The 54958-nt window shown below is 70.5% G+C and carries 61 protein-coding genes, 2 tRNA genes, 1 other RNA gene and 1 pseudogene (2 of these 65 only partly in view); 21 read left to right on the plus strand and 44 right to left on the minus strand.

Features of this window, described 5'->3' with window-relative positions; genetic code table 11:
- The 3 genes in view from AB0P29_RS00875 to AB0P29_RS00885 are tightly spaced (each overlapping or abutting the next) and all read right to left on the minus strand, a layout consistent with a single transcriptional unit that may run on beyond the window.
- Positions 1 to 485 carry the 5' portion of a fructose-specific PTS transporter subunit EIIC gene (locus AB0P29_RS00875; protein ID WP_363377737.1) on the minus strand. 1579 nt of this gene lie to the left of the window's left edge, so the window shows 485 of its 2064 coding nt (coding positions 1-485); the start codon lies at positions 483 to 485; the stop codon falls past the left edge of the window.
- Complete coding sequence (locus AB0P29_RS00880) at positions 478 to 1461, minus strand: 1-phosphofructokinase family hexose kinase (protein WP_363377739.1); 984 nt, start codon at positions 1459 to 1461, stop codon at positions 478 to 480. Before AB0P29_RS00880 ends, AB0P29_RS00875 begins: the two co-directional genes overlap by 8 nt.
- A complete protein-coding gene (locus AB0P29_RS00885; protein ID WP_363377741.1) occupies positions 1458 to 2240 on the minus strand; it encodes a DeoR/GlpR family DNA-binding transcription regulator in 783 nt (260 codons plus the stop codon). Before AB0P29_RS00885 ends, AB0P29_RS00880 begins: the two co-directional genes overlap by 4 nt.
- 359 nt (positions 2241 to 2599) lie before the next feature.
- Between AB0P29_RS00885 and AB0P29_RS00890 the strand changes: the two genes are divergently transcribed.
- Entirely contained in the window at positions 2600 to 4432 is a 1833-nt protein-coding gene (locus AB0P29_RS00890) for a hypothetical protein (RefSeq protein ID WP_363377743.1), read from the plus strand.
- Positions 4433 to 4498: 66 nt separating this feature from the next.
- Here AB0P29_RS00890 and AB0P29_RS00895 read toward each other — a convergent pair whose 3' ends face one another.
- Positions 4499 to 5272 (minus strand): hypothetical protein, encoded by a 774-nt coding sequence (locus AB0P29_RS00895; RefSeq protein WP_064001925.1) that lies wholly within the window; start codon positions 5270 to 5272, stop codon positions 4499 to 4501.
- 122 nt (positions 5273 to 5394) lie between these two features.
- On the opposite strand from AB0P29_RS00895, the gene AB0P29_RS00900 reads away from it, so the two are divergent.
- The gene (locus AB0P29_RS00900) at positions 5395 to 7407 is read left to right on the plus strand and encodes a DUF262 domain-containing protein (protein WP_363377745.1); all 2013 of its coding nucleotides are present in this window, start codon (positions 5395 to 5397) and stop codon (positions 7405 to 7407) included.
- Between the two features lie 6 nt (positions 7408 to 7413).
- Here AB0P29_RS00900 and AB0P29_RS00905 read toward each other — a convergent pair whose 3' ends face one another.
- From AB0P29_RS00905 to AB0P29_RS00940, 8 genes are all read right to left on the minus strand, one after another.
- Positions 7414 to 7629: a hypothetical protein gene (locus tag AB0P29_RS00905; RefSeq protein ID WP_363377746.1), complete on the minus strand. Its 216-nt coding sequence runs from the start codon at positions 7627 to 7629 to the stop codon at positions 7414 to 7416.
- 84 nt (positions 7630 to 7713) lie between these two features.
- Positions 7714 to 7785, minus strand: a tRNA-Gln gene (locus AB0P29_RS00910).
- Positions 7786 to 7876: 91 nt separating this feature from the next.
- Complete coding sequence (gene gltX / locus AB0P29_RS00915) at positions 7877 to 9391, minus strand: glutamate--tRNA ligase (protein WP_363377748.1); 1515 nt, start codon at positions 9389 to 9391, stop codon at positions 7877 to 7879.
- A 42-nt stretch (positions 9392 to 9433) separates the two neighbouring features.
- On the minus strand, positions 9434 to 10669 hold the full coding sequence (locus AB0P29_RS00920; RefSeq protein WP_363377750.1) for an MFS transporter: 1236 nt from the start codon (positions 10667 to 10669) through the stop codon (positions 9434 to 9436).
- Positions 10662 to 11429 (minus strand): fumarylacetoacetate hydrolase family protein, encoded by a 768-nt coding sequence (locus AB0P29_RS00925; RefSeq protein ID WP_363377752.1) that lies wholly within the window; start codon positions 11427 to 11429, stop codon positions 10662 to 10664. The genes AB0P29_RS00920 and AB0P29_RS00925 overlap by 8 nt, the downstream gene beginning before the upstream one ends.
- 3 nt (positions 11430 to 11432) lie before the next feature.
- Positions 11433 to 12527, minus strand: coding sequence for a branched-chain amino acid aminotransferase (locus AB0P29_RS00930; RefSeq protein WP_253034241.1), 1095 nt, complete (start codon positions 12525 to 12527; stop codon positions 11433 to 11435).
- Positions 12528 to 12576: 49 nt separating this feature from the next.
- Positions 12577 to 13629, minus strand: a complete 1053-nt coding sequence (locus AB0P29_RS00935) for a 3-isopropylmalate dehydrogenase (RefSeq protein WP_363377754.1) — start codon at positions 13627 to 13629, stop codon at positions 12577 to 12579.
- A 32-nt stretch (positions 13630 to 13661) separates the two neighbouring features.
- Positions 13662 to 15209 (minus strand): MFS transporter, encoded by a 1548-nt coding sequence (locus tag AB0P29_RS00940; RefSeq protein WP_363377756.1) that lies wholly within the window; start codon positions 15207 to 15209, stop codon positions 13662 to 13664.
- A gap of 65 nt (positions 15210 to 15274) precedes the next feature.
- Between AB0P29_RS00940 and AB0P29_RS00945 the strand changes: the two genes are divergently transcribed.
- Positions 15275 to 15817: a TetR family transcriptional regulator gene (locus tag AB0P29_RS00945; protein ID WP_363377757.1), complete on the plus strand. Its 543-nt coding sequence runs from the start codon at positions 15275 to 15277 to the stop codon at positions 15815 to 15817.
- A 77-nt stretch (positions 15818 to 15894) separates the two neighbouring features.
- On the opposite strand, the gene serA is transcribed toward AB0P29_RS00945, so the two are convergent.
- From serA to AB0P29_RS00990, 9 genes are all read right to left on the minus strand, one after another.
- Positions 15895 to 17499, minus strand: coding sequence for a phosphoglycerate dehydrogenase (gene serA, locus AB0P29_RS00950; RefSeq protein ID WP_363377759.1), 1605 nt, complete (start codon positions 17497 to 17499; stop codon positions 15895 to 15897).
- Positions 17500 to 17621: 122 nt separating this feature from the next.
- Positions 17622 to 17966 carry a hypothetical protein gene (locus AB0P29_RS00955; RefSeq protein WP_363377761.1) on the minus strand — a complete coding sequence of 115 codons (345 nt, stop codon included), beginning with the start codon at positions 17964 to 17966 and terminating at the stop codon, positions 17622 to 17624.
- 2 nt (positions 17967 to 17968) lie between these two features.
- On the minus strand, positions 17969 to 18460 hold the full coding sequence (locus AB0P29_RS00960) for a DNA polymerase III subunit gamma/tau (RefSeq protein ID WP_363377763.1): 492 nt from the start codon (positions 18458 to 18460) through the stop codon (positions 17969 to 17971).
- Between the two features lie 107 nt (positions 18461 to 18567).
- Entirely contained in the window at positions 18568 to 19593 is a 1026-nt protein-coding gene (ilvC, locus tag AB0P29_RS00965) for a ketol-acid reductoisomerase (protein WP_363377765.1), read from the minus strand.
- Positions 19594 to 19638: 45 nt separating this feature from the next.
- A complete protein-coding gene (ilvN, locus tag AB0P29_RS00970; protein WP_217530089.1) occupies positions 19639 to 20148 on the minus strand; it encodes an acetolactate synthase small subunit in 510 nt (169 codons plus the stop codon).
- A 2-nt stretch (positions 20149 to 20150) separates the two neighbouring features.
- The gene (locus AB0P29_RS00975) at positions 20151 to 21944 is read right to left on the minus strand and encodes an acetolactate synthase large subunit (RefSeq protein ID WP_363377767.1); all 1794 of its coding nucleotides are present in this window, start codon (positions 21942 to 21944) and stop codon (positions 20151 to 20153) included.
- A 42-nt stretch (positions 21945 to 21986) separates the two neighbouring features.
- Positions 21987 to 23693 (minus strand): dihydroxy-acid dehydratase, encoded by a 1707-nt coding sequence (ilvD, locus tag AB0P29_RS00980; protein WP_253034235.1) that lies wholly within the window; start codon positions 23691 to 23693, stop codon positions 21987 to 21989.
- A gap of 9 nt (positions 23694 to 23702) precedes the next feature.
- Entirely contained in the window at positions 23703 to 24470 is a 768-nt protein-coding gene (gene otsB / locus AB0P29_RS00985) for a trehalose-phosphatase (RefSeq protein WP_363377769.1), read from the minus strand.
- Positions 24467 to 25879 carry a trehalose-6-phosphate synthase gene (locus tag AB0P29_RS00990; RefSeq protein ID WP_217530096.1) on the minus strand — a complete coding sequence of 471 codons (1413 nt, stop codon included), beginning with the start codon at positions 25877 to 25879 and terminating at the stop codon, positions 24467 to 24469. Before AB0P29_RS00990 ends, otsB begins: the two co-directional genes overlap by 4 nt.
- A gap of 74 nt (positions 25880 to 25953) precedes the next feature.
- Here AB0P29_RS00990 and AB0P29_RS00995 point away from each other — a divergent pair, with 74 nt between their 5' ends.
- Positions 25954 to 26214 carry a hypothetical protein gene (locus AB0P29_RS00995; RefSeq protein ID WP_253034232.1) on the plus strand — a complete coding sequence of 87 codons (261 nt, stop codon included), beginning with the start codon at positions 25954 to 25956 and terminating at the stop codon, positions 26212 to 26214.
- A 27-nt stretch (positions 26215 to 26241) separates the two neighbouring features.
- Here the strand turns inward: AB0P29_RS00995 and AB0P29_RS01000 are convergent, their stop codons facing one another.
- The 3 genes from AB0P29_RS01000 to AB0P29_RS01010 are packed head-to-tail and all read right to left on the minus strand — an operon-like array spanning position 26242 to position 28848.
- Positions 26242 to 27423, minus strand: a complete 1182-nt coding sequence (locus AB0P29_RS01000; protein WP_253034231.1) for an acetyl-CoA C-acetyltransferase — start codon at positions 27421 to 27423, stop codon at positions 26242 to 26244.
- Positions 27420 to 28073, minus strand: coding sequence for a 3-oxoacid CoA-transferase subunit B (locus tag AB0P29_RS01005; protein WP_253034230.1), 654 nt, complete (start codon positions 28071 to 28073; stop codon positions 27420 to 27422). The genes AB0P29_RS01000 and AB0P29_RS01005 overlap by 4 nt, the downstream gene beginning before the upstream one ends.
- A 1-nt stretch (position 28074) precedes the next feature.
- Positions 28075 to 28848: a CoA transferase subunit A gene (locus tag AB0P29_RS01010; protein ID WP_064001903.1), complete on the minus strand. Its 774-nt coding sequence runs from the start codon at positions 28846 to 28848 to the stop codon at positions 28075 to 28077.
- A 102-nt stretch (positions 28849 to 28950) separates the two neighbouring features.
- Here AB0P29_RS01010 and AB0P29_RS01015 point away from each other — a divergent pair, with 102 nt between their 5' ends.
- The gene (locus AB0P29_RS01015) at positions 28951 to 29742 is read left to right on the plus strand and encodes an IclR family transcriptional regulator (protein ID WP_363377773.1); all 792 of its coding nucleotides are present in this window, start codon (positions 28951 to 28953) and stop codon (positions 29740 to 29742) included.
- A gap of 12 nt (positions 29743 to 29754) precedes the next feature.
- Here the strand turns inward: AB0P29_RS01015 and AB0P29_RS01020 are convergent, their stop codons facing one another.
- Entirely contained in the window at positions 29755 to 31170 is a 1416-nt protein-coding gene (locus tag AB0P29_RS01020; protein WP_311283855.1) for an NAD(P)/FAD-dependent oxidoreductase, read from the minus strand.
- 148 nt (positions 31171 to 31318) lie between these two features.
- Between AB0P29_RS01020 and AB0P29_RS01025 the strand changes: the two genes are divergently transcribed.
- The 10 genes from AB0P29_RS01025 (at position 31319) to corA (ending at position 38635) form a co-directional block, all read left to right on the plus strand.
- Complete coding sequence (locus tag AB0P29_RS01025) at positions 31319 to 32155, plus strand: ATP-binding cassette domain-containing protein (RefSeq protein ID WP_363377774.1); 837 nt, start codon at positions 31319 to 31321, stop codon at positions 32153 to 32155.
- A 7-nt stretch (positions 32156 to 32162) separates the two neighbouring features.
- A complete protein-coding gene (locus AB0P29_RS01030; protein WP_217530112.1) occupies positions 32163 to 32840 on the plus strand; it encodes an ABC transporter permease in 678 nt (225 codons plus the stop codon).
- Positions 32837 to 33556 (plus strand): ABC transporter permease subunit, encoded by a 720-nt coding sequence (locus tag AB0P29_RS01035; RefSeq protein WP_363378521.1) that lies wholly within the window; start codon positions 32837 to 32839, stop codon positions 33554 to 33556. Before AB0P29_RS01030 ends, AB0P29_RS01035 begins: the two co-directional genes overlap by 4 nt.
- Before the next feature lie 39 nt (positions 33557 to 33595).
- Positions 33596 to 34519 carry an ABC transporter substrate-binding protein gene (locus tag AB0P29_RS01040; protein WP_359917612.1) on the plus strand — a complete coding sequence of 308 codons (924 nt, stop codon included), beginning with the start codon at positions 33596 to 33598 and terminating at the stop codon, positions 34517 to 34519.
- 3 nt (positions 34520 to 34522) lie between these two features.
- Positions 34523 to 35308 (plus strand): glycosyltransferase family A protein, encoded by a 786-nt coding sequence (locus AB0P29_RS01045; protein WP_363377777.1) that lies wholly within the window; start codon positions 34523 to 34525, stop codon positions 35306 to 35308.
- Positions 35305 to 36123, plus strand: a complete 819-nt coding sequence (locus tag AB0P29_RS01050) for an endonuclease/exonuclease/phosphatase family protein (RefSeq protein ID WP_363377778.1) — start codon at positions 35305 to 35307, stop codon at positions 36121 to 36123. Before AB0P29_RS01045 ends, AB0P29_RS01050 begins: the two co-directional genes overlap by 4 nt.
- Positions 36120 to 36722 (plus strand): hypothetical protein, encoded by a 603-nt coding sequence (locus tag AB0P29_RS01055; RefSeq protein ID WP_217530119.1) that lies wholly within the window; start codon positions 36120 to 36122, stop codon positions 36720 to 36722. Before AB0P29_RS01050 ends, AB0P29_RS01055 begins: the two co-directional genes overlap by 4 nt.
- Positions 36710 to 36922: a DUF2945 domain-containing protein gene (locus tag AB0P29_RS01060; RefSeq protein ID WP_064001895.1), complete on the plus strand. Its 213-nt coding sequence runs from the start codon at positions 36710 to 36712 to the stop codon at positions 36920 to 36922. The genes AB0P29_RS01055 and AB0P29_RS01060 overlap by 13 nt, the downstream gene beginning before the upstream one ends.
- A gap of 255 nt (positions 36923 to 37177) precedes the next feature.
- On the plus strand, positions 37178 to 37558 hold the full coding sequence (locus tag AB0P29_RS01065; RefSeq protein ID WP_363377780.1) for a hypothetical protein: 381 nt from the start codon (positions 37178 to 37180) through the stop codon (positions 37556 to 37558).
- Positions 37559 to 37636: 78 nt separating this feature from the next.
- Positions 37637 to 38635 carry a magnesium/cobalt transporter CorA gene (corA, locus tag AB0P29_RS01070; RefSeq protein ID WP_363377782.1) on the plus strand — a complete coding sequence of 333 codons (999 nt, stop codon included), beginning with the start codon at positions 37637 to 37639 and terminating at the stop codon, positions 38633 to 38635.
- A 66-nt stretch (positions 38636 to 38701) separates the two neighbouring features.
- On the opposite strand, the gene AB0P29_RS01075 is transcribed toward corA, so the two are convergent.
- A tRNA-Lys gene (locus AB0P29_RS01075) sits at positions 38702 to 38774 on the minus strand.
- Positions 38775 to 38889: 115 nt separating this feature from the next.
- Between AB0P29_RS01075 and AB0P29_RS01080 the strand changes: the two genes are divergently transcribed.
- Positions 38890 to 39714, plus strand: coding sequence for an inositol monophosphatase family protein (locus AB0P29_RS01080; RefSeq protein WP_363377784.1), 825 nt, complete (start codon positions 38890 to 38892; stop codon positions 39712 to 39714).
- Positions 39711 to 40283 carry a hypothetical protein gene (locus AB0P29_RS01085; RefSeq protein WP_363377786.1) on the plus strand — a complete coding sequence of 191 codons (573 nt, stop codon included), beginning with the start codon at positions 39711 to 39713 and terminating at the stop codon, positions 40281 to 40283. The genes AB0P29_RS01080 and AB0P29_RS01085 overlap by 4 nt, the downstream gene beginning before the upstream one ends.
- Before the next feature lie 60 nt (positions 40284 to 40343).
- Here the strand turns inward: AB0P29_RS01085 and ssrA are convergent.
- Both ssrA and AB0P29_RS01095 read right to left on the minus strand, forming a co-directional pair.
- Positions 40344 to 40716: a transfer-messenger RNA gene (ssrA, locus tag AB0P29_RS01090) on the minus strand.
- 101 nt (positions 40717 to 40817) lie between these two features.
- A complete protein-coding gene (locus AB0P29_RS01095; protein WP_253034219.1) occupies positions 40818 to 41228 on the minus strand; it encodes an NUDIX domain-containing protein in 411 nt (136 codons plus the stop codon).
- Between the two features lie 47 nt (positions 41229 to 41275).
- Here AB0P29_RS01095 and AB0P29_RS01100 point away from each other — a divergent pair, with 47 nt between their 5' ends.
- Both AB0P29_RS01100 and AB0P29_RS01105 read left to right on the plus strand, forming a co-directional pair.
- Positions 41276 to 42745 (plus strand): SDR family NAD(P)-dependent oxidoreductase, encoded by a 1470-nt coding sequence (locus AB0P29_RS01100; RefSeq protein WP_363377788.1) that lies wholly within the window; start codon positions 41276 to 41278, stop codon positions 42743 to 42745.
- Complete coding sequence (locus AB0P29_RS01105; protein ID WP_363377790.1) at positions 42742 to 42960, plus strand: hypothetical protein; 219 nt, start codon at positions 42742 to 42744, stop codon at positions 42958 to 42960. Before AB0P29_RS01100 ends, AB0P29_RS01105 begins: the two co-directional genes overlap by 4 nt.
- 3 nt (positions 42961 to 42963) lie before the next feature.
- Here AB0P29_RS01105 and smpB read toward each other — a convergent pair whose 3' ends face one another.
- From smpB to prfB, 8 genes are all read right to left on the minus strand, one after another.
- The gene (gene smpB / locus AB0P29_RS01110; protein WP_064001887.1) at positions 42964 to 43440 is read right to left on the minus strand and encodes an SsrA-binding protein SmpB; all 477 of its coding nucleotides are present in this window, start codon (positions 43438 to 43440) and stop codon (positions 42964 to 42966) included.
- A 65-nt stretch (positions 43441 to 43505) separates the two neighbouring features.
- Complete coding sequence (gene ftsX, locus AB0P29_RS01115) at positions 43506 to 44420, minus strand: permease-like cell division protein FtsX (protein ID WP_217530131.1); 915 nt, start codon at positions 44418 to 44420, stop codon at positions 43506 to 43508.
- Positions 44417 to 45481 carry a cell division ATP-binding protein FtsE gene (gene ftsE, locus AB0P29_RS01120; RefSeq protein ID WP_363377793.1) on the minus strand — a complete coding sequence of 355 codons (1065 nt, stop codon included), beginning with the start codon at positions 45479 to 45481 and terminating at the stop codon, positions 44417 to 44419. The genes ftsX and ftsE overlap by 4 nt, the downstream gene beginning before the upstream one ends.
- A gap of 57 nt (positions 45482 to 45538) precedes the next feature.
- Positions 45539 to 46297 carry an anti-sigma factor gene (locus AB0P29_RS01125; RefSeq protein WP_363377795.1) on the minus strand — a complete coding sequence of 253 codons (759 nt, stop codon included), beginning with the start codon at positions 46295 to 46297 and terminating at the stop codon, positions 45539 to 45541.
- Complete coding sequence (locus tag AB0P29_RS01130; protein WP_363377797.1) at positions 46284 to 46868, minus strand: sigma-70 family RNA polymerase sigma factor; 585 nt, start codon at positions 46866 to 46868, stop codon at positions 46284 to 46286. The genes AB0P29_RS01125 and AB0P29_RS01130 overlap by 14 nt, the downstream gene beginning before the upstream one ends.
- Entirely contained in the window at positions 46865 to 47509 is a 645-nt protein-coding gene (locus AB0P29_RS01135; RefSeq protein WP_363377799.1) for a class F sortase, read from the minus strand. Before AB0P29_RS01135 ends, AB0P29_RS01130 begins: the two co-directional genes overlap by 4 nt.
- Positions 47510 to 47518: 9 nt before the next feature.
- Complete coding sequence (locus AB0P29_RS01140; RefSeq protein WP_363377800.1) at positions 47519 to 48340, minus strand: DUF4397 domain-containing protein; 822 nt, start codon at positions 48338 to 48340, stop codon at positions 47519 to 47521.
- Positions 48341 to 48457: 117 nt separating this feature from the next.
- Positions 48458 to 49570, minus strand: coding sequence for a peptide chain release factor 2 (prfB, locus tag AB0P29_RS01145; protein ID WP_064001880.1), 1113 nt, complete (start codon positions 49568 to 49570; stop codon positions 48458 to 48460).
- Positions 49571 to 49596: 26 nt separating this feature from the next.
- Between prfB and AB0P29_RS01150 the strand changes: the two genes are divergently transcribed.
- Positions 49597 to 50877 carry an MFS transporter gene (locus AB0P29_RS01150; protein WP_363377802.1) on the plus strand — a complete coding sequence of 427 codons (1281 nt, stop codon included), beginning with the start codon at positions 49597 to 49599 and terminating at the stop codon, positions 50875 to 50877.
- Positions 50874 to 51287, plus strand: a complete 414-nt coding sequence (locus tag AB0P29_RS01155) for a hypothetical protein (RefSeq protein ID WP_363377804.1) — start codon at positions 50874 to 50876, stop codon at positions 51285 to 51287. The genes AB0P29_RS01150 and AB0P29_RS01155 overlap by 4 nt, the downstream gene beginning before the upstream one ends.
- Positions 51288 to 51312: 25 nt before the next feature.
- Here AB0P29_RS01155 and AB0P29_RS01160 read toward each other — a convergent pair whose 3' ends face one another.
- The 8 genes and pseudogenes from AB0P29_RS01160 to AB0P29_RS01195 form a co-directional block, all read right to left on the minus strand.
- Complete coding sequence (locus tag AB0P29_RS01160) at positions 51313 to 51516, minus strand: hypothetical protein (protein ID WP_363377806.1); 204 nt, start codon at positions 51514 to 51516, stop codon at positions 51313 to 51315.
- A 22-nt stretch (positions 51517 to 51538) separates the two neighbouring features.
- Positions 51539 to 51946 (minus strand): pilus assembly protein TadG-related protein, encoded by a 408-nt coding sequence (locus AB0P29_RS01165; protein ID WP_363377808.1) that lies wholly within the window; start codon positions 51944 to 51946, stop codon positions 51539 to 51541.
- Positions 51943 to 52410, minus strand: coding sequence for a TadE family protein (locus AB0P29_RS01170; protein WP_363377810.1), 468 nt, complete (start codon positions 52408 to 52410; stop codon positions 51943 to 51945). The genes AB0P29_RS01165 and AB0P29_RS01170 overlap by 4 nt, the downstream gene beginning before the upstream one ends.
- Positions 52385 to 52774 (minus strand): TadE/TadG family type IV pilus assembly protein, encoded by a 390-nt coding sequence (locus tag AB0P29_RS01175; protein WP_253034205.1) that lies wholly within the window; start codon positions 52772 to 52774, stop codon positions 52385 to 52387. Before AB0P29_RS01175 ends, AB0P29_RS01170 begins: the two co-directional genes overlap by 26 nt.
- A 10-nt stretch (positions 52775 to 52784) precedes the next feature.
- Positions 52785 to 52988 (minus strand): hypothetical protein, encoded by a 204-nt coding sequence (locus tag AB0P29_RS01180; RefSeq protein WP_217530155.1) that lies wholly within the window; start codon positions 52986 to 52988, stop codon positions 52785 to 52787.
- A gap of 23 nt (positions 52989 to 53011) precedes the next feature.
- Positions 53012 to 53923 (minus strand): type II secretion system F family protein, encoded by a 912-nt coding sequence (locus tag AB0P29_RS01185; protein ID WP_253034204.1) that lies wholly within the window; start codon positions 53921 to 53923, stop codon positions 53012 to 53014.
- Positions 53920 to 54780 carry a type II secretion system F family protein gene (locus tag AB0P29_RS01190; protein ID WP_363377813.1) on the minus strand — a complete coding sequence of 287 codons (861 nt, stop codon included), beginning with the start codon at positions 54778 to 54780 and terminating at the stop codon, positions 53920 to 53922. Before AB0P29_RS01190 ends, AB0P29_RS01185 begins: the two co-directional genes overlap by 4 nt.
- Positions 54777 to 54958: pseudogene (locus tag AB0P29_RS01195) on the minus strand (ATPase, T2SS/T4P/T4SS family) (its annotated part continues 532 nt past the right edge of the window); the annotation flags it as partial. The pseudogene AB0P29_RS01195 and the gene AB0P29_RS01190, both read right to left, overlap by 4 nt.

Raw genomic sequence — 54958 nt, forward strand, 5'->3', positions numbered from 1 at the left:
TCCGCGCGCGAGGCGGGGGCCTCGGCGGCGGGCGCGTCCGAGATGGCGTCGCGGACGATGGCGACGACCTCGTCGGCCGTCGATGCGGCGCGCAGGCCCGCCGTGAAGTCGTCGCGCATGAGGCTGCGGGCGAGCTTGGAGAGCACGGCGAGGTGCTCCTCGGCGGCGGTGTCGGGAGCGGCGATGAGGAAGACGAGGTCGGCGCCGCCGTCCTCGGCACCGAAGTCGACCCCGGGGTTCAGGCGGGCGAAGGCCAGCGAGGCCTGCGTGACGGCGGCGCTCTTCGCGTGCGGGATGGCGATGCCGCCGGGCAGGCCGGTCTCGTCCTTCTCCTCGCGCGCCCAGGCGTCGTCGGCCAGGCGGGCGCCGTCGGTGACCCTCCCCTGCGCCGCGACGCGCCGGGCGAGGGCGTCGATGACGGCGCGCTTGTCGGCGCCGAGCGGCTCGTCGATACTGACGAGTTCCGCGGTGATCATCTCAGTCACGGTGACCTCCAGTGGTCGGGTTGTGCTTCTGCGTGAACCGCCGAACCGGCACGTCGCCGGTCGGCAGGTCGTTCGGGGTGGGAGGTTGGGTGCCGGGGAGTGCGGCGGCCGCCGAGCCGTATCGGATGCCGGATCGCAGCCGCCCCTCCTCGGATGCGCCGTCGGTCTCGGCGAGGAGGTAGCCGGCGAGTGAGCTGTCGCCCGCACCCACGGTGCTGCGCACCTGCGTGGGCGGCGGAGTGCCGTGCCAGGCACCGTCGGCCGTCACCAGCACTGCCCCGTCGCCGCCGAGGGTGATGAGCGCGGCGTCCACCCGGGACGGGACGAGGTCCGCCGCCGCGACGGCGACCGCCTCGGCGAGAGGGAGTCGCGCATCGAGGGGGTGACCGATGAGCTCGGCGAGCTCTTCGTCGTTCGGCTTGATCAGCGCCGGCGTCGCCGCCTCGACGACCGCCGCGAGCGCGGGACCGGACGTGTCGACGGCGATCCGGGGCGCGAGCGCACCCCAGCGCTCCCGGACCGCGTCGATCACTCGGACGTAAAAGTCGGCGGGCAGCCCCGGAGCCAGCGAGCCGGCGAGCACGAGCCAGGTGGCACCCTCGGAGGCGTCGACGACGGCCGCTTGCAGGGCCGCGGCATCGATGGCGGTTAGCGCCGCTCCCGGGAGGTTGACCTTCGTGGTCACACCGTCCGGGTCGACGACGGTGAGGTTGGCACGCGTCGCACCGTCGTGATGCACGGCGCGGACCGGGACGTCGGTCTGCCGCAGCGCGGCGGCGAACGGATCGGCCTCGTCGAGCGGCAGGACCGCGAGGGTCGGGCGGGATGCCGCGGCCACGACCCGCGCCACGTTGATGCCCTTGCCCCCGGCATCCTCCCGGACACCGTCCGCACCCTGCACCTCGCCGACGCGCAACGGCGCCGCGAGCGTCACCGTCCGGTCGAGCGACGGGTTCGTCGTCAGCGTCACGATCATGCGACGTGCACCTCCACACCGGCGTCCTCGAGCGCTGCCGCGAGGCCCCCGCCGGGCACCGAATCGGTCACGAGGACATTGACCGCGGACAGCGGCGCGAAGGACACGAGCAACTCGGCATCGAACTTGTCCGCGTCTGCGACGACGACGACGCGGCGCGCCGCGGCGACGATCGCACGCTTGACCGCGGCTTCGTCGGGATCGGGGGTGCTCAGGCCGAACCCGGCGGCCAACCCGTTCGTGCCGATGAAGGCCATGTCGGGGCGAAGGCGCTGCACGGATTCGACGGTCTGCGCTCCGACGGCCGCGGCGGTGAGTCCGCGCACCCGCCCGCCGATGACGGACAGCCCGATGCCGGGGGCGCCGGCGAGGATCTGCGCCACGCCCATGGAGTGCGTGACCACTTCGACCTCCCCCGCCGGGTGCGGTCCGTTCGCAAGAATCGCGGCGATCGAGGCCGTGGTCGTTCCCGCGTCGAGGTAGAGGGCGCCGTCCAGTCGGTCTCCGAGCAGGTCGACGGCAGCCCTCGCGATCGACTGCTTCGCCGTCGCGCGTCGCGACGTACGTTCTGCGACCGACGCCTCCGCCGTGCTCGCGCGTCCGCGCTGCACCGCTCCGCCGTGCACACGCCGGACTGCACCCGCCCGCTCCAGGGCGGCCAGGTCCCGGCGCACCGTCTCGGTCGTCACCCGGAAGCGATCTGCGAGATCGACGACGGCGACGCGTCCGTCTGTAGCGATGAGCTGCTCGATCAGCTGCTGGCGCTCCGTTGCGTACATCGTGTCCTCCTTGAACAAGCCACACGTTACAACACAAAGCCACACGAAACAACACTTTGGAGGGGGACACTCGCGGCGGTCCGCGGATTGTCGAACACCCACAGAAACCGAGGCTCACCTCACGTGGGACTTGGTCTCATTCGCCAGAGTCTGCGGGCGGTCCCGGGCGACGCATATCCGCACTGCTAGCGTCGTGCCACTCTCGACCCCACCGCCGCGTATCGACGCCGATCCGCGGGACCCGGACGACGAGTGCCGATCCTGCGGACTCCCCGCGGGATCGTCCACACGCCCGCGCGCGGGCGCGCACCCTGGAGATGTCAATGACGAGATCCCACATCCACCAACACGGCCGCGGAATGACCGTCACCGTGGTCATCCTCGCCCTGCTCCTGCTCACGATGACGACCCTGTATCTGCTGACCGCGGCGAAGCTGGACGATGGCGCCGGCCGGCTGGAGGACGGAGCCGCGCTCGCCCGCGCGGGCTCGCAGGACGTCGCCGAAGGCGCCGGTTCGCTGGCTGAGGGCACCAAGCGCCTCGCCACGGGAGCGGACCAGCTCGCCGCCGGCGCGCAGACGGCATCCGAAGGCGCGACACGACTCGCACAGGGCGCCGAATCCGCGGCGAGCGGTGCCGGCGCCCTCGCTGCCGGCGCCTCGAAGCTGTCGACGGGTTCGCAGACGCTCGCCGAGGGCGCTGCAGCGGGTCGTGACGGCGCCGTGCGGCTCAATGCCGGCGCATCACGCGCAGCATCCGGATCCGTCCTGCTCGCCGACGGCGCGAAGGACCTCTCCCGGGGCATCGAAAAGGCGAAGGCAGGAATCGAGCGGGTCGAGAGCGGGGCCGGCGAGCTGGCCGCAGGCGCCACGAAGGCGGATGCCGGCGCCGCAGCGCTCTCGAGCGGACTGACCCGGGCGTCGACCGGTGCCGGCGAGCTCGCCTCGGGACTCGGCAGGATCTCGGGCGGCGCGGGCCAGCTCCACGACGGGGTCGCTCGACTCTCGACCGGCGCGGATGCGCTCGCCGCCGGTGCCGCCAAGGCCGCCGCGGGCGGCGTCTCGGTGAATACAGGCGCCGCCACCCTCTCCACGGGTGCAGCGAAGCTGTCCGCCGGGGTGGACACACTCGCCGCCGCATCGAAGGATGCCGCCTCGAAGACCGCGGAGGTGCCCGGGGGCGCCAAAGCGGTCGCGTCAGGCGCGTCCGGTCTGCAGTCGTCGCTCTCCGCACTCGCGGCGTCCGTCGGCGACCCGACCCTGCGGGCGCAGCTCGAGGGCCTCGCGGCCGGTGCGCAGCAGGTCTCCAGCGGCGCGGCAGCCGTGTCGGAGGGGGTCGCCGGCATGCACGGCGCGCTCACCACGATCTCGACGAAGCTGTCCGAGGTGTCCGGCGGGGCGGCGAGCGTCGCCGACGGTGCGGCAACGCTGTCGGCGGGGACGTCGGCCCTGTCGAGCGGGCTGGGCGGCCTGGAGACCGGCTCGGCAACCCTCGCCGAGGGTCTCACGACCGCGTCGACCAAGGCCGGTGAGCTCGCGGCGGGTGCCGGGACCGCAGCCTCGCGCTCGGACGAGCTCGCCGCCGGGGTCCAGCGGGCCTCGGACGGGTCGCGGGACCTCGCCGATGGCGCCGACAGGCTCGCTGCCGGCGCGCAACAGCTCTCCGACGGCGCAAGCGCCCTGGATGCTCGGACCGACGCGCTCGTCGCCGGCGGTAGCCGACTGGCCGAGAAGTCCGGCGACCTGCGCGACGGGCTGGGCGACCTGCAGTCCGGCACCGTGCGCCTCGTCGACGGCTCGACCCGCCTGCAGTCCGGAGCCCGGAGTCTCGCTGCCGGGGCCGGGACGCTCTCGTCCGGCGCCGGCGCGCTCGCGGACGGCACCGCCGCACTCTCCGAGGGCGCCGGCAGCCTGTCCGACGGAGCCGGGGCGCTGGCCACCGGAGCCGACGAGCTCGCCGCGGGCTCCGTCACGCTCGACGACGGAGCTGCCGCGCTCGCCGACGGAACGATCGACCTGAGCGACGGCAACGCCCGACTGGCCGACGGGACCACGGAGCTCGCTGCGGGGACTTCCGGGATCACCCCCGGCATCCTCCCCTGGATCGTCGGGACCGCGATCGCGGGGCTCATCGCGGCGATGCTGTGGCTCGGTCACCGCATCGCACACCGACGACGCATCAGCGGTCACTGACGCACCAGACGACGGACGCCCCCGGTCATCGCGACCGGGGGCGTCCGTCGTTGCGGGTGCGGAGGCTCAGGCCTCGCTCATCGCGAGGACCTCGCGCTGACCGCGAGCCGCGAGAGCGGCGGCGCGGGCGGCAATGCGCCGCTCCTGCTCGGCCTGCGCGGCGTCGATGGTCTCCTGGTCGAGCGGAACGCTCTCGACCTTGTTCACGCCGTTGTACTTCTCCATGTAGGCGTCGAGCTCGGGGCCGGACTCCCACGACGTGATGAGGCAGTACCGCGGGGCGTCGCCGGGGTGGTAGGCGGCGTGCCAGAGACGCTGCGTGTCGATGACGAGCTGCGCACCGGCGGGAAGGGCGATGCGGGTCTCGCCGCTCGGGTCGGTGCGGTTGTCACGCAGGACGAAGAAGCTGTCCTTGTCGTCGGTGAGGTTGAAGAAGCTGCGGACGACCCAGCCGGTGCCGTCGGGGTTCAGCCGGTTGTTGTCGTCCTGGTGCAGGTTGTAGAGCGCGTCGGCGTAGGTGTTCGGCTGCAGCTCGATGATGCGGCAGCGTCCGACGTTCGAGCCCGGCTCGAGCGCGCGCTCAGTGAGCGTGGGCGCCTTCTCGGTCTGCGAAGGGATCCAGACACCGTCCTTGTCGGTGCGCGGCGGCTGGTGGTTCCAGAAGCCGTTGCACTCGATCTCACCCTTGGCCGAGGCGAGCGGTGCGAAGCGGGTGTCCCCCGACGACTTCCAGTCGACGTACTCGACGTCGAGCCATTCCTTCGGATCGATGTGCTTGCCGTACATGTCGAGGACGGCGTAGCCGGTCTCCTCGAGCAGAGCACTCTTGATGTAACCCATGCGGATCAACCTTTCTGTCGGACGAGCGAAGTTTTTACAGGCCCGACTTAGGCCAGCCTACCTAGGCGTTCTGGGAGCGTCAGTAGACTCGACCGGGAAATTCGAGGAGCGATTCGAGGAACATGAGCAGCGCCACGAACGTCGATGCGACCGCCGTCAACACGATCGATTGGCTCTCCGCCTCGGACACCACGATCGTCGTGCCGGTCTATCAGCGGCAGTACCGCTGGGACATCGGCGGGTGCGAGCAGCTTCTCGGCGACATCCGCGCCGCAGCCGCAGGTGAAGACGGTCACACGCACTTCATCGGCTCCATCCTCTCGACCGCCAGCACGTCGGCGGAGGACGACGCCCACCTCGTCCTCATTGACGGGCAGCAGCGCGTCACGACGCTGATGCTGCTGGTCGCGGCGCTCCACCACACCCTCCGCGACGACGATCCGGGCCTCGCCGCCGAACTCGAGGCGGTGCTGGTGCGTCACGGCGAGCCGGCGCGGACGAAGCTGCGTCCCCACCGCGCCTGGGCGGACGTCTTCGAGAGCGTCGTGCTCGACCGCCGCTCCCCCGCCGACACCGACCGCGCGTCGCGCTTCGATGACAACTACGCGTTCTTCCGGAGCCAGATCCGGCCCGACGAGGCCGCCGACATCTGGCGTGGCCTGCGCAAGCTGGAGCACGTGTCGATCACCCTCGGCGGGCAGGCGAACGCGCAGCAGATCTTCGAGAGCCTCAACTCGACGGGCGAACCGCTGCGCGACCACGAGCTGATCCACAACTACGTGCTGATGGGCCTCACGCACGCCGAGCAGAGCGAGATCGAGAACGAGTACTGGCTCGCGATCGAGGCGAACACGGGCGAGCAGATCGGTGCCTTCTGGCGGGACTACCTCGTCATGCTGACAGGGCGCGAGGTGCTCGTCGAGGGCGAGCGCGGTGTCTACGACGCGTTCCGCCACGAGTTCCCGCGCTTGGATCGGATGACGCTGCGTGCCCGCGCGCAAGAGTGGCGGGAGCTGTCGGAGATCTACCGGCTCCTGCTCGAACCGGGCTCGGCGACGGATGCGGGCATCGCACGCCATTTCGCCGCGATCAACACGCTGGGCCGCGGCATGTATCCCCTCGCGATGCGGCTGTACCGGGACCACCTGCACGGTGAGCTCTCGGCATCCGATCTGTCGCTCGCCCTGACGCATGTGGAGTCCCTGCTGCTGCGCCGGACCGTCGTCGGCCTGTCCGTCGACCGGCTCGTCGCGCGCTTCTGCCGCGCGGCGGATGAGGGGATGGAGGCGCTCGTGCTCGCCATCGCCCGCATCACGCCCTCGGACGAGCGGACCCGGGTGGGTCTGCGCTACGGCGAACTCCCCCACGCGGGTTTCGTCCTCGCGCGCCTGGCGGGGGTGGACGACGACGCCGACGTCGTCCTCGAGCACGTCCTCCCCGCGGCGCCCTCCGACGAGTGGACCGGCGACGGCGTCCGGCGCTGGGCCGACCTCAGCGACGACGAGCAGAACGCGCACCGCGCCCTCGTGAACACGCTCGGCAACCTGACGCTCCTCGAGGAGGACGCCGCCGATCGGGTGTTCGACGCCTCCTTCCCCGCGAAGCGGAGTGCCTACGCGTCGAGCGGCCTCGAGTTCACGCGTCGGATCGCGGATGCCGAGACCTGGACGACGGCTCGGATCGCCGAACGCACCGAGCAGCTGACCGCGCGCTTCATGGATGCGTGGCGCCGCCCCGCCGTGGTGGGGATCGACGACGACAACCTCACGCCGATCCTCGACGCCAAGAAGCGGCGCGGCTGGCCCCGCGGCTGGCAGCGCGAGTTCGACTACGTCGAGTACCGCGGCGAGCACTGGGACGTGCGGGACGTCCGCTACCTGTTCAACCGCGTGTTCGCGAGGCTCTGGGCCGACTCGCGGCAGAGCGTCGTCGACTACAGCGCGCGCCACGGCGGCCCGGTCTACCCGGCGATGGCCTGGAACGGCCAGTGGGACACCCTCGATGAGGGGCGGTACCTCTACCTCGGTTGGGATTCGAAGTACATGCTGACCGCCGTGCAGGGCGTGCTCGAAGAGGCCGGGTGGGCCTCGGAGGTCTTCGTCAAGTACTCCTACATCGGCGACGCGATGCGCTGAGCGGGGTCAGTCCCCGTCGGCGCCGTCCGGCTCGGGTGCGGGATCGACGGGGATCTCGATCCACGTCGCCGTGGCGGGTGCCTCGGCGAGGAGGTCGGGCGACCAGTCGGATGCCGTGGGCCCCTCCCCCAGCCGTTCGACCGGGTTGCGGGGCTCCATCGGCTCCGCGGGGAGCCCGGCCCACTCGGACGGTTCTTCGGGTCGCTGCGTGAAGAGTCCCATGCGACCATTGTGCGTCCGTCGGCCACCGACGCGCACGATTTCAGGCAAAACAAAACCCCCGCCGGAGCGGGGGTTTTCTCCTTGCTGGGGTACCTGGACTCGAACCAAGAACAACTGAACCAGAATCAGCCGTGTTGCCAATTACACCATACCCCACCGGGTTTCAACCGGAGTCGTACCGAGGATCAAGCTTAGCCCACGGTACGGCCCCGGCCAAACCGGACGCGCAACCCGAGCGCGTCGCGTCTCAGCTGCGCTCGGCGCGCAGGCGCTCGAGGCGGTCGAGCGTGACGGACTTGCCCAGCAGCTCCATCGACTCGAACAGCGGCGGCGAGACGCGCCGGCCGCTCAGCGCGACGCGCGCGGGTCCGTAGGCGACGCGGGGCTTCAAGCCCAACCCGTCGATGAGGGATGACGCCAGTGCCGCCTGGATCGCCTCGGCGGTGAAGGCATCCTCGGGAACCGCCTGCAGCGCGTCGATAGAGGCGGCGAGCACCTCGGCGGTGTTCGCGGGCAGTCCCTTCACCGCGTCCTCGTCGTACGCCTCAACGTCGCGGAAGAGGAATCCGAGCAGCCCCGGAGCGTCGCCGAGCATCTGCATGCGCTCCTGCACGAGCGGCGCCGCCTTCGCGAGCATCTCGCGCTGCGCGTCGGTGGGAGGCGTGCTGACGACACCGGCCCCGACCAGGTACGGGACCAGGCGCGACGCGAAGTCGGCGGGCTCCAGCATCCGGATGTGGTCACCGTTGATCGACTCGGCCTTCTTCTGGTCGAAGCGGGCGGGGTTAGGGTTCACGTTCACGATGTCGAACGCCTCGATGAGCTCCTGGCGCGAGAAGACGTCGCGGTCCGGCGCGATCGACCACCCGAGGAGGGCGAGGTAGTTCAGGAGCCCCTCGTGGATGAAGCCCTTCTCGCGCTGCAGGAAGAGGTCGGCCTTCGGGTCGCGCTTGGAGAGCTTCTTCGTGCCCTCCTCGCCCAGCACGAGCGGCATGTGCGCGAAGCGAGGCACGAAGGTCGTCACCCCCGCGTCGATGAGCGCACTGTAGAGGGCGAGCTGACGGGCGGTGGAGGGCATGAGGTCCTCGCCGCGGAGTACATGGGTGATCCCCATCAGGGCGTCGTCGACGGGGTTCGTGAAGGTGTAGAGCGGGATGCCGCCGGCGCGCACGACGACGAAGTCGGGGAACGATCCGGCCGGGAAGGTGACCTCGCCGCGGATGAGGTCGACGTAAGTGACGTCCTCGTCCGGCACGCGCAGTCGCCAGGCGGGCTCGCGGCCCTCCGCGCGGAACGCGGCCTTCTGCTCGTCCGTCAGCGTGCGGTCGAAGTTGTCGTAGCCGAGCTGCTTCGCGCGGCCGTTGGCTTCGTTGCGGGCGTCGACCTCCTCGGCCGTCGAGTACGACTCGTACACGGCACCGGTCGCGATCAGCTTGTCGAGCACCTCGCGGTAGATATCGTGGCGCTGCGACTGCCGATACGGCTCGTGCGGGCCGCCCTTCTCGACGCCCTCATCCCAGTCGATCTCGAGCCAGGTCAGAGCGTCGACGAGCTGGCGATAGCTCTCCTCGCTGTCGCGAGCGGCATCCGTGTCCTCGACGCGGAAGATCATCTTGCCGCCGGTGTGCCGCGCGTACGCCCAGTTGAACAGGGCGGTGCGGACCATCCCGACGTGCGGGAGCCCCGTCGGCGAGGGGCAGAATCGGACGCGGACGTCGGAGCCGGAGGCGGTCGTGGTCAGAGGGTGCGGTGCAGTGGACATCGCCGTCAAGTCTACGACCGGCGCCGCTCCCGCCCCGCGCCCTCAGCGCCGGGCGTAGGGCGAGAGGACGGTGATCGCGACGACCACCGCGAGGGCGACGAGGGCGAGCCCGCCGTAGCCGATGAGGCTCAGGATGCCGCCCGCGAGCACCGATCCGATCGCCGCCGACAGCGTCATCGCGGTGTCGCTGCGCCCCTGCCTGCGGGGACGCAGTTCGGTCGGCGTCGCCTCGGTCAGCAGCGCCGCGCCGCCCACGGTCGCCGCGCTCCACCCGAGACCGAGCAGCAGGAGAGCGATCAGGACCGCGGTGGGCGAGTTCGGGGCGACCGCCGCCGTCACGAGGGACGCGGCGAGGATGCCCTGCCCCAGGAGGATCGTCTGCAGACGCCCCCACCGGTCGGCCAGGATGCCGAAGACCGGCGACAGCCCGTACATCCCGAAGACGTGCAGCGCGATCGTGACGCCGACGATCGTCGTCACGTTGCGGGGGTCGAGGTGGGAGAGGTGAACCGGGGTCATCGCCATGACGGAGGCCATCGTCACGTGCGAGCCCGCCACTGCGAACACGGCGTAGCGGGCGACGACGGGACGGTCCGGCTCGTCGAGCCGGGGGTCCCGGGGGTCGCGCGATAGAGCGACCTGCTGCGCGACCTTCAGCGGGTCGGGGCGCAGCGCCACCAGGTAGAGCGTCAGGGCGAGGGTCTGCGCGACGATCGAGAACGCGTACGAACCGGTGAGGGGCGGCATCCCGAGCCATCCGCCGACGGCCTCCCCCGGCGTGAGCATGAGCGGACCGACCACGCCCCCGACCGTGGTCGCCCACACGACCGTGCCGAGGTCGCGCCCCCGCCGCCCCTGCCCCGAGAGGTCGGTCGCTGCGAAACGGGACTGCAGGTTGCCGGCGTTGCCGGCGCCGATGAGGATCACGCCGACCAGGAGCAGGGGGAAGGCGCGGAGGGCCGCGGCCGTGATGACGACCGCGATCCCCACGAGGGCGAGCAGATTGCCGAGGGTCAGCGCTCGGCGCCGCCCCTGCGCCGCCGCGAGGCGGGCGAGCGGGATCGCGCAGAGCGCGGCGCCGAGGGTGACGGATGCCGTCGCGAACCCCGACAGCGACTCCTGGCCCGACAGGTCGGCGGCCAGGAGCGCCCCCAGCGAAACCGTCGCGCCGAACGCGACACCGCCGAGGACCTGCCCCGCCGCGAGGACGGTGACGGTGCGCCGCTGGATGCGCGCGACATCCGTCGTTGTGAGGGAGAGCAGTCCGTCGTCAGGCATTCCGCGCCGTGTTGCGCAGGATGCCGAGGCCCGAGATCTCCACTTCGAGGACGTCGCCGGCGTGGAACTCGCCGATCCCGGCCGGCGTCCCGGTCAGGATGACGTCGCCGGGCAGCAGCGTGAACGCCGCGGAGGCGTAGGCGATGATCTCCGGTACCGAGTGGACCATGTCGGAGATCGGACCGTCCTGACGGACCTCGCCGTTCACGCGCGACACGATGCGCGCTCCACCGTCGAGGTCGAACTCGGTCTCGATGATCGGTCCGAGCGGGCAGAACGTGTCGAATCCCTTGGCGCGGGACCACTGGCCGTCCGAGCGCTGCAGGTCGCGCGCCGTGATGTCGTTGCCGATCGTGTACCCGAACACGTAGTCGAGCGCCTTGTCGGCGGGGACGTTCTTCGCGACCCGCCCGATGACGACGGCGAGCTCGCCCTCGTAATCGGTGCGCTGCGACTGCGGCGGCCGCACGATCGCGTCGTCGGGGCCGATCACGGACGTGTTGGGCTTGAGGAACAGCAGCGGTTCGGTCGGCGCTTCCCCACCCATCTCGGCGGCGTGATCACGGTAGTTCTTGCCGACGCAGACGATCTTCGAGCGCGGAATCGAGGGCGCGAGGAGCGTGATCTCGGCGAGCGGGATCCGCTCACCTGTCGTCTCGAACCCGGTGAACATCGGGTCGCCGGCGAGCTCGACGACCTCCTTCTCGTCGATGATCCCGAAGCGGATGGCCTCGTTGCGGCTGTAACGGACGATGCGCACGGATCAGCCGTCCAGCCGGGTGAGCCAGCCGTGGACGTCCTCGACACGCCCGTACTGGATGTCGGTGAGGTGCTGGCGCAGCTCGAGGGCGAGCGTGCCCGTGGGCTGCGCGTCCTCGAAGCCGGAGGCCTTGAGCGCGCCGATGGGGGTCACCACGGCGGCAGTGCCGCACGCGAAGACCTCGACGATCTCTCCCGAGGCGACACCCTCACGCCACTCGGCGAGGGAGACGGCACGTCGCTCGACGCGGTGCCCGCGGTCCTCGGCGAGTCGGAGGATCGAGTCGCGCGTGATGCCGGCGAGGATCGACTCCGACTCGGGGGTCACGAGGGTGCCGTCCTTCATGACGAAGACGACGTTCATGCCGCCGAGCTCCTCGACGTTGCCGTCCTCGTCGAGGAAGACCACCTGGTCGCAGCCCTTCTCGTACGCCTCGGCCTGCGGCAGGAGGCTCGCGGCGTAGTTGCCGCCCGTCTTGGCCGCGCCGGTGCCGCCCTTGCCGGCGCGGGCATAGTCCTCGCTCAGCCAGATCTTCACGGGGGTCACGCCGCCCTTGAAGTAGGCACCCGCGGGGCTCGCGATCAGGTAATAGGCGACCTTCTCGGCCGGGCGCACACCGAGGAACGCCTCCTTCGCGAACATGAACGGCCGCAGGTAGAGGCTCTGGTCGGCGCCCGCGGGCACCCAGTCGCCGTCGACGGCGATGAGTTCGCGCAGCGACTGCAGGAAGTACTCGACGGGGAGCTCGGGGAGCGCCATGCGGCGCGCGGAGCGCTGCAGGCGCCGCGCGTTCTCCTCGGGCCGGAACGTGTGGATCGAGCCGTCCGCGTGACGGTACGCCTTGATGCCCTCGAAGATCTCCTGGCCGTAGTGCAGCACGGCGGCGGCGGGCGAGAGCGAGATCGGGCCGTACGGCGAGACGCGGGGACGGTGCCAGCCGCCCTTGGACGACCAGCAGATGTCGACCATGTGGTCGGTGAAGTTCGTGCCGAAGCCGGGGTTCGCGAGGATCTCCTCGCGGGCGGAAGGGGATGCCGCAGCCAGGTTCTTCGTCACCGAGAAGGTGAGGGGGGCTGCGGTCGAGTCGGTGAGGGTCATGTCAGTCCTGTTCCTCGCGCGGCGTCTGCGCGGCGCGCATCCACTCAGATTACGCCCGGAGGCGTGCGGTGATGGCGTCGCCGACCTGCGCGGTCGTGCGGGCGGAGCCGTCCATGCTCTCGATGTCCTCGCGGGCCGCGCGGGTGACGCGCTCGGCCTCGCCCTGCAGTCCGAGGTGGTCGAGCAGCAGGGCGACGGAGAGGATCGCAGCGGTGGGATCGGCGATCTGCTGTCCGGCGATATCGGGCGCGGAACCGTGCACGGGCTCGAACATCGACGGGAACGCGCCGTCGGGGTTGATGTTCCCCGAAGCGGCGAGGCCGATGCCTCCGGTGACGGCGCCGGCCAAGTCGGTCAGGATGTCGCCGAAGAGGTTGTCGGTGACGATCACGTCGAAGCGGCCCGGGTTCGTGACCAGGAAGATCGTCGCCGCGTCGACGTGCAGGTAGTCTACGGCCACGTCCGGGTGCTCCGCGGCCACCTCGTCGACGATCCGCTTCCACATGCCGCCGGCGTGGACGAGCACGTTGGTCTTGTGCACGAGGGTCAGCTTCCGACGGCGCTTCTGCGCCTGCGCGAAGGCGAACCGGACGACCCGCTCGACCCCGAACGCCGTGTTCACGGAGGTCTCGTTCGCGATCTCGTGCGGCGTGCCGGTGCGGATCGAGCCGCCGTTGCCCACGTAGGGGCCTTCGGTGCCCTCGCGCACCACGACGAAGTCGATCTCCCCCGGCTCCGCGAGTGGACCCGAGGCGCCCGGGTACAGGACCGACGGGCGGAGGTTGACGTAGTGGTCCAGCGCGAAACGCAGCTTGAGCAGCAGGCCCCGCTCGATGTTCGCGTCCTTCAGACGGGGGTCCCCCGGCATCCCGCCCACGGCACCGAGGAGGATGGCGTCGTGCGCGGCGATCGCGGCGAGGTCCTCGTCGGTCAGGGTGTCACCCGTCTCGAGGTAGCGGGCGGCGCCCAGGGAGAACCGGGTCTTCTCGAACGTCACCTCGGCTCCCTCGGTCACGGCGTCGAGCACCTTCTCGGCCTCTGCGACGACCTCCGGACCGATGCCGTCTCCGGGGATGACGGCCAGCTTCACGACGCGCGACATCGCTCTCCTCGTTCTCGGGGGAACCCGCGCGGTCAGTCCTCGACGCGCGGGGTGCGGGTTCCCTTCAGCGTAGTGGCCGCGATGACGGCCGCGCAGACGACCAGGACGGCTCCGATGATCGAGGTGACGCCCACTCCCGCATCGAAGGCGGATGCCGCGGCCTCGACGACGCGGTCGCCCAGCGCGCCCGGGAGTCCGTCCGCGACGGTGACCGCCCCGCCGAGGGTCTCGCGCGCCGCCGCGGCCGCGCCCGCCGGCACACCGTCCGGGAGGACGAGTCCGGCGCGGTAGAGGGCGGTGAGGATGCCGCCGAGCACCGCGGTCCCGAGCACGGCACCGAGCTCGTACGCAGTCTCGGACACGGCGCTCGCCGCTCCCGCCTTCGCGGGCGGCGCGGTGGCGAGGATGAGTTCGTTGGACACCGTCTCGGCCGCACCGATGCCGATGCCGAGCAGCGCGAAGGCGCCGATGAGGATGCCGAGGGCCGCGGCATCCGTCGACACCGCGATCACGACGTACGCCGCGACCGACAGGGCGAGCGCGACGGGGACGACCACCCGGGGCGACACCCGGCGGGAGACCGGCACGACGGCGAGACCCGACACGATCATGAGCGCGAGCCCGGGCACGAGGGCGAGGCCCGCCTGCAGCGGGCTCAACCCGACGATCAGCTGCAGATGCTGGGTCACGAAGTAGAGGAAGCCGACGAGGGCGACCACGCTCAGCAGGTTCACGAGGAGCGCGCCGGTGAACGCGTCGCGACGGAACAGGCGCATGTCGAGCATCGGGCTCTCGGAGCGCAGCTGACGGCGCACGAAGACCCACCCGAAGGCCAGCCCGACGAGCACGAGCACCAGCGGGAGCGGCCCCGGACCGTGGACGGCGACCTCCTTGATCGCGTAGACGACCGGCACCATCGTCGCCATGCTGAGGACGATGCTGACGGGGTCGATGCGACCGGGGTGCGGGTCGCGACTCTCGGGCACGAGGAGGGGCGCGAGCACCAGCAGCGGGATGAGGACCGGCACGGCGAGCAGGAACACCGAACCCCACGCGAAGTGCTCGAGGAGCACACCGCCCACGATCGGCCCCAGCGCGGATCCGGCGGAGAACATCGACGCCCACACGGCGATCGCGAGGCGCCGCTGGTCGCGGTCGGTGAAGATGCTCCGCAGCAGCGACATCGTCGACGGCATGAGCATCGCGCCGAACAGGCCCATCGTCGCGCGCGCCGCGATGAGGAGCTCGGCCGAGGGGGCGAAAGCGGCCAGCGCCGAGACGGCGGCGAATCCGGTCGCACCGATCATCAGCATGCGCCGGCGGCCGAATCGGTCGCCCAGCGATCCCATCGTCACGAGGAGGCCCGCGAGCACGAGCGGGTAGACGTCGATGATCCACAGCTGCTGCGCGCTCGTCGGGGTCAGGTCGCGCGCGATCTCGGGCAGCGCGAAGCTCAGCACCGTGTTGTCGACCGACACCAGGAGCACGGGCAGCATGAGCACGGCCAGCGCCGCCCACCCGCGCCATCCCTGCCTCGTACCCGCCGCGTCGGCCGTTCGGATCTCTTCCGTCAACGTCATCATTAGTACACCGTCCAGCCGGTATAGTAACAGAATCAGGCGCTCACCCGCGAGAGGATCGGAGCATGGGCAGACCACCGAAAGCCAAGGAGAGCGTCCTCGACGCGTTCGAGGCGGCGCTCATCGACGGCGGCGCCCGGGGGGCGACGATGGATGCCGTCGCCGCCGCCGCCGGGGTCTCCAAGGGCGGCCTGCTCTACCACTACGCGTCGAAGGACGCTCTCGAAGCCGCCCTCTTGGAGCGGATGCGGCGCCTCGTCGAGATCGACGTCGAGGACATGCTGCGGGCTCCCGAAGGTGTCGTCGCCGCCTTCGTGCGGACGTCGGTGCAGACCGGGTCGCCGCTGGATCGCGCGATCATCGCGGCCTCCCGCCTGGCGCAGACCGGCCACGCCGAGGCCTCCGACGCCCTCCGTCGGGTGCGGGAGCTCTGGGAGGAGGCCCTCCGCCCCCACACCCGCGACGAGACCGCGCTGCAGCTCGTGCTGCTCGTCAGCGACGGCCTGTACTTCAACAGCGCGCTCGCGACGGGCGCGCTCCCCGGACCGCTCCCCCGCGGCGCCGAGCTCGACGCGCTGATCGCCCTCGTCGAGCGCGCCGCGCGCTAGCGGCATCCGCTCCCCCGTCGCAAACCGCCGCCGCGCACGGCGCGTCGTGACAGGGGAAGAGCGGATGCCGGGGCGGGTCAGACCTCGCTGAGCTCGATCTGCCGGAACAGGTCGGCGGCGACGGCGTCGCGCAGCTCGTCGAGCATCGCCTCGGGGATCGGCGAGTCGACCGTCAGCACGGACAGCGCGCGGCCGCTCGCGTCCGGTCGCGCGACCTGCAGGCCGGCGATGTTGATGCCCGCCTCGCCCAGCTTCTGGCCGTAGATCGCGACGATGCCCGGGCGGTCGGCGTAGCGCATGACGACGTGGTACCGGCTGATCGGCACCTCGACCTCGTAGCCGTTGATGCCGACGACCTTGGGCACCATCCGCGTGCCGGCGAGGGTGCCTTCGACCGTGAGGACGGTGCCGTCGGACAGTGTGCCGCGCAGGATCGTGATGTTGCGGTACAGCGGGCTCTCGGATTCCACGATGAGGCGGGTCTCGATGCCGCGCTGCTCCGCGAAGAGCGGCGCGTTCACGTACGAGACGTTCTCACTCACGATGTTGGTGAAGATGCCCTTGAGCGCGGCCAGGCGGTAGACGCTCACGTCGTAGTCGGCCAGTTCGCCGCGCACCTCGATGTCGAGGCTCGTCAGTGCGCTCGGTGCGAGCCCGGTGAAGATTTGGCCGAGCTGCTCGACGAGCGCGATGCCGGGGCGCACGAAGGGGTCGATGACGCCACCGGCGACGTTGACGGCGTCCGGCACCAGGTCGCCCTCGAGGGCGAGCTTGACGGACTTGGCGACCGAGACGCCGGCCTTCTCCTGCGCCTCCTCCGTCGAGGCCCCGAGGTGCGGGGTCACGACGACGTTCGGGAGCGACAGCAGCGGGAAGGCCGTGCCGTCCTGGGCGGGCGGCTCGCTCGTGAAGACGTCGAGTCCGGCGCCGGCGATCTGGCCCGTCGTCAGCGCGGTGAACAGCGCCTCCTCGTCGATGAGGCCGCCGCGGGCGACGTTCACGACATAGGCCGAGTCCTTCATGATCTCGAACTGCGCGGCCCCGATCATGCCCGTCGTCTCGGGCGTCTTGGGCATGTGGATCGTGACGAAGTCGCTCGTCCGCAGCAGCTCGTCGAGGCTGACGAGCTGCACACCCAGCTGCTGGGCACGCGTCGGCGTGACGTAGGGGTCGTAGGCGACCACGGAGACCCCGAAGGCCTGCACGCGGGCCGCGATGAGAGCGCCGATGCGCCCGAGGCCGATGATGCCGACCGTCTTCTCGTACAGCTCGGTGCCCGTGAACGACGAGCGCTTCCAGGCGCCGGCGGCGAGGGAGGAGTGCGCCGCCGGGATGTGACGCGCGAGGCTCAGGATGTGGCCGACGGTGAGCTCGGCGGCGGAGATGATGTTCGACGTCGGGGCGTTGACGACCATCACGCCGGCGCTGGTGGCCGCCTTGATGTCGACGTTGTCGAGGCCGACACCGGCGCGCGCGATGACCTTGAGCGACGGCGCGGCGGCGATCGCCTCGGCATCCATCTTCGTGGCCGAGCGGATGAGGACCGCGTCTGCGTCCGCGAGCGCCGGGAGGAGCGCCGCACGGTCGGCTCCGTCGACGGATCGGACCTCGAAGTCGGGGCCGAGGGCCTCGATCGTGGCGGGAGAGAGTTCTTCGGCGATGAGGACGACAGGCTTGGGCACGGCAGACCTTCGGGTACGCGGGGGTGGATCGCCACGGAGCCGGCCGAGAGGTGACCGACGACGGTACGCGGCACGCCCAGCCTAGCGAAGACCCACCACCGCCCCCGACCGTGTGACACCCGTCACGATCCGACGAGCGAGTTCCCGTTCGTGATCGCGTAGGTGAGGATGTTCAGCCAGAACACGGCGACGAGACCGAGCCCCGCGAGGAGGACGACCGCGAGGTGGAGCACCGGGCGTCGCCGCGCGAGAACGACCCCCGCGACGAACACGATGATCGGGAAGACGACGGAGAACAGCAGGATCGCCCATCCGCCGCCGTTCAGGCCCTCGACGCCCGTGGCCTGCGCGAGCAGGAAGGCGACGGCCGTCCAGACCGCGTACGCGTAGAACAGTCCGAAGACACCGGCGACGGCGGCGGGCAGCCAGGACGGACCACGGCGCACCGCCTGGTTCGAGGTCGTCACGATCAGACTCCGATCACGAAGGGCCACGGCAGGAGCAGGAACACGCCGACGACCAGCCACGCGAACCTCACCCACGCGGCGGACGCGCGGGTGAGCAGCATGACGCCGCCGAACCAGAGGGCGGGGGCCGCGACCGCGACCCACAGCGCCGGCACGACGGCCGCCGGCTCCAGCCAGAACGACGTCGCCGCCGCCAGCCGCGAGCTCCCGAGCAGCCACCCCACGGTGTAGAGCAGATAGATGCCGCCGAGGAGCCCCAGGGACACGAGGGCAACGTTGCCGAGGGGTGCCGGCTCCGCATCCTCGTCCGCCGTCGTCACCGCCTCCGGCGCGGGGGCGACGTCGTCGCCGGGAGTGGCCTCACTCCCCTTCCCGACGGCACGCCACCCGTCGGGGAGCGCAGCGCCGGTGCGCTCGGGACGCGCCGGACGCGTCGGCGAATCGTCGCCCTCCCAGCGGAAGGCGTCCTCGTCGTCGTGAGGGTCGGAAGCCACGCTCCGAGTCTACCGACGCCGAAGGCCCGACCCCTTGTAAGGGTCGGGCCTCCGTGGCTCACGAAAAGCCGGTCCCGGCGGATGCGCCGAGGGCTGGATGCCGAAGGTCAGCGCGCGGCGGAGCCTTCGGTGTAGTCGGCGTCCTGCTGCTTCCACGCGAACAGGGCGCGCAGGTCCTTGCCGACCGCCTCGATCGGGTGGGCCGCGGCCTTGGTGCGGAGCTCCTGGAACTCGACGGCGCCGTTGTCCTGGTCGTCGATGAAACGCTTCGCGAACGCGCCGGACTGGATGTCGGCGAGGACAGCGGCCATGTTCTCCTTGACACGCGGGTCGATGACGCGCGGGCCCGACACGTAGTCGCCGTACTCGGCCGTGTCGGAGACCGACCAGCGCTGCTTGGCGATGCCGCCCTCCCACATGAGGTCGACGATGAGCTTCAGCTCGTGGAGCACCTCGAAGTAGGCGATCTCGGGCTGGTATCCCGCCTCGGACAGCGTCTCGAAGCCGTACTGGACGAGCTGCGACACACCACCGCAGAGGACGGCCTGCTCACCGAACAGGTCGGTCTCGGTCTCTTCGGTGAAGGTGGTCTTGATGACCCCGGCGCGGGTGCCGCCGATCGCCTTCGCGTACGAGAGGGCGACGTCCCAGGCCTGGCCGGAGGCGTCCTTCTCGACGGCGATGATGTCGGGGATGCCGCGTCCCGCGACGAACTCCCGGCGCACCGTGTGGCCGGGGGCCTTCGGGGCGACGAGGATGACGTCGACGTCGTCGGGGACCTCGATGTAGCCGAAGCGCACGTTGAAGCCGTGGGCGAAGGCGAGGGTCTTGCCGGCGGCGAGGTGCGGCTTGATCTCGTCATTGAAGATCCCGCGCTGGTGCTGGTCGGGCGCGAGGATCATGATGAGGTCGGCCCACTCGGCGGCATCCGCCACGGACTTGACCTCGAAGCCGTCCTCCGACGCCTTCGGCGCGGACTTCGAGCCCTCCTTGAGGGCGATGACGACCTCGACGCCGGAGTCGCGGAGGTTCTGGGCGTGGGCGTGGCCCTGCGAGCCGTACCCGACGATGGCGACCTTCTTGCCCTGGATGAGCGAGATGTCGGCGTCGGCGTCGTAGAGGATCTCAGCCATGTTCGTGTGTGTCTCCTTGTAGATGTCGGTAGAGAAGTTGTGGGGTCAGCCGCGCAGGACGCGCTCGGTGATGCTCTTGCCACCGCGGCCGATGGCGACCATGCCGGACTGGGCGAGCTCCTTGATGCCGAAGGGCTCGAGGGCCTTGAGGAAGGCGTCGACCTTGCCGCGGTCGCCCGTCACCTCGACGACGAGCGCGTCGGTGGCGTAGTCGACGACCGAGGCGCGGAACAGGTTGACGACCTCGATCACGTTCGAGCGCGTCTGGTTGTCGGCGCGGACCTTCACGAGCATGTGCTCGCGCTGGACGGAGGTCGCGTAGTCGAGCTCGACGATCTTGATGACGTTGACGAGCTTGTTCAGCTGCTTCGTCACCTGCTCGAGCGGCAGCTCCTCGACGTCGACGACGACCGTGATGCGCGAGAGTCCGGGCACCTCGGTCACCCCCACGGCGAGGGAGTCGATGTTGAAGCCGCGGCGCGCGAAGAGGCCGGCGACGCGGGTGAGGAGACCGGGCTTGTCCTCGACGAGGAGGCTCAGGACGTGCTTGCTCATCGTCACTCCCCCTGCTCGAAGGCCGGCGCGTGCTCGCGTGCGTACTGGATGTAGCTGTTGCTGACGCCCTGGGGCACCATCGGCCACACCATCGCGTCGGCGCTCACGACGAAGTCGATCACGACCGGGCGGTCGTTGGTCTCGAGGGCGGTGCGGATCGCGGCATCCACGTCCTCCTCCTTCTCGACGCGGATCGCGAGGCAGCCGTACGCCTCGGCGAGCTTGACGAAATCCGGGATGCGGATGGTGTCGTGACCCGTGTTGAGGTCGGTGTTCGAGTGACGGCCGTCGTAGAAGAGCGTCTGCCACTGCCGCACCATGCCGAGCGAGGAGTTGTTGATGATCGCGACCTTGATCGGGATGTCGTTGATCGCGCAGGTGGCGAGTTCCTGATTGGTCATCTGGAAGCAGCCATCGCCGTCGATCGCCCACACCGTGCGGTCGGGCTGGGCGACCTTCGCGCCCATGGCCGCGGGCACGGCGTAGCCCATCGTGCCGGCGCCGCCGGAGTTGAGCCACGCGTTCGGGCGCTCGTAACCGATGTACTGCGCGGCCCACATCTGGTGCTGGCCGACGCCGGCGGCGAATACGCCTTCGGGGCCGGTGAGCTCGCCGATGCGCTGGATGACGTGCTGCGGCGAGAGGAGGCCGTCGCTCGTCGGTGCGGCTCCCAGCGGGAACTCCGTGCGGAGGCCGTCGAGGTAGGACCACCACTCCGAGACGTCGGGCTTCGCGACACCGGCGAAGGCCGCGTCGAGATCGACGAGCACGTCCTTCAGGTCACCCACGATGGGGACGTCGGCGGAGCGGATCTTCGAGATCTCGGCAGGGTCGATGTCGACGTGGACAACCTTCGCGTGCGGGGCGAACAGGGCCGCCTTGCCGGTCACGCGGTCGTCGAATCGGGCACCGAGGGCGACGATCAGGTCGGACTCCTGCAGCGCGAGCACAGCGGGCACCGTGCCGTGCATGCCGGGCATGCCCAACTGCTGCGGGTGCGAGTCGGGGAACGCGCCGCGGGCCATGAGCGTCGTGACCACGGGGGCGCCGGTCGCCTCGGCGAAACGACGGAGCTCGCCGGCGGCTCCCGCGCGGACGACGCCGCCGCCCACGTAGAGGACGGGCTTCTTGGCCTCGGAGATCAGCTGCGCCGCGGCCTGGATCTGCTTGCCGTGCGCCTTGGTGACGGGCCGGTAGCCGGGCAGGTCGATCTTCGGGGGCCACACGAACGGCGCCTTGGCCTGCTGCGCATCCTTCGTGATGTCCACGAGCACGGGGCCCGGGCGACCCGTCGAGGCGATCTCGAAGGCCGCGGCGAGGGCGCCCGGGATCTCGGCGGGGTCCTTCACGAGGAACGAGTGCTTGGTGATCGGCATCGTGATGCCCACGATGTCCGCCTCCTGGAAGGCATCCGTTCCCATCAGGGTCGAGTACACCTGGCCCGTGATGCAGACGATGGGCATCGAGTCCATGTACGCGTCGGCGATAGCCGTCACGAGGTTGGTGGCGCCGGGGCCGGAGGTCGCGATGGCGACGCCGACGCGACCGGATGCCGCGGCGTACCCCTCGGCGGCGTGACCGGCGCCCTGCTCGTGGCGCACGAGGATGTGGCGCAGGTCGGTCGAGTCCATCAGCGGGTCGTAGACCTCGATGATGGCGCCGCCCGGGAGCCCGAAGACGTCGGTGACGCCCAGGAGCTCGAGCGAGCGGACGACGGCCTGCGCTCCGGTGAGCACGGGCGTGGACGGGCCTCCGGCCGGGGGCCGAGGCACAGCGGCGACGGTGTCAGAAGACATGAGTGATACCTCTGCGGTGATGGATGACGGAGTGTGTGGGGCCTAGCCCGTCGTCGCGCCCTCCGCGGCGGAGCGCACGAGCTTCGAATACTTGGCCAGCACGCCACGGGTATAGCGCGGGGGAAGGGGCTCCCAGCCGTCGCGGCGGGAGTTCAGCTCAGCCTCATCGACGAGTAGGTCGAGAGAGCGAGCCGCGATATCGACCCGTATCAGATCACCATCGCGCACGAAGGCGATGGGACCAGCGTCCACCGCTTCGGGTGCTATGTGGCCGATGCACAGGCCGGTTGTGCCGCCTGAGAATCGTCCGTCCGTCAAGAGTAGTACATCTTTTCCGAGGCCTGCGCCCTTGATGGCGGCCGTCACGGCGAGCATCTCGCGCATGCCGGGGCCGCCCTTCGGGCCCTCGTAACGGATGACGACGACGTCGCCGGCGGCGATGCGACCCTCCTCGAGCGCGTCCATCGCGGCGCGCTCGCGCTCGAAGACGCGTGCGGGGCCTTCGAACACGGCGGCGTCGAAGCCGGCCGTCTTCACGACGGCGCCCTCGGGCGCCATGGAGCCGTGCAGGATCGTGATGCCGCCGGTCGCGTGGATCGGGTCGTCGAAGGTGTGGATGACGGTGCCGTCGATCGGGTCCGGGTCGAGCTCGCGGAGGTTCTCGGCGAGCGTCTTGCCGGTCACGGTGAGCGCGTCGCCGTGAAGGAGCCCCTCGTCGAGCATCGCCTTCATGATGACGGGGATGCCGCCGTGCCGATCGACGTCGTTCATGACGTACTTCCCGAACGGCTTCATGTCGGCCACGTGCGGCACCTTGTCGCCGATGCGGTTGAAGTCGTGCAGCGTAAGGTCGACGTCGGCCTCGCGGGCGATGGCCAGCAGGTGGAGGACGACGTTCGTCGAGCCGCCGAGCGCCATCGCGAGGGCGATCGCGTTCTCGAAGGACTCCTTGGTGAGGATGTCGCGGGTCGTGATCCCCTGGCGCAGGAGGTTGACGACGGCCTCACCGGAGCGGTGCGCGAAGTAGTCGCGGCGACGGTCCGCCGAGGGCGGAGCGGCCGAACCGGGCAGGCTGAGGCCCAGCGCCTCGGCGACGGAGGCCATCGTGTTGGCGGTGTACATGCCGCCGCACGCACCCTCGCCCGGGGCGATCGCGCACTCGATGCGCTTGAGGTCGGCCTCGCTCATCTTGCCGGCCAGGCACGCGCCGACCGCCTCGAAGGAGTCGATGATCGTGACGTCCTTCTCGGTGCCGTCGCTGAGCTTCACCCAGCCGGGGGCGATCGACCCGGCGTAGAGGAAGACGCTCGAGAGGTCGAGCCGGGCGGACGCCATGAGCATGCCGGGGATCGACTTGTCGCAGCCGGCGAGCAGGACCGACCCGTCGAGACGCTCGGCCATCATGACCGTCTCGACGGAGTCGGCGATGACCTCGCGGCTCACGAGGGAGAAGTGCATCCCTTCGTGACCCATCGAGATGCCGTCCGAGACCGAGATCGTGCCGAACTGGAGCGGGTAGCCGCCGCCGGCGTGCACACCCTCCTTGGCCCCCTGCGCCAGCCGATCGAGGCTGAGGTTGCAGGGCGTGATCTCGTTCCAGCTGGATGCGATGCCGATCTGGGGCTTGTCCCAGTCCTCGTCGCCCATGCCCACGGCGCGGAGCATGCCGCGTGACGTGGTGGCTTCGATGCCGTCGGTCACCGCGCGGCTGCGGGGCTTGATGTCGATCGTCTCGTCGGGTGAAGGCATTCTCGAAGTCTATTGCCGAGCGGCGACCCGCTCGCGTGCGAGAGTCGACAGCAAACCGGCCAGTTGTTCGATGTCGCGCACACGCACGGATGCCGCAGTCTCCCCCGCGCCGACGCGGATCCCGAGGTCCTGCGGCTCGAGCGACCGGAGGGCGTCCTCATCCGTCACGTCGTCTCCGGCGAACACGACCGCCGTGGCCCCGACGACCTCGCGCAGGTGGGCGACGGCCGCATCCTTCCCCGCATCGGTGAAGGCGTACTCGACGATGTCGTGGCCCTGGCGCCGGCGCCAGTGCGGCGCGGCGTCCGCCATCATCGCGTCGACGCCCGAGCGCAGCGCGGCGGCCTCGTCGGCGTCGGCGACGGTGCGCAGGTGCACCCCGAACCCGAACGCCTTCGGCTCGATCCAGGCGCCGGAGACGCCGCTTGCGAGACGCTCCGCGTCAGCGCGCAGGCGATCGCGCAGCGCGATGTCCGCGGCGTCGACGTCGCCCTCGGACGGCGAACCGGGAATCCAGTACTCGGCCCCGTGCGAGCCGGCGAGCAGGATCGGCGAGTCGTCCTCGTGCTCGGCGATGACCCGCAGGTCGGCGAGGGTCCGGCCGGAGACGAACGCCACGAACGTATCGGGCGTCGTCAGGAGGGCGTCGACGGCCCCGCGCGCGGCAGGGGTCATCCGCGCCGTCATCGGTTCGTCGACCAGCGGGGACACGGTGCCGTCGAAGTCGAGGGCGACGAGCAGGCGCTCGGCCGCGGCGACCGCGGTGACACCGGTCACGCCCGCTCCTCGCGCGACTGGCCGAGGTCCGCCAGGAAGCGCTGCGACCACTTCGCGACGTCGTTCTCCCGCACCCGACGCCGCAGCGCCCGCATCCGCCGCTCGCGCTCGCGCTCGGGCATCTCGATCGCCTGCATGATCGCGTCCTTCAAGCCGGAGATGTCGTGCGGGTTCACCTTGATCGCCTGGGTCAGCTCGTCGGCGGCCCCGGTGAACTCGCTCAGCACGAGGGCACCGCCGCCGTCGACGCGGCTGGCGACGTATTCCTTCGCGACGAGGTTCATGCCGTCGCGGAGGGCCGTCACGAGCATGACGTCCGCCGCGAGGAAGAGGGCGACCATCTCCTCGCGCGGATAGGAGTTGTGGAGGTACTGGATGGCGGTATAGCCGAGCTCGTCGGCGTCGCCGTTGATGCGACCGACGGTGAGCTCGATCTCGTCGCGCAGCTCCATGTAGGTCTGCACGCGTTCTCGGCTGGGGCTCGCGACCTGCACGAGGGTCACGTCGTGCACGGAGAGCCGGCCGTCGGCGAGCAGTTCGCCGTAGGCCTTCAGGCGGTGGCGGATGCCCTTCGTGTAATCGAGCCGATCGACCCCGAGGAGGATGGCCTTCGGATTGCCGAGGCTCGAGCGGATCTCGGCGGCGCGCGCCTGGATGTCCGGCCGATTCGCGAGCTCCTCGTACTCCGCGGCGTCGATCGAGATGGGATAGGCCCGCGCAACGGCCTTGCGCACTCCCCCGTCGGCGGTGGGCACCGAGATCGCGCCGGCCTTGGTGTCGAACCCCAGCTGCCGACGCACGGCACGGGCGAAGTTGCCGGCATCCGCCACCCGCTGGAACCCGATGACGTCGGCGCCGAGGAGACCCTCGAGGACCTGCCGGCGCCACGGCAGCTGGGCGTACAGGCCGTATGCGGGGAACGGAATGTGGTGGAAGTACCCGATGGTGAGATCGGGTCGGAGTTCGCGGAGCATCTTCGGGACGAGCTGCAACTGATAGTCGTGGACCCATACCGTCGCGCCGTCGGCGGCATGCGCGGAAGCGGCCTCCGCGAACCTGCGGTTCACCTTGACGTAGGCGTCCCACCACGCGCGGTGGTAGGTCGGGGCTGCGATCACGTCGTGGTACAGCGGCCAGATGGTGTCGTTCGAGAAGCCCTCGTAGTACAACTGCACATCGTCCGCGGTGAGGGTGACTGGCACGAGCTGGAGCCCGTCGAAGTCGAACGGATCGAGCTCCACGCCGGGCTGTCCCGGCCACCCGATCCAGGCACCGTTGTTGCGGCGCATGACCGGATCGACCGCGGTGACCAGTCCGCCCGGGGACCGCCGCCACGGCTCGTTCTCGTCATCCGTCCGATCGACCGGAAGGCGGTTGGACACGACGACGAAGTCTGAAGCCACGGTCACGGAGTTCCTCTCGACGGATGACTTCAGGCTAACAACCGCCGCGACGGGGGCTCACCCCCACTACCGTGGGTGGTATGCGCAAATACCTCTTCGGCACCGGACTCCTGTCGGCCCTCACCGGAGGGGTCACCCTGGTGCGCTCCGCGCGCAGCGAGGAGAGCTTCACCTGGCGCACCGCGCTGGCCTGGCTGAGCTGGGCGATCACGATGGCCCTCGCGATCGGCTCGGTCGTCGACACGCGACGCGCTTCGCGCGGCAAGCTCATCCCGCTCGACTCGCCGCGCGCCGACGACAAGAAGAAGCTTCTGAAGAAGCGCGTGTCGCGTCGGCGCTGACGCCGAGGAGCCTCACGGCGCGAGCCTCTACCGAGTGAGGATCAGCGCCTCGCCCTGACCGCCGCCGCCGCACAGCGCCACACCGGCCGCCCCGCTCCCGCGGCGGGCCAGCTCGTGCACGGCGTGCACGACCAACCGCGCGCCGGACGCGCCGATCGGGTGTCCGATCGCGATCCCGCCGCCGTGGACGTTGACGACCGCATCATCGACGCCGAGCTCGCTTCGGGACTGGGCGACGACGGCGCCGAAGGCCTCGTTGATCTCGATGAGGTCGAGGTCGGCGGCGGCCATGCCCTGCCGCCCGAGCGCCTGCGCCAGTGCCCGCGCGGGTTGCGAGTGGAGCGAGTTGTCGGGGCCGGCGACCTGACCGGCCGAGCCGATCACCGCGAGGATAGTCCACCCCTCGGCATCCGCCCGGGAGCGGGTCGTCACCACGACCGCCGCGGCACCGTCGGAGATCGGAGACGCGTTGCCGGCCGTGATGTCGCCGTCGGGCGAGAACGCGGGGCGCAGGCGCGCGAGGGTCTCGACGGTCGTCTCGGGGCGGACACCCTCGTCCCGCGTGAGCCGGAGCGGATCGCCCTTGCGCTGCGGCACCTCGACCTCGACGATCTCCGCGTCGAAGACACCCGCCTCCGCCGCAGCGGCCGCCCGCTGATGCGACAGCGCGGCGACGTGGTCCTGGTCCGCGCGGGAGAGTCCGAGCCCGGGGTTGCGGCGCTCCGTCGACAACCCCATCGACACGCCGTCGTAGGCGTCGGTGAGCCCGTCGACGGCCATGTGGTCGAGGACCTCGACGGAGCCGTACGTCCAGCCGTCGCGAGACCCCATCAGCAGGTGAGGGGCGCGCGTCATCGATTCCATCCCGCCGGCGACGACCACCGCGGCATCGCCCACGGCGATCATCCGCTTCGCGTCGATGATCGCCGTCAGCCCCGACAGACACACCTTGTTGACCGACGTGGCGGGGACGTCCCAGCCGAGCCCGGCGCCGACCGCGGCCTGACGTGCGGGATTCTGCCCCGAACCGGCGGCGAGCACCTGCCCCAGGATGACCGCGTCGACGGATGCCGGGGCGACGCCGCCGCGCTCGAGGGCGCCGCGGATGGCGAGGGCGCCCAGTTGCGGTGCGGTGAACGGGGCGAGCTGCCCCTTCAACCGGCCCTGCGGGGTCCGCGCCGCCGCCACGATCACGATGTCTTCGGTCATGCTCCCACCTTCACATCCTGCGCGACCACGAGCTCGGGCTCGGTCGCATCCTTCACGCCCTGCACGGTGACCCCCGGTGCGGTCTCGACCAGCACCAGCCCCTCGGACGTCACGTCGATGACGGCGAGATCGGTGATGATCCGGTCGACGACACCGCGACCGGTGAGCGGCAGCGAGCAGTCCGTCACGATCTTCGGCGACCCGTCACGGGCCGTGTGCTCCATGAGCACGATCACCTTCGCGGCGCCGTGGACGAGGTCCATCGCACCGCCCGGGCCCTTCACCATCTTCCCCGGGATCATCCAGTTCGCGAGGTCGCCCCGGGCCGACACCTGCATCGCGCCGAGGATCGCGGCGTCGATCTTGCCGCCGCGGATCATCCCGAAGCTGAGCGCGGAGTCGAAGAACGCCGATCCGGGAAGGGTGGTCACCGTCTCCTTGCCCGCGTTGATGAGGTCGGGGTCCACCTGGTCCTCCGTCGGGTACGGGCCGACGCCGAGGATGCCGTTCTCCGACTGGAGCACGACGGTCACGCCGTCCGGGATGTGGTTCGGGACCAGCGTCGGAAGCCCGATCCCCAGATTCACGTAGGCGCCGTCCGGCAACTCGGCCGCCGCTCGCGCCGCCATCTGCGTCCGTGTCAACGCCATCTCACTCCCCCTCCGTCGCGACAGTGCGTCGCTCGATGCGCTTCTCGATCCCTGTGCCCACCTCGACGATGCGGTGCACATAGACGCCGGGCAGGTGCACCGCATCCGGGTCCAGCTCGCCGGGTTCGACGAGCTCCTCGACCTGCGCGATGCAGATGCGGCCGGCCATGGCGGCCAGCGGGTTGAAATTGCGGGCCGCCTTGTTGAAGACGAGGTTGCCGTGCCGGTCGCCGCGCAGCGCGTGGACGAGGGAGAAGTCCGTCGCGATGGCCTCCTCGAGGACGAACTCCCGGGCTTCACCGCGGACGTCGAAGCGACGGACGTCCTTCGGCGGGGATGCCACGGCCACGCCGCCGGCGCCGTCGTACCGACGCGGCAGACCACCCTCCGCGACCTGCGTGCCGACGCCCGTCTGCGTGTAGAAGGCGGCGATGCCGGCCCCGCCGGCGCGCAGCTTCTCGGCGAGGGTGCCCTGCGGCGTGAGCTCGAGCTCCAACTCGCCGGAGAGGAACTGGCGCTCGAACTCCTTGTTCTCGCCCACGTACGACGAGGTCATCTTGCGGATGCGGCGCGCTCGCAGCAGAACACCGAGACCCCAGTCGTCCACTCCGCAGTTGTTGGAGACGACGGAGAGGTCCGTCGTCCCCTGTGCGAGCAGGGCGTCGATGAGGGCGATCGGGTTGCCGGAGAGGCCGAAGCCGCCGACGGCGATACTCGCGCCGTCGGGGATGTCGGCGACGGCGTCGGCCGCCGAGGGGACCGTCTTGTCGATCACGGTGCACTCCTTCGTGTCGTTGCTCCCAGCATCGACGTCGGAGGCCCCGGACCGCGAGCGGTCGGTTGCGATGTGGGACGCTCCGCGCCTAGGGTCCACGATGTGGAACACCCCTCGTCGACCGTCCCGGGAGCGCAGGCCATCGCGCGGGCGGCGCGCCTGCTCCGGCTCGTCAGCGCCGCCGGCGCGGAAGGCCGCGGTGTGCGCGAACTCGCCCACGAGGCATCCCTCTCCCGGTCGACGGCGCACCGCCTGTTGACCGCCCTGCGCGCCGAGGGCCTGGTCGATCAGGACGAGCGCACGGCACGATGGCTGGCCGGACCGGAACTCTTCCTCATGGGCGCGGCCGCCGCGCCCCGCTACAACATCACGCACGTCGCCGGCGACATCGTCCGATCGCTCGCGGTGAAGACCGAGGAGAGCGCGTTCCTGTCCGTCCGGCGCGGCGATGAGACCGTCTGCCTCATGCGCGAGGAGGGGTCGTTCCCGATCCGGTCGTTCGTGCTCAGCGAAGGAATCCGCTTCCCGTTGGGCGTCGCGTCCGCGGGGCTCGCGATCCTCTCGTTCCTGCCGCAGCCCGAGGTCGACGCCTACCTCGGCCGCCATACCGACCTCGCCGCGCGGTGGGGTGATGTCCACGATGCGGATCCCCTGCGCGCACGCATCGGGGAAACCCGGGACCGCGGTTACGCGGTGAATCCGGGGCTCATCGTCCCGGGATCGTGGGGGCTCGGGGCAGCCGTGTTCGATCAGGAGGGGCGGCCCGCCTGGGCCCTCAGCCTCACCGGCGTCGAGTTCCGCTTCGGCCCGGACCGCCTCCCCGAGTTGGGGCGTCTGCTGCTCGCGCACGCGCACCAATTGACGACCCGCATCCAGTCCGTCCGCCGTCGATGACGACGGCGGACGTCACAACCCCGCGGTCTCGAGCCAGCGCAGCCACACCTCGCTGACGGTCGGGTACGCGGGGACGGCGTGCCAGAGGCGGTGCAGCGGGACCTCGCCGACGATGGCGATCGTCGCGGCATGGAGCAGCTCGGCGACATCGGGTCCCACGAACGTCGCCCCGACCAGCACGCCGCGCTCCGCGTCGATGACGGCCCGTGAGCGCCCTTCGTACCGGTCGGAGTGGGTGCTCGCCCCCGCCACCCAGGACAGGTCGTAGTCGACGACCTTCACGTCGATGCCGGCGTCACGAGCGGATGCCTCGGTGTGTCCGACGGCGGCGACTTCGGGCTCGGTGAACACGACCTGGGGAACGGCGCTGTGGTCGGCGGTGGCCGCCAGCGCGCTCCAGGCCGACGTGTCCACGTCGTTCGACGCGGCGCGCCGCGCGATGACGTCGCCGGCGACACGGGCCTGGTATTTGCCCTGGTGGGTCAGCAGGGCCCGGTGATTGACATCGCCCACCGCGTACAGCCAGTCGTTCCCGGGGACGCGCATCGTGTCGTCTACCCGGATCCACGATCCCGCCTCGAGTCCGACGTGTTCGAGGCCGAGGTCTTCGGTGCGGGGCACACGACCCGTCGCCACCAGGATCTCCTCCGCTCGGACGACGGAGCCGTCATCCAGAGTGACACTCACCCCGTCGGAGGAACGGGCGACGTGCTCGACACCGCGCCCGGTGAGGACGGTCGCGCCCGCGCCCGTCAGGGCGGCGCCCACGGCCTCGCCCGCGAAGTCCTCGAGTCCGCCGAGGAGGGTGGACCGGGCGATCACGGTCACGTCCGAGCCGAGGGCCGTGAAAGCCGTCGCCATCTCGAGCCCGACGACGCCGCCGCCCAGGATGATCAGCGAGGACGGCACGGTGCGGACCCCCGTCGCCTCGCGACTGGTCCAGGGTGCGGCATCCTGCAATCCGGGGATGTCCGGGATCAGCGCTGCGGAGCCGGTGCAGACGGCGACCGCGTGCCGAGCCCGAAGCGTCGTCGTCTCGCCGTCGGCCGCGGTGACGGTCACCTCCCGCTCCCCGGCGAGGCGCCCGTGGCCGCGCACCAGGTCGATCCCCGCACCCTGCAGCCACTCGACCTGCGACGTGTCCTGATAGTCGTGCACGATGCGGTCCCGGCGCGCGAGCACGGCGGCGACATCGACCCCGCCGGTCACCGCCTCCGCGGCGCCCGCGACGTCGCGGGCCGCGCGAAGCGCGGCGGGCGCACGCAGCAAAGCCTTCGACGGCATGCACGCCCAGTAGGAGCACTCGCCTCCGACGAGTTCGCTCTCGACGATCGCAGCGGTGAGACCACCTCGTATCGCGCGGTCGGCGACGTTCTCACCGACGGGTCCTGCTCCGATGACGATGAGGTCGTATTCGCGTGTGCTCATGCCCTCACGCTAGTGACACCAGGCCCGCCCGGGGCCGGAACGGGCGCTCCGTCTGCCATACCCGCCATGTGACGTCAATGGTCGCGGAGGATTGCCGGGATGTCGGGGGCGTGTGGTTGGCTGAAACACCGGCCGAAAGGACCCCTCCATGGCGATCGAGTTCCGATCCGTCACCAAGCGCTTCGGCGATGGACCCGCCGCGGTCGACGATGTCACCCTCGAGATGCCGGCCCGCAAGACGACGGTCTTGGTGGGGTCGTCGGGGTGCGGCAAGACGACGCTCCTGCGCATGATCAACCGCCTCATCGAACCGACGTCGGGCGACATCACGATCGACGGCGAGTCGATCCACGCCAAGGACGCCGTCCAGCTGCGGCGGAGCATCGGGTACGTCCTCCAGAACGCCGGCCTGCTCCCCCACTACACGGTGGCGGACAACATCGCGACGGTGCCCGTGCTCACCGGACAGACGAAGGCGGCCGCACGGCGTCGCGCGCTCGAGCTGATGGAGGTCGTCGGCCTCGACGCCGCCTTCGCCGACAGGTATCCCGCGCAGCTCTCCGGCGGTCAGCAGCAGCGCGTCGGCGTCGCGCGCGCCCTCGCCGCGGACCCCAACATCCTCCTCATGGACGAGCCCTTCGGCGCCGTCGACCCCATCGTCCGCAAAGAACTGCAGGCCGAGGTCATCCGGCCGCAGCGAGAACTCGACAAGACCATCGTCTTCGTCACGCATGACATCGACGAGGCCTTCCTCCTGGGCGACCAGGTCGTGATCCTGCAGAAGGGCGCACACATCGCCCAGCGCGGCACGCCCTCGGAGATCATCGAATCCCCGGCCGACGACTTCGTCGCGACTTTCATCGGCACCGACCGCGGAGCGCGCGCGTTCCGCGCCAAGCAGACCCCTCGCGGTACCGTCCTCGTGGACGGCGCGGGACGCACGCAGGGAGTGCTCGTATCGGATACGGCCGAGGATCCGAGGTGACCTCCCCATGAACTGGGTCCTCGACAACCTGGACCTGATCGGTCGCCTGACCGTCGCCCACCTCCGACAGAGCACGATCGCGATCCTCGTCGGGTTCGCCGTCGCGGTGCCGATCGGTTGGGCGGCGTTCCGCTACACGCGGCTGCGCGGCACGGTGCTGGGTGCGGTCGGCATCCTCTACACGATCCCGTCGTTCGGCCTGTTCGCGCTCATCAGCGCGATCAGCGGCATCCCTCTGCTGTCCGAGACCAACCTCGTCGTCGCGCTGACCATCTACGCGGTCGCGATCATGACCCGGTCGGTCACGGATGGACTCGCGTCGGTCGAGTCCAGCGTCCGCAACGCCGCGATCGCAGTCGGCTTCGGTCCGTGGCGGCGCTTCTGGACGGTCGACTTCCCGCTGGCGGGCCCCGTCATGCTGGCGGGCCTGAGGGTGACGGCCGTCTCGACGATCTCGCTCGCCACCGTCGGCGCTCTTATCGGCGTGCAGAACCTCGGGTACCTGTTCACGAACGGATCGCAGCGGAGGATCCTCCCCGAGGTCTTCGCGGGCGTGCTCGCCGTGGTGATCATCGCCCTCGTCATCGACGCGCTCCTCCTGCTGGCCGGACGCGCGCTGATGCCGTGGACCCGGCGAACCTCGCCCCCGCGGTCGCGGGCACGGATGCGGGAGGTCGCCGCATGAACGTCTTCCTCGACGCCTTCGCCTGGATCTTCTCGCCGGATCGCACGACGGGATACCTCCCCCTCGGCGAGGCGATCCTCCAGCACCTCGGCTTCACCTTCGGCTCGGTCGCCCTCGCTGCGCTCGTCGCCGTACCCGCCGGATGGGCCATCGGGCACACCGGTCGCGGACGCGAGATCGCCGTCTTCCTCTCCGGCGCCGCCCGGTCGCTGCCCTCCCTCGGCCTCGTCGTCCTGCTCTACCTCCTGATCGGCGTGAACTTCAAGGAGCAGGCCGCCGTCGTCTCCTTCGTTCTCCTCGCCATCCCCTCGATCCTCGCGGGGGCCTACGCGGGGATCGAGGCGATCGAGCGCACGACGATCGAGGCGGGGCGCGCCGTCGGGATGACGCCGATGCAGGTCCTGTGGAAGATCGAGATCCCCCTCGGACTGCCGCTGCTGATCGGCGGCATCCGCTCCGCTGTGCTGCAGGTCGTCGCGACGGTCACCATCGCGGCCTACGTCGGCCTCGGCGGACTCGGCTTCGCCCTGATCCAGGGCATCCAGACCCGGAATCCGGCGCAGATCCTCGGGGCGTCGATCGTCGTCGTGGTCCTCGCCCTCGTGCTGGACGGCGTGTTCGCGCTGCTCCAGCGCATCCTCGTCCCCCGCGGCGTCGCCGTCCAGCGATCCGCGCCGCGCCGACTGCGGCCTCGCCCGTCCCCCAAACCCGCCTGACTCACAGCAGCACGACCCCTATCCCACCCGGAGGCACCCATGTCCATCACCCGCACACGCATCCTGCCCGCCCTCGGCCTCGCCGCCGTCGCCGCCCTCGCACTCTCGGCCTGCGGGTCGAGCGAGTCCCTGCAAGGCGGCGGATCGGGCGGCAACGGCGGCAACGGCGGCGGCGAGGAGTCGTCGACGATCGTGATCGGTTCGCAGCAGTACTACTCGAACGAGATCATCGCCGAGATCTACGCCCAGGCTCTCGAAGCCGCCGACTTCACCGTCGAGCGCAACTTCTCCATCGGCCAGCGCGACGCCTACATGCCCTCGCTCGAGGACGGATCGATCAACCTCTTCCCGGAGTACACCGGCAACCTGCTGCAGTACTTCGACAAGGACGCCACGGCGACGACGCCCGACGATGTCTACGCCGCGCTGCAGGACGCCCTCCCGGACGGTCTGACCGCGCTCGACTACTCGCCGGCGACCGACCAGGACTCGTACAACGTGACCGCGGCCTTCGCCTCCGAGAACGACCTCACCGAGATCGGCGACCTCGCCGGCATCGACGGGCTGAAGCTCGGCGGCGCGCCTGAGCTGGAACAGCGTCCCTACGGCCCCACCGGGCTCAAGGACGTCTACGGCGTGGATGTCGCTTTCGAGGCGACCGCCGACACCACCGTCGACGAGCTCGTCGCCGGCAACATCCAGGTCGCCAACGTGTTCAGCGCCGACCCGCGCATCAAGACCGATGACCTCGTGACCCTCGAAGACCCGAAAGGCCTCTTCCTCGCGTCCAACGTCGTGCCGATCGCGAGCTCGGACATCTCGGACGAGATCGCCGACGTGATCAACGAGGTCAGCGCCGCGATGTCGCCCGAGGAGCTCGTCGCGATGAACGTCGAGTCCTCCGTCGACCAGCGGAACACCGAGGACATCGCGAAGGACTGGATCGCCGACAACCTGAGCTGATCCGTGCGCACCGAGGGCCCGCGGGCCGCCGCATCCGTCTCCGTCGTCATTCCTGTGAAGGACGACGCGGACGAGCTGCGACGCTGCCTGCGGGCCCTCGCTCTGCAGACGAAGCGGCCCGATCAGATCATCGTCGTGGACAACATGTCCTCCGATGAGTCCGCAGAGGTCGCCCGCTCGGCGGGCGCCGACGTGATCCACTGCGACCGGCCCGGCATACCGGCTGCGGCAGCCGCCGGCTACGACGCGGCGTCGGCCGACCTCATCCTCCGACTGGACGCGGACTGCGTTCCGGCGGGGTCGTGGGTCGCTGCCATGAGCAGCGCGGCCGACGCGCACCCCGAGGCCTCCGTGTTCGCCGGGGGCGCGCGGTTCGTGGACGGACCCCGCCCGCTGCGGACGCCGCTGGCGGGCTTATACCTCGGCGCGTACGCGATCGTCCTGCTCCCCGCCCTCGGCCACGTCCCGCTGTTCGGATCCAACCTCGGTCTGCGGCGCGACGCCTGGCGGCGCGTCAGCAGCAGCGTCCACCGGGACGATCCCGAGGTGCACGACGACCTCGACCTGTCGTTCCACCTCGGCGAGCACCACCGCATCCGCCTCGTCCCCGGCGCCGCGATGGGGATCTCGATGCGACCCTTCACCTCCGCATCCGCGTTCCGTCGGCGGGTGCGCCGCGGCGTCCGCACCGTCGTGATCCACTGGCCCGCGAGCTTCCCGCCGGTCCGCTGGGCGCGTCTCGCGATGCGACGCGCGGGCTCCGTGGTCGCTCGGCGGGTGACCCGGTGAACCGCCTCCTCGGCGCCGTGGAGGCTCCGCTCCTCCACGTGATGACGCTGAACGTGCGTCGTCCGATGCCCTCTCTGCTCTCTTCGCCGTCGGATCGCTGGGCACGCCGCCGCCCCGCCCTCGTGTCGATGCTCCGGCGGGAGAGCCCCAGCATCATGTGCACCCAGGAGGTCCTCCCCGGTCCCGCGGCGGAGATCGCCGCCGCCCTCGGACCGTCGTTCGCGCGGATCGGCGTGGGGCGTCGACGAGGCGGGCGCGGGGAGGGCTGTCCCGTGTTCTTCGATCGAGACCGGCTCGAACCGCTCCACCACCGCCAACGCGCCCTGTCGGACACACCCGACGTCCTCGGCACCCGGTCCTGGGGCAACCTCGTGCCCCGCATCGTCACGGTCGGCGTCTTCCGCGACCGCACCACCGGTGCACGCTTCGCCGTCGTCAACACGCACCTCGACCCCTTCTCCGCGCGGTCCCGGATGCGCGGGGTGGAGGCCATCCGCACCGAGGTGCGCGGCACCGGGCTCCCGACCCTCGTCTTCGGCGACATGAACAGCGGCGCCGAGTCCGATGCACTCCGCGCCCTGCGCGCCGGCGATCTGCTGACGGACACGTGGACGGTCGCCGCGGAGAGGGTGACCCCCGCCTGGGGCACGTACGCGGGCTACCGCGCACCCGTCCGCGACGGCAAGCGGATCGACGTGATCCTCGCAACGTCGGACATCGAGGTCGAACGGGTCGGGATAGACGCGCGAACCGAGGACGGGATCGCGCCGAGCGACCACCTGGCCGTCCATGCCGCTCTCGAGGTGCCGCGATGAGGGAGGACTTCCTGCGCCCGCCGGCGTCGCCGGCGGAATGGGCGGCTGACGGCATCCGTCTCCTCGGCCTGATCAGCGTCCTGGCCGCCTTCGTCTGGTGGACTCCGACGGATGCCGGGATCCTCGCACTCGCACTGCCCGCCCTCCTCGTCCCGCGCCTGCTCGGTGTGCTTCCGTGGTTCGACGTCCTCTACGGAGTGACCGTCAGCGTCGCCGCGTGGAGCAACGTCCTCGACCTGTACCGGTCGATCGCGTGGTGGGATCTCGTCGTGCACTTCGTGGCGACGGGCATCATCGCGTCGATCGGGTACGTCGCCCTGCAGCGATCCGGCGTCCTCCCAGACCGGCCCCGGCGGCGCACCGCGATCGTCCTCCTGCCGACTGTCGGGCTCGCCATCAGTGCGATCTGGGAGATGGTCGAGTGGCTCGGGAAGACGTTCGTGGACTCCGAGATCTTCGTCACCTACCCGGACACCATCGGGGACATGGCCGTGGGAGGGGCGGGCGCCCTCCTGATGGGGCTCGTCCTCGCACGGATCCGCATCGACCGAGCCGCGAGTCACGCGGCGGACAGGAAGGACGCATCATGGCAGCGTTGAAGAAGGGCGACCGGGTCAGCTGGAACACCTCCCAGGGTCGCACCCACGGCACGATCGTCGAGCGGAAGACGAAGGACTTCACCTTCGACGGGCAGGACTTCACCGCGTCCAGCGACGAGCCCGCCTACATCGTGGAGTCCGAGAAGACCGGGGCGAAGGCCGCGCACAAGGGCTCCGCGCTGTCGAAGCTCTCCTCCTGAGGCGGAGCCGGCGGGGGGTCTCCCCATGGATCGGCCCTCGGGCGATTCATATCCTCGGACCAGGAGGTGGCGCGATGGGCATGATGTCGCCGAAGTGCCTCGTGTGGGTCATGGAGAAGCTCGGCTTCGAGTGGCCGGACACCGACGAGGACGAGGTGCGCAGGGTTACCCCTCCTTCTACAACCAACCCGGTCAGGTCTCCACCCGCGTCCCCCGCGCGGAGATGCCCCCGATCTCGTGAGCCGAAGGAGAGTCGTGTCCACTGATCCGACGACGGAACTCATCCGTGCGATCGTCACGAACATGCAGGGCGCTCGCGACGACTGGAAGTCGCTGGCGATGGTGATCAGCCTCGGGGGCGGGCGGCTGAGCGAGACGTCCGGCTACGCCTACTCCCCGGACGGAACCGTCTCGGCGGTGGCCTCGCGTCCCTCGCAGATCAAGCCCGCCGTCGACGCCTACCTCGCCGACCGCTACCCCGAGGGCGCTGAGCTGCCCGCGAAGTTCCTGGTGCAGTTCGACCGCGACGCCAAGGCGTATGACATCACGTTCGAGGACGCCGACCCGATGCGGTGGAAGGTGACGCCCGACAACGTCGAGGCGGTGCAGCAGGAGCTCAAGCCGAGCCTCGGCTGACTCCCGACCCGTCCGCGCACCGCGGCCCGGCGCGGCGCGGCGCGGCATCCTCCCCTCTCGACCGCGGAGAATCGACCCATGCCCATCGTCGACAACGCCGTGTACGTGGACGGCCGCCGGATCCAGGATCCGGTGAACCTCAGCGAGACCTTCGAGCACATGCGCGACCACCACGGCATGGCGTGGATCGGTCTCTACCGCCCGACCAAGGAGGAAGTCGCCGCCGTCGCCACGGAGTTCTCCCTGCACCCGCTCGCCGTCGAGGACGCCCTCGCCGGGCATCAGCGCGCCAAGCTCGAGCGGTACGGCGACGTGCTGTTCACAGTGCTGCGACCGGCGCGGTACGACGACACGACGGATTCGGTGGACTTCGGGGAGCTGCATGTCTTCGTCGGTCCCGAGTTCGTGGTGACGATCCGGCACGCGGACTCGCCGGACCTCACGCAGGTACGGACGAGGATGGAGCACCAGCCGGAACTGCTGCGCATGGGTCCGGAGGCGGTCCTGTACGCCATCCTCGATCAGGTGGTGGACGAGTACTCCCCGGTGCTCGCCGGGGTCGAGAACGACATCGACGAGATCGAGGAGACGCTGTTCAGCGGATCGGATGCCGGGCTGTCGCAGCGCATCTACACGCTGGCGCGCGAGGTGATCGCCCTGCACAAGTCGACGCTCCCGCTCGACGACATGCTGCAGCGGCTGCTGCAGGGGTCCGAGAAGTACAAGGTCGACATCGAGTTGCAGCGCTCGCTGCGAGACGTCCTGGACCACGTCATCCGCCTCAACGAGCGCATCGTGGCGTTCCGCTCGATCCTCGACAACGCCCTGACCGTGCATTCGACGCTCGTCACCCAGCGGCAGACCGACACCTCGCTCGAACAGAACGAGCAGGTCAAGAAGATCTCGGGGTGGGCGGCGATCCTGTTCGGGCCGACCCTGGTCGGCACGGTCTACGGGATGAACTTCGATCACATGCCCGAGTTGCACTGGACCTTCGGGTACCCCATGGCCCTCGGCATGATGGTCGCGAGCTCGGTCGTGCTCTATGCGGTCTTCAAGCGCAAGAAGTGGCTCTGACCGGGACATCCGACACTGCAGAAGCAGAAGGCCCCGGTCACTGGCGAGAGTGACCGGGGCCGTCCGTGCACCCCCTGGGACTCGAACCCAGAACCCACTGATTAAGAGTCAGTTGCTCTGCCGATTGAGCTAGAGGTGCGTGATTCGAAGAACTCGAACCGAGGGTCAACACTAGCATCACGATCGGCTGCTCCGCCAATCGAGACACCCTCGGCACCCATGAGGGCGCCAGGCGCAGCACGTATCCTGGAGCCGTGACGCATCTGCCCTCCGCGACGGACTGGACCGCCCCCTTCGAGGGCGACCTGACGGATGATCTCGCTCTCGCCCTGCACCTCGCGGATGCCGCGGACCGCGTCGCGATGGAGCGTTTCGACGCGCCGGACCTCGACGTCCGCACGAAGGCCGACGCGACGCACGTCACCGAGGCGGACCTGGCCACGGAGCGCGCCATCCGCGACCTGCTCGCGGCGGAGCGACCCGCCGACGGTGTCTTCGGCGAGGAGTTCGGCACGAGCGGCGACGGATCGCGGCAATGGATCATCGACCCGATCGACGGCACGGCGAACTACCTGAAGGGCATCCCGATGTGGGCGACCCTGATCTCGCTCGTCGTGGACGGCGTGCCGCGGGTCGGCGTGGTCAGCCAGCCGGCCATCGCGCGTCGCTGGTGGGGCGCCACGGGGGCCGGTGCGTGGACCCGTTCCGCCGACGGTGAGACCCGCCGCATCCGCACCTCCGACGTCGCGTCGCTCTCCGACGCGAGCATCAGCTTCCAGAGCATCGCGCAGTGGGATGCCGAGGGTCGCGCGGACGACCTCCTGCGCCTCTCGCGCGCCGTGTGGCGCGACCGCGGCTACGGCGACGCCTGGCCCTACATGCTGCTCGCCGAGGGCCGTCTGGAGTTCGTCGCCGAGTTCGGGGTCCGCGAGTACGACATCGCCGCGCACGTGCCGATCATCCTCGAGGCCGGCGGCCGCTTCACCGACATCCACGGGGCCGAACGGCTCGATGCACTGTCGTCGCTGGCGACCAACGGCATCCTCCACGACGAGTTCCTCGGGATGCTCGGCGCGTGAGGTCCGCGCGACACGGGACGCGCCTCGCCGCCGCGGTGGCGGCGAGCGGCCTCACGGTGCTCCTCGCCACGGCGTGCAGTCCCACGCCGGGACAGGTCGCAGGGACGGCGGCGGCTCCCGCCCCGGGCGCCTCCGCACCCGCGGCATCCGCCCCACCGACCATCGATCCCGCCGACGTGACGTGCGAGAACATGCTCTCGCCCGAGACCGTCGACGCGTTCACGGCGACGGGGTGGACGGTCCGCGAGGATCCGTTCGTGATCCTGGACCTCGAGCTCCCCGACGGCACGGCGTGCACCTGGGGCGACTTCAGCTCCCCCACCAACGACGACCTCGTCCTCTTCGGGTGGTCCCCGATCTCCCAGGCCGATGCCGACGCGACCGAGGCGGCGCTCGAGGCGGAGGGATGGCTCCGCGAGGACGACGACGCCGGCGTGCTCATCACCGAGGATCCGGATGCGGCGCTCCGCGTGGACGAGCAGGGGTACGGCGTCACCTACCTCTTCGGCGACGGCTGGGTGAAGGTCTCGGACACCCGGCAGGGCCTGGATCTCATCGAGCTCGGCTGACGCACGACGAAGCCCCCGGCATCCGTACGGACACCGGGGGCTTCACTCCGTGACAACGGTTCGTGGAGATGGGGGGAATCGAACCCCCGTCCATCGCTGAGAGACGGCGTCTTCTCCGGGCGCAGTCTGTAAAAGGCGTTCTGCTCGGCTCCGACCTTCAGTACAGACACATAAGTCGACGAGCCCAGCCTGAAGAAAGTCCCGCGTGACGCTCAGGCGACGTCACGCAGCGAGATCCCTTAGATGACGCCAGGGACCGCGAGGGGATCACTCACGGACTGACGGACTCGGGCTCGCTGCTTACGCAGCGAGGGCGAAGTCGGACTGCTTCTTTTCGGCAGTTATTGGTTCGCAGAGATCGTTAACGAGATAACCCTGCATCCTCGGCCCGCTTCCCGCAGAGTCACAGGCGATGTCGAAACCGATCATCCCCGGGACGCCTGACGGCGTGTGGACCGTTGTCACACTATGGAGTTCTTCTGTCTCGGATGCCGGAGCGTCCGAGCATCCCAGACTACCACCCGGACGGCCGGCTCAGTCCAAGAGGAAGTAGTCGCGCGCGAGCGGCGCGACCTCCAGCGCCTGCGCCTCCGCCTCGCCGACCCATCGGAGTTCGGCGATCTCCGCCGCGGCGCGCGGCTCCTGGCGACCGAGCGGAACGTCGAACACGTCCGCGACCACCGTGTGCCCGGCCTCATTCGCTGCCGCCGCCCGGAAGACACCCCGGGATCGGAGGTCGTCGACGGCGACGTCGACGCCGAGTTCCTCGCGCAGCTCCCGGACGAGCGTCTCGGCCGGGCCCTCCCCCGTCTCGGGCTTGCCGCCGGGCTGCATGAAGGCCGTCGTGCCCGTCTTGCGGACCAGCAGGAGCCGTCCGGAGGCGTCGCGGATGACGGCGGCCGAGACCCGGATCGAGCGGTCGGAGGCGTCGTCGGAGGCGGTCACGCCTGAACGCTAACAGGCTCGGCATCCGACTCGACGTACAATCTCGTGTGCTTCCCGACACTCTCTCGTCCGACACGGCGATCGATCCCGCTGATCTCGCCACCACTCTCCGGGTGCTCGCGGCCCTCCCCTCCCTCCCCCGGACGCACCCCGACTTCATCACCGTCCGGCAAGCGAGCGCAGCGATGTTCAAGGCGGCGAAGAAGGAACGGCGCCGCGAGATCCGTGAGGCCGTCGCGACCGCCGACCGCGAGGTCGTCCACGCGACGGCGACGGGAGCGCCGGACCGCATCGACGACGAGACGCGCGGCATCCCCATCGCCACCCGCACCGCCGCCCCCATCGCGGGCGTCCTCAAGAAGGCGCGCGGCTGCTACATCTGCAAGCAGCCGTACACGATCGTCGACGCCTTCTATCATCAGCTCTGCCCCGACTGCGCGGCCCTCAGCCACGAGAAGCGGGATGCCCGGACCGACCTCACCGGCCGACGGGCGCTCCTCACGGGTGGGCGCGCGAAGATCGGCATGTACATCGCGCTGCGCCTGCTGCGCGACGGCGCCCACACCACCATCACGACGCGGTTTCCGCGGGATGCCGTGCGTCGGTTCCGCGCGCTGCCGGACTCGGCCGAGTGGATCGACCGGTTGAAGATCGTCGGCATCGATCTGCGCGACCCGGCGCAGGTGATCGCCCTCGCCGACGACGTCGCCGCTGCGGGCCCGCTCGACGTGCTCATCAACAACGCGACGCAAACGGTGCGCCGCTCGCCCGGCGCCTACCAACCGCTCGTCGACGCCGAACTCGCACCGCTCCCCGACGGCCCGCTGCCCGAACTCGTCACCTTCGGGCACACCAACGACCGGCACCCCGAGGCCCTCGAGCGGTCGGTGAGCGCGCACCCGATCCTCGCCGCGGCGGCCGATCGCGCCGACGTGCTCACGCGCGAGGCGATGGCCGCCGGGTCGACGTCGCTCGACCGTCTCGCCGCGGGGACGGCGATCGACGCCGGCGGTCTGATCCCCGACCTCGACCACACGAACTCCTGGGTGCAGCGCGTCGAGGAGGTGGATCCGCTCGAGATGCTCGAGGTCCAGCTCGCGAACACGACGGCACCGTTCCTCCTCGTGTCCAAGCTCCGACCCTCGCTCGCCGCGAGCCCCGCCCGGCGGACCTACATCGTCAACGTCAGCGCGATGGAGGGTGTCTTCGAACGCGGGTACAAGGGCCCCGGGCATCCGCACACGAACATGGCGAAAGCCGCGGTCAACATGCTGACCCGGACGAGCGCCCGCGAGATGTTCGAGAGCGACGGCATCCTCATGACGAGCGTCGACACCGGATGGATCACGGACGAGCGGCCGCACCCCACGAAGGTGCGCCTCGCGGAGGAGGGGTTCCACGCCCCGCTGGACCTCGTCGACGGCGCCGCTCGCGTCTACGACCCCATCGTGCGTGGCGAAGCCGGCGAGGACCTCTTCGGCGTCTTCCTCAAGGATTACGCGCCGGGCCGCTGGTGATCCCGTTCCCCGCTCCCGGGACCCGCGTGGTGGTGCGCTATCTCCTGCCCGACGGGCGGGCGACGGACGCCCTCGGCGAGCTCGTGTCGGTCGAACCCGACGTGATCGTCGTCGACGGTAAGCGCGGGCTCGAACGCATCGGCCGCACGGCGGTCATCGCCGCGAAGGCGGTTCCGCCGCCCCCGGAACCGCGGCCACGGCGGCCAACGGCCTGAGGGTCACTCCCCCAGACGGTTGCGGCTGCGCATGGCGCGCTCGGCCTCGCGCTTGTCTTCGCGTTCGCGGATCGTCTGACGCTTCTCGTACTCGCGCTTACCCTTCGCGACGGCGATCTCGACCTTCGCCCGCCCGTCCGAGAAGTACAGCTTGAGCGGGATGAGCGTGTAGCCGCCGGCGGCGACCGCGTGGGAGAGCTTGACGATCTCGTCCTTGTGGAGGAGCAGCTTGCGCGTGCGCTTGGCGGCGTGGTTCGTCCAGTGACCCTGTGAGTACTCCGGGATGTGCACGGCGTCGAGCCAGGCCTGGCCGCCGTCGATGAACGCGTAGCCGTCGCTCAGGTTCGCGCGCCCCTGGCGCAGCGACTTCACCTCGGTGCCGGTCAGCACGAGACCGGCCTCGTAGGTCTTCTCGATGGCGTACTCGTGGCGCGCGCGACGGTTGGTCGCGATGACCTGTTCCCCGCGTTCCCTGGGCATGATGACTCCTCGACGCGGCCGCGCTCCGCGCGCGACCGGCCTGCCAGTCTAACGGAGGCGTACGCTCAGGTGCGCAGCCATCGGCGGATGGCGAAGCTGGCCGACAGCGCCGCCAGCACGAGACCGAGAACCACGATCAGCGGGATGACCAGCAGCGCATCCCGTCCGTCGATCCACGTCGTCACGAAGTCGATCTCGTCGACGAGGAACCCGTGCACGCCGTACTGCACGCCGAGCCAGACGGCGACGCTGGCGAGTGCCGAGCCGATGAAGGCGGCGAAGACGCCCTCGAGGACGAACGGCGTCTGGATGAACCGGTTGGATGCGCCGACGAGACGCATGATGCCGAGTTCCTTGCGCCGCGCGTAGGCCGAGAGCCGGATGGTGGTGGCGATGAGGAGCACGGCCGCCACGAGCATGAGCCCGGCGATCCCCACCGCGAAGTAGGTCGCGATCGTGAGCGCCGAGAACAGCGGCTGCAGATACTCCATCTGGTCGGTCACCCCCTCGACGCCCTGCGTTCCCGAGAACGCCTCGTCGATGACATCCGTCTGCGTGGGATCCACCAGGTTGACCCAGTACGTCTCGTTCAACTGGGCCGGGGTGATGAAGTCCTTGTAGTCCTCGCCCATGAGGTCGAGAACGTTCTGGTAGGCCTCCTCGCGTGTCTCGAACCGGACGCTGCGGACGATGCCCTCGAGAGCCGGGCTCTCGAGCTTCTCTTTGACCGCGGCGAGCTGTTCGTCCGTCGCCTCGCCGTCGCTGCAGGTGGTCTCCGTCGACCCGTCGCGGCACATGAAGATCGCGACCTGGGCGCGCTCGGCCCAGTACCCCTGCATCTTGGCGATCTGCATCTGCATGAGCAGGGCGGCGCCCACGAACGTGAGCGACACGAAGGTGACGAGGATGACGGAGATCACCATCGACGCGTTGCGACGAAGACCCGTGAGGGCCTCGCCGAGGACCAGACGAACTCTCATGCGGTGGGCCCCACTTCGTCGTCGTCGCGGTGCCCGAGACCCAGACGGTCCGCTGCCCCGAGCCCGTCGATGTCGCCGAGGTCGATGTCGGCGGGGGCGATCGGGATGCCTCTGGTGCCCGTGTCCGGCTCGGACGCCGCTGCCCGGGCCGCGGCATCCGTCTGCACCTCGGTCACCGGGGGCGGGTCCTGCACGACGGGGACGGCGGGCAGCACCGTCTCGGGCTGCGGGGCGGGAGGCTCGATCGGGTCCGGGAGGGGCTCGACCGCCCCCGTGTCGCCGGTCGCGATCTGCTTCTGCAGTTCGAGGACGGCCGTGAGCGCCGCCGTGGCCGCCGCGCCCTTGACCGTCTCGGGCGTGAGGACGGGCAAGCCCGATGTGTCGCCGTAGCCGCCGTGGCGCTCGTCGCGCACGACCACGCCACCGCGCAGCTCGATGACGCGGCGCTGCATCTGGTCGACGAAGCCCGCCTCGTGGGTCGCCATCACGACGGTCGTACCGCCGGCGTTGATGCGGGCCAGCAACTGCATGATGTCGATGGAGGTTCCCGGGTCGAGGTTTCCGGTCGGCTCGTCGGCGAGCAGGATCTGCGGCCGGTTGACGATGGCGCGCGCGATCGCGACACGCTGTTGCTCACCGCCCGAGAGCTCGTGCGGCAGGCGCTTCTCCTTGCCCGCCAGGCCCACCAGGGCGAGGGCTTCGGGGACGGACTGCTGGATGAACGCGCGACTCGACCCGATGACCTGCAGCGAGAACGCGACGTTCTGGAAGACGGTCTTGTTCGGCAGCAGACGGAAGTCCTGGAAGACCGACCCTATGTGACGACGGAAGTAGGGGACCTTGCGCGTGCTCAGACCTCGCACATCCCGTCCGAGGACGACGACGCGACCGTCGGAGGCGGTGTCCTCGCGGAGGATGAGGCGCAGGCACGACGACTTCCCCGACCCCGACGCGCCGACGAGGAACACGAACTCCCCGCGCTGGACGTCGAACTCGACGTCGCTGAGGGCGGGTTTGCTGGTGCCGCGGTACTTCTTGGAGACCTTTTCGAAGCGGATCATGGCCAGACGAGCCTAAGCGGCGAGGCCGCCGCATCCGTCAGCGACACTCCCGCGCGCTCAGGGGGCTGACAGGGTTCCCCGGACGATCGAGTCGCCCGAGTGACCCGGATCCCCGTCGACGTCCTCCTGCGAGATGTCGACCACGGTGAACCGCGACAGGTCGACGTCGTCGGGGATGTCGAAGGAGCCCGAGCTGCCGTCGAGCACGCCGAGGCTGATCAGGTCGCTGGCGTCCGACGTGAGCAGCCACACCTCGCGGTAGCCGTCGTCGGGGACGGATGCCGTCAGGTCGACCACGACGCGGTCGTGACCGTCGACGCGCTCGAGCATCGCCTCGCCCTGGGCGCCCGCCCAGGTCGGGAAGCCGTCGAGCCGGGCCTCGGAGATGATCTCGGGACGCGGGGCGATGCCCCCGGCCGTCCAGACGCCTGCCACGATCGCCACGACGGCGACGGCCGCTCCCGCCATCACGAAGAACACCGGGCGACGACTGACCCGCCGGCGACGTGCGACGTGCCGGGCCCCGGTCGACGGCACCTCGGAGGGACGGGATGTCGGCTCGTCGGGCGTCGACTCCGGTGCGGTCGACGGCTCCGACGGTAGAGCGAGTTCGCTGCGGATGGACTCCCAGACGCGGTCGGGGGGCGTCAGGAGCTCCTCGCCGGTGCGGGTCGCCCGGCCTGCGGCGACCGCGCGCGCGAACGAGGCGACTTCGGCCGTGCAATCCGCGCAGGAATCGAGGTGGTGCTGCTCGTCGGCGGACGGCTGCTCCCCCATCGCCAGGAGGGCGGCGACCTCGGGGTCAAGATGTGACATGGTGCGCCTCCAATCGGGTTCGCAGGCGGGTGAGACTTCGTCGGATGTGGCTTTTGACGGTGCCGAGCGGCATCCCCAGTCTGTCGGAGATCTGCTGGTGGGTCAGATCCTCGTAGAACGCCAGCGCCAGGACGGCACGGGCGTCGGGCTCGAGCTGGGCGACCTCGTCGGCCACGAGCATCGCGTCGGAGACGTCGTGTTCGGCGACCTCGTCGGGGACGACCGCCTTCAACGCCTCCTCGAGACGTGCCGCGCGGGCACGGGCCTCGTGGGCGTCGGCGATGCGGCGACGCGCGATCGTGATGAGCCACGCGCCGAGAGGCGCCCCGTCCACGCGGTACGACGACCGGGAGGTCCACGCCGAGACGAACGTGCGCTGTGTGACGTCCTCCGCCTCGGTCGTATCGCCGAGCGAGCGGACGGCCAGGGTGTACACGATGCGCGACCACCGGTCGTACATCGCCTTTACCGCGGTCTCGTCACCCGCCGCGAAACGCTCAGCGAGGTGGGTGTCGTCGTCGACGGCCTGCTCCTTCCGTGCGGCGAGTCGAGGCGGGGCCGTGATGGTCACGACTGCGCCTTCGCAATGAGCACCACGTTATCGCTGTAGGTGCGGGTCTGTTGATCGAAATCACCACCGCAGGTGATGACGGCGAGGGTCCGCGGACCCTCGCGGGTGAACAGCTCGTCCACGGGGAGCTCCGCGCGGGGGATGTACGTGACCGACTCGGTGACGTAGGTGGTGACCGTGCCGTCGGCATCCGTCACCGTCACCTCGTCGCCCTCCTTCGCCTCACGCAGTCTGGCGAGCGGTCCCACACCGTACTCCCGGTCGTCCACGTGGGCCGCGATCACGGTCGTGCCCTCGGCGTCGGCGGGAGCCTTGCCGAAGCGGTACCACCCCGCGATCGACGGACGTTCCGGGATCTCCATCTCACCGCTGTCCTGCACCCCGACCGCCTCCACCGGCATGTCGACGTCCAGCGACGAGATGGCGAGCCGCTCCGGTGCCGGAGCGCGCACGACGGCCTGCGGAGTGGCGGGAGCGACCGGGACGGAGACCTGCGGCGTGGGAGCCGCCGGTCGAGGGGAGACCGTCCCGGTCGCGCCCGAACCGGTGTCGGAGGGGGGTGATTCCGCCTCCGACACCGGTGCGCAGGCCGCCAGTATCAGGGCCGTCAGCGTGACGGCGATGATCGACAGGCGGCGCATGTCAGGACCTCAGCGGCGCGCAGCCGAGGTACGGGCGACGAGCACACCACCGGCGACGAGGCCGGCGATGAGGGCGGCACCACCGGCGATGAGCCAGCCGTTCGGGCCGTTCTCGGCGACGAGGCCCGCCGAACCGGTGTTGACACCGTCGGGGCCGGAGTGCAGACCGTCGATGGTCTGCGTGGCCAGGGCGAGGTTGCCGTCCTCGGCCGAGCCCCAGGCGTAGGCGATCGTCAGGACGCCCTCCTGGACCTCGACGTCGGCCGGGCCGATGACCGGGTCGGTCGTGCCCTCGAGCGCGACGGCCGCGCTCACTGTGCCGGCGGGCAGGTCGAGCGACTCCTCGCTGGGGTTGGTGAGGCCGGTGATGACCGCCTCGCCGCCGGCGAGCACGTCGACCGCCGGAGCGGCGGCCACGTGGCGCACCGTCAGACGACCCTCACCGGCAGCGGTCTCGGAGGTGTCGTTCGTGAAAAGGTTCGCAGTGGGGGTGCCCTCGGCGTCGAGGTGCGCGACCGCGGTGTAGTTCATGCCGGCCTCGAGGGTGAGGTCGATGGGGCCGAGGACCGGATCGGAGTCGTCGGTGGCGTCCGCGGCGGTCAGCGCGACCGAGTAGGTTCCGCCGGGAAGCTCGAGCGGACCGCCGAGGTCACCCGGCTGGAAGTCGTCGATCGTCAGGTCGCCGTTGACGTACACGTCGACGGGGGTGTCCGGGATCGCGTGGAGCACCGCGAGGTCGGCCGTGTCCGACGTGGCAGCGGATGCGGGGGCGAATGCAGCGAATGCCACGGCGGCACCGAGGGCGACGCCCGCAGAGAGTGTCTTGCGCATGGGAACTCCTTCTGATTCGGCGCGAGGTGTTCGCGCTTTCACAGAGGTATTCCCGCGGTCCACCGACTGTGGATGCAGGTGGATGAGAAAATCTCGAAGAGATTCCTCCGCGTCGACTCAGTCGTCGTCGTCCTTGCGCTTGCGCCAGCGGATGCCGGCCGCGATGAAGCCGTCGAGGTCGCCGTCGAACACGACCGCGGGGTTGCCCACCTCGTGTCCCGTGCGCAGGTCCTTCACGAGTTGCTGACCGTAGAGGAAGTACGAGCGCATCTGGTCGCCCCAGCTCGCGGTGATGGTGCCGGCGAGCTCCTTCTTCTTCGCCGCCTCCTCCTCCTTCTGCAGCAGCATGAGTCGGGTCTGCAGGACGCGCATCGCGGCCGCGCGGTTCTGGATCTGGCTCTTCTCGTTCTGCATCGAGACGACGATGCCCGTCGGGATGTGGGTCAGTCGCACGGCCGAGTCGGTCGTGTTGACCGACTGTCCGCCGGGCCCCGACGACCGGAACACGTCGACGCGGATGTCGCCCTCGGGGATGTCGACCTCCTGGGCCTCCTCCATGACGGGGATCACCTCGACGGCGGCGAAGCTCGTCTGGCGCTTGTCGGCCGAGCCGAAGGGGCTGATCCGCGCGAGGCGGTGGGTGCCCGCCTCGACCGAGAGCGTGCCATACGCGTACGGCGCATCCACTTCGAAGGTGGCGGACTTGATCCCGGCGCCCTCGGCGTAGGAGGTGTCCATCACCTTGACGGGGTACTTGTGGCGTTCGGCCCAGCGCAGGTACATGCGCATGAGCATCTCGGCGAAGTCGGTGGCATCGTCGCCGCCGGCGCCGGAGCGGATCGTGACGACCGCCCCGCGGTCGTCGTACTCGCCGTCGAGGAGCGTCTGCACCTCGAGCTGGCTGATGACCTTCTCGAGGTCGGCGATCTCCCGGCGGGCCTCCTCGGCGGAGTCCTCGTCGTCCATCTCCTGCGCGAGCTCGACGAGCACCTCGAGGTCGTCGAGCCGCTGCTCCACCTCGGTGACGCGCTTGAGCTCGGACTGGCGGTGGCTGAGGGCGCTGGTGACCTTCTGTGCTTTCTCGACGTCGTCCCAGAGGTCGGGGGCGCCCGCCTCTTCGGACAGACGGGCGATCTCGGCGGAGAGAGCGTCGACGTCGACGACCGCCTTGATCTCACCGAAGGTGGAACGGAGGGCCTGGATGTCCGCAGACGGATCGAATTCAAGCATGACACTCCAGAGTAACGTGGATGGGGATGACCGACCGCCCCGACTCCCCCGCTGCTCGAGATGTGCTCTGGCGATTCGGCCCCATGGTCTATGCACCGACCGTCCTGTTCGCCATCGGCGAGGGTGCGGTCCTCCCCCTCATCCCGAGTCTCGCCGGCTCCCTCGGCGCCGACGTCGCCCTCTCGGCGCTGATCGCGTCGATGCTCGTCGTGGGCCAGCTCATCGGGAACCTCCCCGCCGGCTGGGCCGTCGCGCGCGTCGGCGAACGGGCCACGATGATCGCCGCCGGAGCCCTCGCCCTCGTGGTCTCCCTGACGGCCGCACTCCTGCCGTCGCTGCCCGTGTTCGCCGGCGCCGTCTTCCTCATCGGGTTCTGCGCCGCGGCGTTCGGCTTGGCGCGGCACTCCTTCATGACGACGCGTGTGCCGGTGCTGTTCCGCGCCCGCGCCCTCTCGCTGCTCGGCGGCACGTTCCGGCTCGGCATGTTCACCGGCCCGTTCATCGCCGCCGCGCTCATCGGATTGTTCGGCGACGAGCAGGCGACCATCTGGTTCTTCGCCGTCTGCCTCGCGGCCCTCATCGTCCTCGTCACCTTCGGTCCCGATCCGGAGAAGCAGTTCGTCGCGCAGCCCGTGCACAGCCACGATGCCGAGGACTCGGGCGAGCCGGTGACGGGATCGATCCCGGTGGCCGAGCGCATCGGCGTGTTCCGGACGATGTGGCGGCACCGGCGGGTGCTTTCGCGCGTGGGACTCGCAGCGGCGTGCCTGTCGGCCGTGCGGTCGGCCCGTCAGGTGGTGCTGCCGCTGTGGGGTGTGTCGATCGGCCTCGAGGCGCAGACGATCGCCCTCGTCGTCGGCATCTCCGGGGCGCTCGACTTCGCCCTCTTCTATGCGAGCGGCCAGGTCATGGACCGCTTCGGACGCCTCTGGGCCGCGCTGCCGGCGATGATCCTGATGGGTAGCGGCTTCCTCGCCCTCTCCGTGACCCACGACGGAGCGTCCGCCGAGATGTGGTTCGCGATGTTCGCCGCCGTCCTCGGCGTCGGGAACGGGTTGTCCAGCGGCATCCTCCTCACCATCGGTGCGGATCTCGCTCCCAAGGACGATCCCGCTCCCTTCCTCGGGTCCTGGCGGACGCTGACGGATGCCGGTGGTGCCACGACCCCGCTGATCGTGACCGGCATCACCGCGATCTCGTCCCTGTCGTTCGCCGCCGGGGCGGTCGGTCTGATCGGCGTGCTGGGTGCCGTCGCCTTCGTGCGCTGGTTGCCCCGTTTCCTGCCGCACGTGGACCGCCGCCCATGACCAGCGACACGACGGCGATCGCGATGCGTCGGGGCGACCTCACGGTCCGCGCGAGCCTCACCTGGCGCCGGGAGGGGTGGCGCTACGCCGTCTCGCTGTCCTCCGACGCCGTCGAGACGATCGAAGAGGTCGCCGATGACGCCTTCGAGGCTCTGTGCCGGGTTCGCGAGCACCTCGAGCCGCGGGGCTGGCGCATCGGCGTCGTCGGTGCGCAGGCCGACGTCTGGCCGAGCGGGATGGCGCGGGATCAGGGCGGCGCGCTGCGCGCCTATCGGATGGGTGAGGACCGCGTCGGCGACCTCGTTGACGTGTTCGCACCCGCCGATCCCGACACGGTCACGACCGTTGCGGCCGAGCGCGCCGAGACGGATCGGCGATTCGAGCTCATCCGCAGGGCTGCAGAAGGCTGATCGCCGCGCCGGCTCCCTCGGGTGATCACGGCTCCGGCCCCAGGACGGGGTTGCCCTCGTCGTCGATCCGCTGGACGACCCGCAGGTCGCCGGGGGCGTGGTCGCCGCGTTCCTCGATCGCGTGGCTGCGATCACGAGGGCTGTACCGCACCGCGAATCGCGGGTCGGCCACCATCGTGCTCATCATCCGGCACGAGTGCGGGTCGGTGGCATCGGTCCCCGGAACCATGACGTCATTCTCGTCCATCGGTTCAGTCCAGCGAGGTGCGGCTCGTCGCGGTCGCATCGAGCACCACCCCCGCGGGGACGAAGATCGACGAGATCGGTGGATGCCACGTCGTCGACACCGTCACGCGGGCCGACACCCCGTCGGGGGTGGATGCCGAGACGAGCGCGACCTCGCCGTCCGCCGCGACCAGCGCCTCCGCCTGCTCCCGCACGCCGGCATCCGTCAGCTCCGCGCGCGGCTGATCCTCGTGCACGTCGAGCGTAAACCCGTCGGCGCCTGCGAGAGCCGCGGCATCCGCGGCCGCCTGCGTCCGCTTCTGCGCGAGGTACAGACTCGTCGCGTCGACGCACACGAAGACGAGCACCAGTGCCAGGAGCGCGTAGCCGATCGTCAGGATCAGGATGCTGCCGTCCTCGTCGCGGGCCTTCATCCGTCGCTCCAGTAGCGCGAGACCTTCTGCACGGACGACGACTCGACGCCCACGCGGGTCGCCTCGTCGAGCCCGAGGACCGGCGGCACGAGCGGCAGCGACACGGAGGCCGCGACCGTCACCCGAACGGTCTCGCCTGCGCCCGGGCACTCCGTCGGCCGGCCGACGCAGGAAACGTCCACGGCGAGCGTGTCCGCGTCGATCTCGTACTCGCGCACGAGGGAGTCGAGGACCGCCGCTGCCCGGGCGTCGGCATCCTGCACGCTCTCCGCTGACGCGACGGCGCGTGCGACATGCCGAGAGGCCGCCTCGACGCCCAGCGCGTGCGACTGGATGATCCCGAGGGTGACGATGAGGTAGACGATCGGGACGAGGAGGATGACACCGCCCACGATGAACTCGAGTGCGGCCGACCCGCGCTCGTCGCCGAGGAGGCGATCACTCGAAGGTCTCCGCCGGGGCATGGACGGTCACCTCCCACCCGTGCGGCACGCCGAGGAGGCCGATGAGGGGCAGCCGTGTCGTCACGGTCACCGCGACGGTGTCGTACCCGAGCGCGGTCGATTCCGAAGCGGTGGCACTCTCGACGAAACCGTCGCCCACGGCGCGCTCCACGACATCCCGGGCGCGCTGCGCCCCCGCCGCGGTCTCCACATCGGCGAGGGCCGCGTGGTACGCCCCCTCGACCGCCGCGTCGTGGACGACGTTGCGGACGTACACGGCGAGCCCCAGTTGCAGGACACCGAGGGTGAGCACGGTCAGCAGCACGCCGACGAGCACGAACTCGACCGGAGTCGAGCCGCGTTCATCGGAGAGCAGCCGGCGCACGTCGACGTCCTCAGAAGCTCGAGACCTGGTCGATCGCCTGCTCGAAGAGCTGGGCGAGCGCGGGACCTGCCAGGGCCCAGATGACGACGACGAGTCCGGCGGTCATGAGGGTGATCAACACCCAGCCGGGCACGTCGCCCCGCTCATCGTCGCGGACGTCCCCGAGCACGGCACCCCAGGCGGTGCGCAAACGGGACAGAGTGGAACGGATCATGATGTTCTCCTTTCGGTCAGGTGTCAGCCGACCCCGAGCCGCAGCATGACGATGCCGGGGAAGACGGCGAAGAGGACGCTCATGGGCAGCAGCAGGAAGACGATCGGGAAGAGCATCGCGATCTCCTTCTTGCCGGCGCGTTCGATGAGCGAGCGTTTTGCGTCCTCGCGGGCGTCGCCGGCCTGCGCCTGCAGGACCCCCGCCAACGGCGCACCGCGGTCGATGGCCGCGACGAGGTGCTCGAGCGCGCGCGACAGTGCCGGCACGTCGAGCCGCCGGCCGAGGTCCACGAGGGCGTCCGACAGGTTCGACCCGGTTCCGCTGTCGAGGACGGCGCGGCGGATCTCCGCCGTCAACTCACCCGAGCCGATCTCCCCGACGCGGCGGAGGGCGTCGCGCAGGCCTTCGCCCGCGGCGAGGCAGAGCGAGAGGAACTCGAGGAGCGTCGGCAGCTCCTCCTCGACGCGCGCCCGGCGTCGGCGCCCCGCCGACGTCAGCCGCAGATCCAGCACGGCCGCCGCGGCCGCCCCGGCCACCGGAGGAAGCAGCACGGCTCCCGGACTCATCCGGCCGACGAGGGCCAGAAGGACCAGGACGGCCCCTCCCGCCAGTGCACCCACCACGATCCAGGTGAGTTGCCGCGCACGGAACCCGGCCGCATCCTGCGTCCAGCCGGCCTGCCGCAGCCGCTGCTCGAGACGGGCGGCTCCCCCGAACGCGGCCATGAATCGATCGCGGCGCGTGCGCCAGTCCGTCCCGGCGGACTCGAGGGGGGTGAGACCGCGCGGGTCGGCGATGTCCCGAAGATAGGGCGCGATGCGCCGCGACAGCGTGGGCGCCGCCAGCCGTGGCACGCGGGTCGCGACGAGCACGACGCCGGCCGCGAAGGCGCCGCCGAGCACGATCGCGAGCGCGAGCTCCGTCAGGGCGTTCATGCGAACCACCGCCGAGGCTCGGGGAGACGTCCGATGCCGACCATGAGACGGAACGCGACCACCGAGACGGCGGCGCCGAGCAGGATCACCGCGACGCCCTCGGGGCTGCTGTAGGCCGTCGCTCCTTCGGGACGCAGGGCGAGCAGGCCGAGGATGATCCACGGCGCGACGACGCCGAGCACCGCGGCCCCGCGGATCCAGGACTGACGCGCTTCGATCTCGGCGCGCAGCGCCGCGTCAGCCCGCACCGAGGCGGACAGCGCGCGGAGGACGCTCGTGAGCTCCGTCCCGCCGACCTGACGCGCCATCCGGAGCGCCTCGATGATGCGGTCGGCGACCGGGTCGGCCAGCCGGGCCTTGAGGCGCAGCGCGCTCGAGTCGAAGTGCCCCGACGCCGACACGTCCGACGCGAAGGCCGCGAACGCGGGGCGCAGCGGCGGCGGCCCGACCTCGCCGAGCGCGGAGACCGCGTCGGGAAGCGACATCCCGGACCGTACCGAGGCGACGAGGAGGTCGCACACGTCCGGCCACAGCTGACGGCGGCTCTTCTGACGCCGGCGGGCGCGACCCCGCAGCCACCCGGCGGGCGCGAAGAATCCCGCCACAGCTGCGACGGCCGCGAACGCGGGCAGGGCGGTGACGAGCCAGACGATCGCCCCCGAGAGCGCCGCCGCGGCACAGGAGACCGCCGCGAGGTGCCCGGGCGTCGCATGGCCGAATCCGGCGCTCTGCAGGAGACGAGCGGATGCCGCATCGCGCCGCACGGGCGCCGGCTCCCCCGCGCGCGGTGGCCAGAGCCACGGTGACAGGGCGAGCAGAATGCCCGCCGCGAGGGTGATGCCGAGGAGGACGGTCATGCCGGAGCACCCCCGAAGAGCCTGCGGGTCTCGACCACGCCGGCGACGACACGGCCGGTCGGCGCGACGATCTCCACGACGGCGCGGCGACCGTCGGCATCCCGCCGGCAGTGGACGACCAGACCGACCGAGGCGGCGATCGCGGGCAGGAGGAAGTCACGGTCGATGTTCCGCCCGG

It is taken from the genome of Microbacterium sp. NPDC080220, assembly GCF_040686395.1.
Classification (GTDB): domain Bacteria; phylum Actinomycetota; class Actinomycetes; order Actinomycetales; family Microbacteriaceae; genus Microbacterium; species Microbacterium gawkjiense.

Coding starts and splice junctions, on each gene's coding strand:
- AB0P29_RS00880 (WP_363377739.1), bottom strand. CDS start 1,461: ATGATCGTGACGCTGACGACGAACCCGTCGCTCGACCGGACGGTGACG.
- AB0P29_RS00885 (WP_363377741.1), bottom strand. CDS start 2,240: ATGTACGCAACGGAGCGCCAGCAGCTGATCGAGCAGCTCATCGCTACA.
- AB0P29_RS00890 (WP_363377743.1), top strand. CDS start 2,600: ATGACCGTCACCGTGGTCATCCTCGCCCTGCTCCTGCTCACGATGACG.
- AB0P29_RS00895 (WP_064001925.1), bottom strand. CDS start 5,272: ATGGGTTACATCAAGAGTGCTCTGCTCGAGGAGACCGGCTACGCCGTC.
- AB0P29_RS00900 (WP_363377745.1), top strand. CDS start 5,395: ATGAGCAGCGCCACGAACGTCGATGCGACCGCCGTCAACACGATCGAT.
- AB0P29_RS00905 (WP_363377746.1), bottom strand. CDS start 7,629: ATGGGACTCTTCACGCAGCGACCCGAAGAACCGTCCGAGTGGGCCGGG.
- gltX (WP_363377748.1), bottom strand. CDS start 9,391: ATGTCCACTGCACCGCACCCTCTGACCACGACCGCCTCCGGCTCCGAC.
- AB0P29_RS00920 (WP_363377750.1), bottom strand. CDS start 10,669: ATGCCTGACGACGGACTGCTCTCCCTCACAACGACGGATGTCGCGCGC.
- AB0P29_RS00930 (WP_253034241.1), bottom strand. CDS start 12,527: ATGACCCTCACCGACTCGACCGCAGCCCCCCTCACCTTCTCGGTGACG.
- AB0P29_RS00935 (WP_363377754.1), bottom strand. CDS start 13,629: ATGTCGCGCGTCGTGAAGCTGGCCGTCATCCCCGGAGACGGCATCGGT.
- AB0P29_RS00940 (WP_363377756.1), bottom strand. CDS start 15,209: ATGACGTTGACGGAAGAGATCCGAACGGCCGACGCGGCGGGTACGAGG.
- AB0P29_RS00945 (WP_363377757.1), top strand. CDS start 15,275: ATGGGCAGACCACCGAAAGCCAAGGAGAGCGTCCTCGACGCGTTCGAG.
- ilvC (WP_363377765.1), bottom strand. CDS start 19,593: ATGGCTGAGATCCTCTACGACGCCGACGCCGACATCTCGCTCATCCAG.
- ilvN (WP_217530089.1), bottom strand. CDS start 20,148: ATGAGCAAGCACGTCCTGAGCCTCCTCGTCGAGGACAAGCCCGGTCTC.
- AB0P29_RS00975 (WP_363377767.1), bottom strand. CDS start 21,944: ATGTCTTCTGACACCGTCGCCGCTGTGCCTCGGCCCCCGGCCGGAGGC.
- ilvD (WP_253034235.1), bottom strand. CDS start 23,693: ATGCCTTCACCCGACGAGACGATCGACATCAAGCCCCGCAGCCGCGCG.
- AB0P29_RS00995 (WP_253034232.1), top strand. CDS start 25,954: ATGCGCAAATACCTCTTCGGCACCGGACTCCTGTCGGCCCTCACCGGA.
- AB0P29_RS01000 (WP_253034231.1), bottom strand. CDS start 27,423: ATGACCGAAGACATCGTGATCGTGGCGGCGGCGCGGACCCCGCAGGGC.
- AB0P29_RS01005 (WP_253034230.1), bottom strand. CDS start 28,073: ATGGCGTTGACACGGACGCAGATGGCGGCGCGAGCGGCGGCCGAGTTG.
- AB0P29_RS01020 (WP_311283855.1), bottom strand. CDS start 31,170: ATGAGCACACGCGAATACGACCTCATCGTCATCGGAGCAGGACCCGTC.
- AB0P29_RS01025 (WP_363377774.1), top strand. CDS start 31,319: ATGGCGATCGAGTTCCGATCCGTCACCAAGCGCTTCGGCGATGGACCC.
- AB0P29_RS01030 (WP_217530112.1), top strand. CDS start 32,163: ATGAACTGGGTCCTCGACAACCTGGACCTGATCGGTCGCCTGACCGTC.
- AB0P29_RS01035 (WP_363378521.1), top strand. CDS start 32,837: ATGAACGTCTTCCTCGACGCCTTCGCCTGGATCTTCTCGCCGGATCGC.
- AB0P29_RS01040 (WP_359917612.1), top strand. CDS start 33,596: ATGTCCATCACCCGCACACGCATCCTGCCCGCCCTCGGCCTCGCCGCC.
- AB0P29_RS01055 (WP_217530119.1), top strand. CDS start 36,120: ATGAGGGAGGACTTCCTGCGCCCGCCGGCGTCGCCGGCGGAATGGGCG.
- AB0P29_RS01060 (WP_064001895.1), top strand. CDS start 36,710: ATGGCAGCGTTGAAGAAGGGCGACCGGGTCAGCTGGAACACCTCCCAG.
- corA (WP_363377782.1), top strand. CDS start 37,637: ATGCCCATCGTCGACAACGCCGTGTACGTGGACGGCCGCCGGATCCAG.
- smpB (WP_064001887.1), bottom strand. CDS start 43,440: ATGCCCAGGGAACGCGGGGAACAGGTCATCGCGACCAACCGTCGCGCG.
- ftsX (WP_217530131.1), bottom strand. CDS start 44,420: ATGAGAGTTCGTCTGGTCCTCGGCGAGGCCCTCACGGGTCTTCGTCGC.
- ftsE (WP_363377793.1), bottom strand. CDS start 45,481: ATGATCCGCTTCGAAAAGGTCTCCAAGAAGTACCGCGGCACCAGCAAA.
- AB0P29_RS01125 (WP_363377795.1), bottom strand. CDS start 46,297: ATGTCACATCTTGACCCCGAGGTCGCCGCCCTCCTGGCGATGGGGGAG.
- AB0P29_RS01135 (WP_363377799.1), bottom strand. CDS start 47,509: ATGCGCCGCCTGTCGATCATCGCCGTCACGCTGACGGCCCTGATACTG.
- AB0P29_RS01140 (WP_363377800.1), bottom strand. CDS start 48,340: ATGCGCAAGACACTCTCTGCGGGCGTCGCCCTCGGTGCCGCCGTGGCA.
- prfB (WP_064001880.1), bottom strand. CDS start 49,570: ATGCTTGAATTCGATCCGTCTGCGGACATCCAGGCCCTCCGTTCCACC.
- AB0P29_RS01150 (WP_363377802.1), top strand. CDS start 49,597: ATGACCGACCGCCCCGACTCCCCCGCTGCTCGAGATGTGCTCTGGCGA.
- AB0P29_RS01155 (WP_363377804.1), top strand. CDS start 50,874: ATGACCAGCGACACGACGGCGATCGCGATGCGTCGGGGCGACCTCACG.
- AB0P29_RS01160 (WP_363377806.1), bottom strand. CDS start 51,516: ATGGTTCCGGGGACCGATGCCACCGACCCGCACTCGTGCCGGATGATG.
- AB0P29_RS01165 (WP_363377808.1), bottom strand. CDS start 51,946: ATGAAGGCCCGCGACGAGGACGGCAGCATCCTGATCCTGACGATCGGC.
- AB0P29_RS01170 (WP_363377810.1), bottom strand. CDS start 52,410: ATGCCCCGGCGGAGACCTTCGAGTGATCGCCTCCTCGGCGACGAGCGC.
- AB0P29_RS01180 (WP_217530155.1), bottom strand. CDS start 52,988: ATGATCCGTTCCACTCTGTCCCGTTTGCGCACCGCCTGGGGTGCCGTG.
- AB0P29_RS01185 (WP_253034204.1), bottom strand. CDS start 53,923: ATGAACGCCCTGACGGAGCTCGCGCTCGCGATCGTGCTCGGCGGCGCC.
- AB0P29_RS01190 (WP_363377813.1), bottom strand. CDS start 54,780: ATGACCGTCCTCCTCGGCATCACCCTCGCGGCGGGCATTCTGCTCGCC.